Annotated in this window: 61 protein-coding genes and 1 riboswitch (2 of these 62 running past the window's edge); of the genes, 23 read left to right on the top strand and 38 right to left on the bottom strand. The window is 63.1% G+C overall.

Features of this window, described 5'->3' with window-relative positions; genetic code table 11:
* The 3 genes from HGP13_RS18145 to HGP13_RS18135 all read left to right on the top strand — a co-directional run.
* Positions 1–2,675, top strand: the 3' portion of a protein-coding gene (locus HGP13_RS18145; protein WP_172227875.1) for a sarcosine oxidase subunit alpha. It extends 334 nt beyond the left edge of the window; 2,675 of the gene's 3,009 nt are visible here — the last part of the coding sequence; its start codon lies off the left edge, out of view; the stop codon is at positions 2,673–2,675.
* The gene (locus HGP13_RS18140) at positions 2,668–3,255 is read left to right on the top strand and encodes a sarcosine oxidase subunit gamma (protein ID WP_172227873.1); all 588 of its coding nucleotides are present in this window, start codon (positions 2,668–2,670) and stop codon (positions 3,253–3,255) included. The genes HGP13_RS18145 and HGP13_RS18140 overlap by 8 nt, the downstream gene beginning before the upstream one ends.
* A 173-nt stretch (positions 3,256–3,428) precedes the next feature.
* Positions 3,429–4,871 carry an MFS transporter gene (locus HGP13_RS18135; RefSeq protein ID WP_172227871.1) on the top strand — a complete coding sequence of 481 codons (1,443 nt, stop codon included), beginning with the start codon at positions 3,429–3,431 and terminating at the stop codon, positions 4,869–4,871.
* A gap of 19 nt (positions 4,872–4,890) precedes the next feature.
* Here the strand turns inward: HGP13_RS18135 and HGP13_RS18130 are convergent, their stop codons facing one another.
* Positions 4,891–5,595 (bottom strand): nitroreductase, encoded by a 705-nt coding sequence (locus HGP13_RS18130; protein WP_172227869.1) that lies wholly within the window; start codon positions 5,593–5,595, stop codon positions 4,891–4,893.
* Positions 5,596–5,820: 225 nt separating this feature from the next.
* Between HGP13_RS18130 and HGP13_RS18125 the strand changes: the two genes are divergently transcribed.
* Genes HGP13_RS18125 through HGP13_RS18105 form a run of 5 tightly spaced genes read left to right on the top strand, consistent with a single transcriptional unit; the run spans position 5,821 to position 13,362 of the window.
* Positions 5,821–6,363 (top strand): XRE family transcriptional regulator, encoded by a 543-nt coding sequence (locus tag HGP13_RS18125; RefSeq protein WP_172234760.1) that lies wholly within the window; start codon positions 5,821–5,823, stop codon positions 6,361–6,363.
* Positions 6,364–6,385: 22 nt separating this feature from the next.
* The gene (locus HGP13_RS18120; protein WP_172227867.1) at positions 6,386–8,839 is read left to right on the top strand and encodes an FAD-dependent oxidoreductase; all 2,454 of its coding nucleotides are present in this window, start codon (positions 6,386–6,388) and stop codon (positions 8,837–8,839) included.
* Positions 8,836–9,741 (top strand): homocysteine S-methyltransferase family protein, encoded by a 906-nt coding sequence (locus HGP13_RS18115; RefSeq protein WP_172227865.1) that lies wholly within the window; start codon positions 8,836–8,838, stop codon positions 9,739–9,741. The genes HGP13_RS18120 and HGP13_RS18115 overlap by 4 nt, the downstream gene beginning before the upstream one ends.
* Positions 9,734–10,915, top strand: a complete 1,182-nt coding sequence (locus HGP13_RS18110; protein ID WP_172227863.1) for a pyridoxal phosphate-dependent aminotransferase — start codon at positions 9,734–9,736, stop codon at positions 10,913–10,915. The genes HGP13_RS18115 and HGP13_RS18110 overlap by 8 nt, the downstream gene beginning before the upstream one ends.
* Positions 10,912–13,362, top strand: coding sequence for an FAD-dependent oxidoreductase (locus HGP13_RS18105; protein WP_172227861.1), 2,451 nt, complete (start codon positions 10,912–10,914; stop codon positions 13,360–13,362). The genes HGP13_RS18110 and HGP13_RS18105 overlap by 4 nt, the downstream gene beginning before the upstream one ends.
* Before the next feature lie 46 nt (positions 13,363–13,408).
* On the opposite strand, the gene HGP13_RS18100 is transcribed toward HGP13_RS18105, so the two are convergent.
* The 7 genes from HGP13_RS18100 to HGP13_RS18070 are packed head-to-tail and all read right to left on the bottom strand — an operon-like array spanning position 13,409 to position 19,959.
* Positions 13,409–13,996, bottom strand: coding sequence for an NAD(P)H-dependent oxidoreductase (locus HGP13_RS18100; RefSeq protein ID WP_172227859.1), 588 nt, complete (start codon positions 13,994–13,996; stop codon positions 13,409–13,411).
* Positions 13,996–14,577 carry an NAD(P)H-dependent oxidoreductase gene (locus HGP13_RS18095; protein WP_172234759.1) on the bottom strand — a complete coding sequence of 194 codons (582 nt, stop codon included), beginning with the start codon at positions 14,575–14,577 and terminating at the stop codon, positions 13,996–13,998. The genes HGP13_RS18100 and HGP13_RS18095 overlap by 1 nt, the downstream gene beginning before the upstream one ends.
* Complete coding sequence (locus HGP13_RS18090; RefSeq protein WP_172234758.1) at positions 14,577–15,974, bottom strand: FAD-binding oxidoreductase; 1,398 nt, start codon at positions 15,972–15,974, stop codon at positions 14,577–14,579. The genes HGP13_RS18095 and HGP13_RS18090 overlap by 1 nt, the downstream gene beginning before the upstream one ends.
* A complete protein-coding gene (locus HGP13_RS18085) occupies positions 15,974–17,275 on the bottom strand; it encodes a cytosine deaminase (protein WP_172227857.1) in 1,302 nt (433 codons plus the stop codon). The genes HGP13_RS18090 and HGP13_RS18085 overlap by 1 nt, the downstream gene beginning before the upstream one ends.
* 4 nt (positions 17,276–17,279) lie before the next feature.
* Positions 17,280–18,131 carry an ABC transporter permease gene (locus HGP13_RS18080; protein ID WP_172227855.1) on the bottom strand — a complete coding sequence of 284 codons (852 nt, stop codon included), beginning with the start codon at positions 18,129–18,131 and terminating at the stop codon, positions 17,280–17,282.
* A complete protein-coding gene (locus HGP13_RS18075; RefSeq protein ID WP_172227853.1) occupies positions 18,118–18,942 on the bottom strand; it encodes an ABC transporter ATP-binding protein in 825 nt (274 codons plus the stop codon). The genes HGP13_RS18080 and HGP13_RS18075 overlap by 14 nt, the downstream gene beginning before the upstream one ends.
* A 12-nt stretch (positions 18,943–18,954) precedes the next feature.
* Positions 18,955–19,959 carry an ABC transporter substrate-binding protein gene (locus tag HGP13_RS18070; protein ID WP_172227851.1) on the bottom strand — a complete coding sequence of 335 codons (1,005 nt, stop codon included), beginning with the start codon at positions 19,957–19,959 and terminating at the stop codon, positions 18,955–18,957.
* Positions 19,960–20,224: 265 nt separating this feature from the next.
* Here HGP13_RS18070 and HGP13_RS18065 point away from each other — a divergent pair, with 265 nt between their 5' ends.
* Complete coding sequence (locus HGP13_RS18065; protein WP_172227849.1) at positions 20,225–20,608, top strand: RidA family protein; 384 nt, start codon at positions 20,225–20,227, stop codon at positions 20,606–20,608.
* Between the two features lie 55 nt (positions 20,609–20,663).
* Positions 20,664–21,467: a creatininase family protein gene (locus HGP13_RS18060; protein WP_172227847.1), complete on the top strand. Its 804-nt coding sequence runs from the start codon at positions 20,664–20,666 to the stop codon at positions 21,465–21,467.
* Positions 21,468–21,471: 4 nt separating this feature from the next.
* Here HGP13_RS18060 and HGP13_RS18055 read toward each other — a convergent pair whose 3' ends face one another.
* The gene (locus HGP13_RS18055) at positions 21,472–21,981 is read right to left on the bottom strand and encodes a tyrosine phosphatase family protein (RefSeq protein ID WP_172227845.1); all 510 of its coding nucleotides are present in this window, start codon (positions 21,979–21,981) and stop codon (positions 21,472–21,474) included.
* Complete coding sequence (gene cobD, locus HGP13_RS18050; protein WP_172227843.1) at positions 21,978–23,024, bottom strand: threonine-phosphate decarboxylase CobD; 1,047 nt, start codon at positions 23,022–23,024, stop codon at positions 21,978–21,980. Before cobD ends, HGP13_RS18055 begins: the two co-directional genes overlap by 4 nt.
* Between cobD and cbiB the strand changes: the two genes are divergently transcribed.
* Positions 23,023–23,997 (top strand): adenosylcobinamide-phosphate synthase CbiB, encoded by a 975-nt coding sequence (gene cbiB / locus HGP13_RS18045; RefSeq protein WP_172227841.1) that lies wholly within the window; start codon positions 23,023–23,025, stop codon positions 23,995–23,997. The genes cobD and cbiB overlap by 2 nt on opposite strands.
* On the opposite strand, the gene cobO is transcribed toward cbiB, so the two are convergent.
* Genes cobO through HGP13_RS18025 form a run of 4 tightly spaced genes read right to left on the bottom strand, consistent with a single transcriptional unit; the run spans position 23,994 to position 26,116 of the window.
* Complete coding sequence (cobO, locus tag HGP13_RS18040; protein WP_172227839.1) at positions 23,994–24,608, bottom strand: cob(I)yrinic acid a,c-diamide adenosyltransferase; 615 nt, start codon at positions 24,606–24,608, stop codon at positions 23,994–23,996. The two genes, cbiB and cobO, sit on opposite strands and share 4 nt — an antisense overlap.
* A gap of 1 nt (position 24,609) precedes the next feature.
* A complete protein-coding gene (gene cobU / locus HGP13_RS18035; RefSeq protein ID WP_172227837.1) occupies positions 24,610–25,125 on the bottom strand; it encodes a bifunctional adenosylcobinamide kinase/adenosylcobinamide-phosphate guanylyltransferase in 516 nt (171 codons plus the stop codon).
* Positions 25,118–25,921, bottom strand: a complete 804-nt coding sequence (locus tag HGP13_RS18030) for a CbtA family protein (protein ID WP_172227835.1) — start codon at positions 25,919–25,921, stop codon at positions 25,118–25,120. The genes cobU and HGP13_RS18030 overlap by 8 nt, the downstream gene beginning before the upstream one ends.
* 15 nt (positions 25,922–25,936) lie before the next feature.
* Positions 25,937–26,116, bottom strand: coding sequence for a CbtB domain-containing protein (locus HGP13_RS18025; protein WP_172227833.1), 180 nt, complete (start codon positions 26,114–26,116; stop codon positions 25,937–25,939).
* Between the two features lie 32 nt (positions 26,117–26,148).
* A riboswitch (cobalamin riboswitch) is annotated at positions 26,149–26,347 on the bottom strand.
* Positions 26,348–26,490: 143 nt separating this feature from the next.
* Between HGP13_RS18025 and HGP13_RS18020 the strand changes: the two genes are divergently transcribed.
* On the top strand, positions 26,491–27,681 hold the full coding sequence (locus tag HGP13_RS18020; protein ID WP_172227831.1) for an aromatic ring-hydroxylating dioxygenase subunit alpha: 1,191 nt from the start codon (positions 26,491–26,493) through the stop codon (positions 27,679–27,681).
* A gap of 3 nt (positions 27,682–27,684) precedes the next feature.
* Here HGP13_RS18020 and HGP13_RS18015 read toward each other — a convergent pair whose 3' ends face one another.
* Positions 27,685–28,884, bottom strand: coding sequence for an MFS transporter (locus HGP13_RS18015; RefSeq protein ID WP_172227829.1), 1,200 nt, complete (start codon positions 28,882–28,884; stop codon positions 27,685–27,687).
* A gap of 225 nt (positions 28,885–29,109) precedes the next feature.
* Here HGP13_RS18015 and HGP13_RS18010 point away from each other — a divergent pair, with 225 nt between their 5' ends.
* Both HGP13_RS18010 and HGP13_RS18005 read left to right on the top strand, forming a co-directional pair.
* Complete coding sequence (locus tag HGP13_RS18010; RefSeq protein WP_172227827.1) at positions 29,110–30,108, top strand: DUF1624 domain-containing protein; 999 nt, start codon at positions 29,110–29,112, stop codon at positions 30,106–30,108.
* Positions 30,105–30,581, top strand: coding sequence for an isoprenylcysteine carboxylmethyltransferase family protein (locus HGP13_RS18005; RefSeq protein ID WP_172227825.1), 477 nt, complete (start codon positions 30,105–30,107; stop codon positions 30,579–30,581). The genes HGP13_RS18010 and HGP13_RS18005 overlap by 4 nt, the downstream gene beginning before the upstream one ends.
* A gap of 6 nt (positions 30,582–30,587) precedes the next feature.
* On the opposite strand, the gene HGP13_RS18000 is transcribed toward HGP13_RS18005, so the two are convergent.
* A complete protein-coding gene (locus HGP13_RS18000) occupies positions 30,588–30,974 on the bottom strand; it encodes a MerR family DNA-binding transcriptional regulator (RefSeq protein WP_006203215.1) in 387 nt (128 codons plus the stop codon).
* A 143-nt stretch (positions 30,975–31,117) separates the two neighbouring features.
* Entirely contained in the window at positions 31,118–32,530 is a 1,413-nt protein-coding gene (gene mgtE / locus HGP13_RS17995; RefSeq protein ID WP_172227823.1) for a magnesium transporter, read from the bottom strand.
* 417 nt (positions 32,531–32,947) lie between these two features.
* Between mgtE and HGP13_RS17990 the strand changes: the two genes are divergently transcribed.
* The 5 genes from HGP13_RS17990 (at position 32,948) to sucD (ending at position 38,008) form a co-directional block, all read left to right on the top strand.
* Entirely contained in the window at positions 32,948–33,568 is a 621-nt protein-coding gene (locus HGP13_RS17990) for a response regulator transcription factor (RefSeq protein WP_172234757.1), read from the top strand.
* 148 nt (positions 33,569–33,716) lie between these two features.
* Positions 33,717–34,907, top strand: a complete 1,191-nt coding sequence (locus HGP13_RS17985; protein WP_172227821.1) for an aminotransferase class V-fold PLP-dependent enzyme — start codon at positions 33,717–33,719, stop codon at positions 34,905–34,907.
* A gap of 11 nt (positions 34,908–34,918) precedes the next feature.
* Entirely contained in the window at positions 34,919–35,890 is a 972-nt protein-coding gene (locus HGP13_RS17980) for a CoA ester lyase (protein WP_172227819.1), read from the top strand.
* Between the two features lie 20 nt (positions 35,891–35,910).
* Entirely contained in the window at positions 35,911–37,095 is a 1,185-nt protein-coding gene (locus HGP13_RS17975; RefSeq protein WP_172227817.1) for a malate--CoA ligase subunit beta, read from the top strand.
* A gap of 13 nt (positions 37,096–37,108) precedes the next feature.
* Positions 37,109–38,008 carry a succinate--CoA ligase subunit alpha gene (sucD, locus tag HGP13_RS17970; protein ID WP_172227815.1) on the top strand — a complete coding sequence of 300 codons (900 nt, stop codon included), beginning with the start codon at positions 37,109–37,111 and terminating at the stop codon, positions 38,006–38,008.
* Positions 38,009–38,322: 314 nt separating this feature from the next.
* Here the strand turns inward: sucD and HGP13_RS17965 are convergent, their stop codons facing one another.
* Positions 38,323–38,487, bottom strand: a complete 165-nt coding sequence (locus HGP13_RS17965; protein ID WP_172227813.1) for a hypothetical protein — start codon at positions 38,485–38,487, stop codon at positions 38,323–38,325.
* Complete coding sequence (locus HGP13_RS17960) at positions 38,484–38,714, bottom strand: hypothetical protein (RefSeq protein WP_172227811.1); 231 nt, start codon at positions 38,712–38,714, stop codon at positions 38,484–38,486. The genes HGP13_RS17965 and HGP13_RS17960 overlap by 4 nt, the downstream gene beginning before the upstream one ends.
* Before the next feature lie 259 nt (positions 38,715–38,973).
* Here HGP13_RS17960 and HGP13_RS17955 point away from each other — a divergent pair, with 259 nt between their 5' ends.
* Entirely contained in the window at positions 38,974–39,165 is a 192-nt protein-coding gene (locus tag HGP13_RS17955) for a hypothetical protein (protein WP_172227809.1), read from the top strand.
* Positions 39,166–39,802: 637 nt separating this feature from the next.
* Entirely contained in the window at positions 39,803–40,096 is a 294-nt protein-coding gene (locus HGP13_RS37940) for a hypothetical protein (RefSeq protein ID WP_246707417.1), read from the top strand.
* Here the strand turns inward: HGP13_RS37940 and HGP13_RS17945 are convergent.
* From HGP13_RS17945 to HGP13_RS17915, 7 genes are all read right to left on the bottom strand, one after another.
* Positions 40,081–40,752: a hypothetical protein gene (locus HGP13_RS17945; RefSeq protein WP_172227805.1), complete on the bottom strand. Its 672-nt coding sequence runs from the start codon at positions 40,750–40,752 to the stop codon at positions 40,081–40,083. The two genes, HGP13_RS37940 and HGP13_RS17945, sit on opposite strands and share 16 nt — an antisense overlap.
* Positions 40,753–41,053: 301 nt before the next feature.
* The gene (locus HGP13_RS17940; RefSeq protein ID WP_172227803.1) at positions 41,054–41,389 is read right to left on the bottom strand and encodes a hypothetical protein; all 336 of its coding nucleotides are present in this window, start codon (positions 41,387–41,389) and stop codon (positions 41,054–41,056) included.
* Positions 41,373–41,837 (bottom strand): hypothetical protein, encoded by a 465-nt coding sequence (locus HGP13_RS17935; RefSeq protein WP_172227801.1) that lies wholly within the window; start codon positions 41,835–41,837, stop codon positions 41,373–41,375. The genes HGP13_RS17940 and HGP13_RS17935 overlap by 17 nt, the downstream gene beginning before the upstream one ends.
* On the bottom strand, positions 41,834–42,007 hold the full coding sequence (locus HGP13_RS17930; RefSeq protein WP_172227799.1) for a hypothetical protein: 174 nt from the start codon (positions 42,005–42,007) through the stop codon (positions 41,834–41,836). The genes HGP13_RS17935 and HGP13_RS17930 overlap by 4 nt, the downstream gene beginning before the upstream one ends.
* Positions 42,008–42,026: 19 nt before the next feature.
* A complete protein-coding gene (locus HGP13_RS17925) occupies positions 42,027–42,509 on the bottom strand; it encodes a hypothetical protein (RefSeq protein WP_172227797.1) in 483 nt (160 codons plus the stop codon).
* Positions 42,510–42,561: 52 nt separating this feature from the next.
* Positions 42,562–42,957, bottom strand: a complete 396-nt coding sequence (locus tag HGP13_RS17920) for a hypothetical protein (RefSeq protein WP_172227795.1) — start codon at positions 42,955–42,957, stop codon at positions 42,562–42,564.
* Positions 42,945–43,436: a carboxypeptidase gene (locus tag HGP13_RS17915; RefSeq protein WP_172227793.1), complete on the bottom strand. Its 492-nt coding sequence runs from the start codon at positions 43,434–43,436 to the stop codon at positions 42,945–42,947. The genes HGP13_RS17920 and HGP13_RS17915 overlap by 13 nt, the downstream gene beginning before the upstream one ends.
* Between HGP13_RS17915 and HGP13_RS17910 the strand changes: the two genes are divergently transcribed.
* On the top strand, positions 43,435–43,686 hold the full coding sequence (locus tag HGP13_RS17910) for a hypothetical protein (protein ID WP_172227791.1): 252 nt from the start codon (positions 43,435–43,437) through the stop codon (positions 43,684–43,686). The two genes, HGP13_RS17915 and HGP13_RS17910, sit on opposite strands and share 2 nt — an antisense overlap.
* Here the strand turns inward: HGP13_RS17910 and HGP13_RS17905 are convergent.
* Genes HGP13_RS17905 through HGP13_RS17875 form a run of 7 tightly spaced genes read right to left on the bottom strand, consistent with a single transcriptional unit; the run spans position 43,683 to position 51,472 of the window.
* Positions 43,683–44,321 carry a hypothetical protein gene (locus HGP13_RS17905; RefSeq protein WP_172227789.1) on the bottom strand — a complete coding sequence of 213 codons (639 nt, stop codon included), beginning with the start codon at positions 44,319–44,321 and terminating at the stop codon, positions 43,683–43,685. The two genes, HGP13_RS17910 and HGP13_RS17905, sit on opposite strands and share 4 nt — an antisense overlap.
* Positions 44,318–45,217, bottom strand: coding sequence for a hypothetical protein (locus HGP13_RS17900; protein WP_172227787.1), 900 nt, complete (start codon positions 45,215–45,217; stop codon positions 44,318–44,320). The genes HGP13_RS17905 and HGP13_RS17900 overlap by 4 nt, the downstream gene beginning before the upstream one ends.
* Positions 45,217–45,759 carry a hypothetical protein gene (locus tag HGP13_RS17895; RefSeq protein ID WP_172227785.1) on the bottom strand — a complete coding sequence of 181 codons (543 nt, stop codon included), beginning with the start codon at positions 45,757–45,759 and terminating at the stop codon, positions 45,217–45,219. The genes HGP13_RS17900 and HGP13_RS17895 overlap by 1 nt, the downstream gene beginning before the upstream one ends.
* Positions 45,760–45,771: 12 nt before the next feature.
* Positions 45,772–46,239: a hypothetical protein gene (locus HGP13_RS17890; RefSeq protein WP_172227783.1), complete on the bottom strand. Its 468-nt coding sequence runs from the start codon at positions 46,237–46,239 to the stop codon at positions 45,772–45,774.
* Positions 46,239–47,999 (bottom strand): hypothetical protein, encoded by a 1,761-nt coding sequence (locus HGP13_RS17885; RefSeq protein WP_172227781.1) that lies wholly within the window; start codon positions 47,997–47,999, stop codon positions 46,239–46,241. The genes HGP13_RS17890 and HGP13_RS17885 overlap by 1 nt, the downstream gene beginning before the upstream one ends.
* Positions 48,000–48,002: 3 nt before the next feature.
* A complete protein-coding gene (locus tag HGP13_RS17880; protein ID WP_172227779.1) occupies positions 48,003–48,452 on the bottom strand; it encodes a hypothetical protein in 450 nt (149 codons plus the stop codon).
* The gene (locus HGP13_RS17875) at positions 48,449–51,472 is read right to left on the bottom strand and encodes a hypothetical protein (RefSeq protein WP_172227777.1); all 3,024 of its coding nucleotides are present in this window, start codon (positions 51,470–51,472) and stop codon (positions 48,449–48,451) included. The genes HGP13_RS17880 and HGP13_RS17875 overlap by 4 nt, the downstream gene beginning before the upstream one ends.
* A 29-nt stretch (positions 51,473–51,501) precedes the next feature.
* Here HGP13_RS17875 and HGP13_RS17870 point away from each other — a divergent pair, with 29 nt between their 5' ends.
* A complete protein-coding gene (locus HGP13_RS17870) occupies positions 51,502–51,735 on the top strand; it encodes a hypothetical protein (RefSeq protein ID WP_172227775.1) in 234 nt (77 codons plus the stop codon).
* On the opposite strand, the gene HGP13_RS17865 is transcribed toward HGP13_RS17870, so the two are convergent.
* The 5 genes in view from HGP13_RS17865 to HGP13_RS17845 are tightly spaced (at most 54 nt apart) and all read right to left on the bottom strand, a layout consistent with a single transcriptional unit that may run on beyond the window.
* The gene (locus HGP13_RS17865) at positions 51,732–52,340 is read right to left on the bottom strand and encodes a DUF6441 family protein (protein WP_172227773.1); all 609 of its coding nucleotides are present in this window, start codon (positions 52,338–52,340) and stop codon (positions 51,732–51,734) included. The genes HGP13_RS17870 and HGP13_RS17865 overlap by 4 nt on opposite strands.
* Positions 52,337–52,489: a hypothetical protein gene (locus HGP13_RS17860; protein ID WP_172227771.1), complete on the bottom strand. Its 153-nt coding sequence runs from the start codon at positions 52,487–52,489 to the stop codon at positions 52,337–52,339. Before HGP13_RS17860 ends, HGP13_RS17865 begins: the two co-directional genes overlap by 4 nt.
* A gap of 50 nt (positions 52,490–52,539) precedes the next feature.
* Entirely contained in the window at positions 52,540–52,935 is a 396-nt protein-coding gene (locus HGP13_RS17855) for a hypothetical protein (RefSeq protein ID WP_172227769.1), read from the bottom strand.
* Between the two features lie 3 nt (positions 52,936–52,938).
* The gene (locus HGP13_RS17850; protein WP_172227767.1) at positions 52,939–53,454 is read right to left on the bottom strand and encodes a hypothetical protein; all 516 of its coding nucleotides are present in this window, start codon (positions 53,452–53,454) and stop codon (positions 52,939–52,941) included.
* Positions 53,455–53,508: 54 nt separating this feature from the next.
* Positions 53,509–53,929 carry the 3' portion of a hypothetical protein gene (locus tag HGP13_RS17845; RefSeq protein ID WP_172227765.1) on the bottom strand. 26 nt of this gene lie beyond the right edge of the window, so only the last 421 of its 447 coding nucleotides appear in the window; its start codon lies beyond the right edge, outside the window — the gene reads right to left on this strand; its stop codon occupies positions 53,509–53,511.

The following is a 53,929-nucleotide window of genomic DNA, read 5'->3' as shown; positions in this document are numbered from 1 at the left end:
TCAACCAGCTCGGCGGCAAGATCCTGTCGGCCGGTTTCTACTACAAGACCTTCATGGGACCGGTGATCGGCCCGCTGAAGGGCACGCGCTTCTGGATGTTCTGCGAACATTTCATCCGCCGCGCCGCCGGTCTGGGCAGCGCCGGATCGGCGAAGGATCCCGCCCGCTACGAGCGCATGAACGCCTTTTGCGACGTGCTGGTGGTCGGCTCCGGCCCCGCCGGCCTGATGGCCGCCAAGGCGGCCGCCGATCAGGGCGCCCGCGTCATTCTGGCCGATCTCGAACCGCGTTTCGGCGGCTCGACCAACTGGTCGGATGAGACCATCGACGGCGCGCCCGCCGCCGATTGGGCCCGCCGCACCGTCACCCAGCTCGCAGGCCGCGACAATGTCCGGCTTTTGCCGCGCACCACGGTCTGGGGCTATTACGACAACAACACCCTTGCGGCACTTGAACGGGTCAGCGACCACAAGGAGCAGCCCGTCAAGGGCGAGCCGCGCCATCGCTATTGGGCGATCCGCGCCAAGTCCGTGGTGCTGGCTACCGGCGCCTTCGAGCGTCCATTGGTCTTTCCGGGCAATGACAGGCCGGGCGTGATGCTGGCCCATGCCGCCGAGCGCTATGCCAACGAGTTCGGCGTGCTGCCGGGCGAACGGATCGCACTGTTCACCAACAATGACAGCGCCTATCGCGCGGCTGTCGCCCTGAAGAAGGCAGGTGCGGCGATCGTCGCCATCGCCGACGTCAGGTCCGAGCTTTCGCCAGAGATGCGCAAGCTCGCCACAGAAGCCGAGGCTGAGATCTTTGCCGGCCACGCCGTCATCGCCACCGAGGGTGGCAAGGCGCTGTCCGGCATCAAGGTCCAGCGTTTCGACATGGTCACCGGTACGCTGACCGGTGATGAGCGCAGCATCCATGCCGACTGCCTGCTGATGTCGGGCGGCTGGTCGCCGACCATCCACCTGGCCAGCCAGGCCGGCGCCAAAGCGGAATGGAATGCCGCACGACAGGCCTTCCTGCCGCCGAAGCCGACGCAGCATTGGCCAACACAACAATGGCTTGGCGCCGGCGCCTTCACCGGCAGTTTTTCCACCGCCGAGGCGATCGCCGAAGGCCGCGCCGCTGGCCTTGCGGCCGTCGGCGGAACGGGCACGCCGGCGGCATTGCCGACCGTCGAAGCCGTACCTAGCGATCCCGATCCGGCACCGGTCTTCGAGATCAGGGCCAAGGGCAAGAGCTTTGTCGACTTCCAGCACGATGTGACGGCGGAAGATGTCCGCCTGGCACACCGCGAAGGCTTCGTCTCGGTCGAGCACCTGAAGCGCTACACCACGCTCGGCATGGCGACCGACCAGGGCAAGAGCTCCAACGTTCCAGGTCTCGCCATCATGGCCGAGGCGCTGGGCAAGCCGATCCCGGAAGTCGGCACGACGCGTTTCCGGCCGCCCTTCGCGCCGGTGTCGATCGGCTCGCTGGCGGCGGAGCGCTTTGGCGACCTGAAGCCGGAGCGGCTGACGCCGATGCATGACTGGCATGTCGCCAACGGCGCGACCATGTATTCCGCCGGCCTCTGGTACCGACCGATGATCTACGGGCTTTCCGGCGAAACCGTCGAGCAGGCTTATGTGCGAGAAGCCAAGGCGACGCGCGAAAGTGCAGGGATCGTCGATGTCTCGACGTTGGGCAAGATTGCCGTGCAGGGCCCCGACGCCGCCGCATTCCTCGACCGCGTCTACACCAACATGTTTTCGACGCTCGCCGTCGGCAAGGCGCGCTATGGGCTGATGCTGCGCGAGGACGGTCTTGCCTTCGACGACGGCACCACCTGGCGGCTCGGCGAACAGGATTTCCTGATGACCACCACCACGGCCAACGCCGGCAAGGTGATGCAGCATCTGGAATATTTCCTCGACGTGATCTGGCCGGACCTCAAGGTCCACGTCACCTCGGTGACCGACGAATGGGCGGGTGCCGCGATCGGCGGACCGAAGGCCAGGGCAATCCTTGCTGCTTGCGTGACCGTCACCGCCGTCGACAATGCGACCTTGCCATTCATGGGCATCGTTCGTGGTGAAATCGCTGGCGTGCCGGTGATGATCTGCCGGTTGTCCTTCTCCGGCGAAATGGCCTTCGAGGTCTATTCCGGCGCCGGCTATGGCACCCATGTCTGGGAAGCGCTGGTCGAGGCTGGCAAGCCGTTCGGGCTGGTCACCTACGGGCTCGAGGCGCTGGGTACGATGCGCATCGAGAAGGGCCATGTCACCGGCGCCGAGATCGACGGCCGCACCACGGCGCGCGACCTGCATCTCGACTGGATGCTGTCGAAGAAGAAGCCGTTCATCGGCTCGGCGATGATGGACCGCGAAGGCCTGATCGCGTCCGACCGGCTGGAACTGGTCGGCCTGATCGCGCTCGACAATCGGCCGCTCAATGGCGGCGCGCACATTGTCGAAGAGCTTGACGAGGCCAATCCGCACGGCTCGATCGGCCACATCACCGCTTGCTGCTATTCGCCCGCGCTCGGCAAGCATATCGCGCTGGCGCTGGTCGCGGGTGGCAAGGCAAGGCACGGCACCCGCGCCCATGTCTCCGATCCACTGCGCAACCGCTTCGGGCCGGTCGAAATCGTCTCCAACCATTTCTACGATCCGGAAGGGACCCGCATGCATGGTTGAGCGCCAATCCCCCCTCGAGCCGGAGTTTCATGTCGGCTCGCATGGCAATTTCGAGCATGGCGTCGAGATCATCCTCACCGAAACGCGGCCGGGCTCGATTGTGCAGCTCACCGCCTGGCCGGGCGAGGAGAAGACGCTGATATCAGCCATCCGCACCGTCACCGGGCTTGCGCTGCCCGACGGCGCCGGCGGCGGGCTGAGCGACGGTGTGAAAGCGGTGTTCGGCTTCGCGCCGGGAAAGTTCACCGTGGCCGATGAAGCCGAAGGGCTGGCCGCTTCCTTTGCCAAAGTGGTGACGCCGGCCATCGGCACGGTGACGGACCTGTCGCATGGCCGCACCGCCATCCGCATAGCCGGGCCGAAGGCCGAATGGGTGCTGGCGAAATTCTTCGCCATCGACTTCACCCTTACTGCCTTCCCGGTCGGCGCCGGTCGCTCGACCACCCATCACGACGTCTTCGCCCAGATCCAGCGCACCGGCGCCGACCAGTTCGACATCTACGTCTTCCGCTCGTTCGCGCGTTCGTTCTGGAAGGCGCTTTGCCATGCCAGCGAGGAAGTCGGCTACGAAGTACAATAGGCGGTGCGGCCAGTTGGCGGCCCTGCCGCTTCTGGCCTCAATGCCGGCCGGTTCTGCCGCTAGAGAATCGCGCCGCCAGCGGCCATGGTAGGAAAACGTGGCCGCCAGATCGGCCCAAGGGGTATAAAAATCCCGTCTCAGACTCGGCACATTCGTTTGGTTCGAACATCCCCATGACCGCAGAACTATCCGCCGGCGCCACGGATCGCGCCGATGTGTCGGCCAGAGCCTTGCTCCTGCTGCCGCTGACGGTCGCTTGTGGCGTGTTCATGACCAGCCTCGACCAGAACGTCGTGGTGACGGCGCTGCCCGGCATCGGCGAAAGCCTCGCCCGCCCGCCGAGCCAGCTCGGCCTGTTGATCACCGTCTATGTCGCCAGCCTGATCATCTCGATGCCGCTCGGCGGCTGGGCCGCCGACCGCTTCGGCCTGCGCAACGTCTACTGCTTTGCCTTGCTGGTGTTCGCCGGCTCGTCGGCGCTGTGCGGGCTGTCCGACAACATCTGGATGCTGGTCGGCGCCCGCGCCCTGCAAGGCTTCGGCGGTGCGCTGATGGGCACGCTCGGGCAGGTCGTCATATTGTCGAGCTTTCCGCGCAGCCGCACGCTCAAGGTCAACATGTATATCTCCGTGGCCAGCCAAACCGGGCCGCTGGTTGGGCCGCTCGTCGGCGGCGCGCTGACCACTTACATTTCCTGGCGCTGGATTTTCTTCATCAACGTGCCATTCGCGCTGGCTGCGGCAGTCCTTGCCGCCTCACTGTTCCCGACGGTGACCAAGCCAGTGCGCACGCGGTTTGATTTTCCAGGGTTCCTGCTGGTCGGCAGCGGCATGATCCTGCTGGTCTTCGGCATGGACTCGCTGGCCGCCAAGGACGCCGCCGGCGGCATGATCGCCGCTGAACTGGCGCTGGCGGTCGTCATCTTGTCGATTGCCTCGCTCTACTGCCTGCGCGTGACCAATCCCCTGCTCGACCTCAAGCTCCTGCGCATACGCACTTTCCGCATCTCGTTCCTCACCGGCGGCGGCCTGGACACGATCGGCCTCAGTTCCGTCGCCTTCCTGCTGCCGCTGATGTTCCAGCTCGGCTTCGGCATGAGCGCGGTGCAGGCGGGATCGCTGACCTTCGTTGCCGCGCTCGGCTCCGTGATCATGCGTTTCTTCATGCCGCGCGTCCTCAACCGGTTCGGTTTCCGCCGCGTGCTGGTCTTCAACACGCCGTTCGTGGCCGCCATGGTTGCCGGCTTCGCCTTGATACAGGCGACGACACCGGTCTGGATCGTGCTTGGCTATATCTTCGTTTTCGGCGTCTTTCGTTCCATACAATGGGCCTCGACCGGAAACCTCGCCTATTCCGACATCGCTCCCGAACAGCTCGCCCGCTTCAGCGCCCTCTATTACATCCTCTGGCAGCTGGCGGTGGCGATCAGCGTCGGCCTGGCGGCGGCGATGCTGTCGTTCCTGGCCGGCGGCGGGCCTGCCGTAACGAATGATTTCCGCATCCTATTCGCGATCGAAGGTGTGATCACGCTCTGCGCGCTGCTTGCCTATCTGAAGCTGACGCCGCAGGACGGCGCCCATGTCAGCGGCCACGGTATGCGGATGAATACGGAATAGAAGCCGGCTGACGAGCCGGCTATTCGCTGAACGTCACCCACTCTTCCAGCGGCACACGGTCGGTGCGGAAGGCGTTTTCCGGCTTGGAAATGTCCTCATAGCCCAGCGCCATGCCGCAGACGACGATCTCCTCGTCGGGAATGTTGAGCACCGGCCGGATCTGCCGGTGATAGGGCGCGAAGGCTGCCTGCGGGCAGGTGTGCAGACCCCTGCCCCGCGCCGCGACCATGATATTCTGCAGGAACATGCCGTAGTCGATCCACGAACCCTGGTTGAGGCGGCGGTCGATGGTGAAGATCATGCCGACAGGCGCGTCGAAGAAGACGAAGTTGCGGTCGTGTTGGGCGCGCATCTTGTCGACCTCCCGGCGGCCGATGCCGAGCGCGCCGTAAAGCCCGAAGCCGTTGGCGCGGCGCCGTGTCAAATAAGGCTCGAAGAACTGGGTAGGATAATAGCGATACTCGTCCCAGTCGGCCTTTTCGGCGCGGATACCGGAATTCAGGATAGCATCCGATATCTGTTGCTTGGTCTCGCCCTTGGTGACGTAGACCCGCCATGGCTGCATGTTGGTGCCGGACGGCGCGCGTGCCGCAACCGCCAGAATGTCGCGGATGGTGTCGTCGTCGATCATGTCGGGCAGAAATGCGCGCACAGAACGGCGCGACACGATCGCCTCATCGACGATCTCGGCCTCACTCGCGATTCGAGCCTTCTTTTCCAGCATGGGCCGTCCCTTAGCCTTTTTGTCGACCGGACGTCCCCACTCGCCGCTCGCGGCGGAGCCATTGCATGAACCGTCAAAATCCTGCAAGCAAATCTTGAGCATCGGTGAAAATCCGCTTGATTTTTTCATGAGCTTGATTTCTCATGAAAATCGGATTGAAATTTTCATGAAGAGCGCGTTTTGCCCTCCACTACCGCACGAACATTGCAGGGACCTGACGAACGCGTGCTGGCCGGCGATATCAGGGCGCTGCGCCGAGCACGCGGGCTGACGCTTGCCGAGATCGCGCTGAAACTCGGCCGTTCGGTCGGCTGGGTCAGCCAGGTCGAGCGCGGCCTGTCGACGCCATCGCTCAGCGACCTCAGGGCCTTCGCCGAGCTGTTCGGCGTGCCGATCAGCCTGTTCTTCAGCCATGACGTACCGGTCGAGAGCGAGCGCGGCGTGGTGGTGCGGGCCGGCAGACGCCGCACGCTTGGCACCAGCGAATCCGGCCTGGTGGAAGAACTTCTGTCGCCCGATCTCGGTGGTAGCTTCGAGATGGTGCGCTCGATCTTCGCGGCGGGCGCGGAGATGAAGACCGGGCAGCTGCGGCCGACCGAGGAAGCCGGCTATATCGCCTCGGGCATTTTCGAGATCGAGATAGCTGGTATCTGGCACCGGCTCGGTGAAGGCGATTCCTTCCGCTTCGAAGGCAAGCCCTATCGCTGGCGCAATCCAGGCACGGAGGCGGCGGTTGTCATCTGGGTGGTTTCACCACCCGTCTATTGAATTAAGATTCGGGAGAAGAAACATGGCGGGTTTGCCGAGCACGGCGCGCGTGGTGATCATCGGAGGTGGTGTCGTCGGCACCTCATCGCTCTATCATCTCGCCAAGGCGGGCTGGACCGACTGCGTGCTCTTGGAAAAGAACGAATTGACCTCGGGCTCGACCTGGCATGCCGCCGGCAATGTGCCGACCTTCTCCTCGTCCTGGTCGCTGATGAACATGCAGCGCTATTCGACCGAGCTTTATCGTGGGCTGGGCGCTGAAGTCGACTACCCAATGAATTACCACGTCACCGGTTCGCTGCGGCTCGCCCACTCGAAGGAGCGGATGCAGGAGTTCCAGCGCGCCAAGGGCATGGGCCGCTACCAGGGCATGGACATCGACGTGGTCGGCGTCGACGAGATCAAGCGCCGCTACCCCTTCATCGAAACGCATGATTTGAAAGGCGCTCTCTATGACCCGAGCGACGGCGACATCGATCCGGCCCAGTTGACCCAGGCGCTGGCCAAGGGCGCGCGCGACATGGGCGCGAAAATCATCCGCTTCTGCCCGGTCACCGGCGTGCGCCGCGAGAATGACGAATGGGTGGTCGAGACACCGCAGGGCGAGATCCGCTGCGAGATCGTCGTCAATGCCGCCGGCTATCGCGCCGCCGAAGTGGGCCGGATGTTCGGCCGCGAAGTTCCGATGATGGTGATGAGCCACCAATACATCCTGTTCGAGGAAATACCCGAACTCGCCGCATGGTCGAAGGAACAGGGCAAGAAGCTGCCGCTGCTGCGCGATGTCGACACCTCCTACTATCTGCGCCAGGAAAAGGCCGGCATGAATCTCGGCCCCTATGAGCGAAATTGCCGCGCGCATTGGGCCACCCACAATGATCCGATGCCGGAGGATTTTTCCTTCCAGCTCTTCCCCGACGATCTCGACCGGCTGGAACACTATCTGGCTGACGCCGTCGCCCGCGTGCCGATCCTCGGCACCGCCGGCCTGTCCAAGGTTATCAACGGACCGATCCCCTATGCGCCAGACGGCAATCCGCTGATCGGGCCGATGCCTGGCGTGCCCAATGCCTTCGAAGCCTGCGTCTTCACCTTCGGCATCGCCCAAGGCGGCGGCGCAGGCAAGGTGCTGGCCGAATGGGTGACGCAAGGCCAGACGGAATGGGACATGTGGTCCTGCGATCCGCGCCGCTTCACATCCTTTGCCTCGGCGCCCGATTATTGCGTCGCCAAGGGTCTCGAAATCTACGGCAATGAGTATGCCATCCAGTTCCCGCGCCATGCCTGGCCCGAGGGACGCGACCGGAAACTGTCGCCGATCCACGATCGCATCAAGGCGTTCGGCGGCCGCTTCGATGCCTATAATGGTTGGGAGCGCGCCACCTGGTACGCCAAGGACGGCGACGACATTTCCGAGGAAGCCACGCTGACCTTCCGTCGCGATGGCCCCTGGCAGCATCGCGTGCGCGAGGAATGCCTGGCGGTGCGCGACGCCGCCGGCATTCTCGACCTGCCCGGCTTCTCGCGCTTCAACCTCGAAGGCTCCGGCGCCGCCGAATGGCTGAGCCTGCAGGTCACCGGACTGGTGCCGAAGCCCGGCCGCATCGGCCTCGTCTACTTCGCCGACGACAAGGGCCGCATTGTCACAGAAATGTCCGTCGTGCGCCACGACGAGAATGTGATGACGTTGATCACCGCCGCGGTCGCGCAATGGCATGATTTCGAATGGCTGAAATCGCGCATGCCCAAGGACTCGCCATTCAAGCTGATCGACCGGACCGAGGAATTCTCCACCCAGATCCTGGCCGGCCCCAATTCGCGAAAAATCCTCGCCGATGTCTGCGACGCCGACCTTGCGCTGCCGTGGCTGACGCATCAGGAAACGAAGATCGCCGGCCGCTGGGCCAAGCTCGTGCGTGTTTCCTTCGCCGGCGAACTCGGCTGGGAAATCCACACCAGGGTCGACGACACAGCCGCCATCTTCGATGCCATTTGCGCGGCAGGACAACAGCATGGCCTGAAGCCGTTCGGCATGTACGCTCTGGATTCACTGCGGCTCGAAAAGGGCTACCGCACCTGGAAAGGCGATCTCTCGACCGACTATTCGATCCTGCAGGGCGGGCTCGAGCGCTTCGTGAAATGGGAAAAGCCCGACTTCCGTGGCAAAGCCGCGCTGCAGAACGAAAAGCAGCAAGGCGTGAAGAAGCGCTTCGTCACGCTGGTCGTCGACAACCCCGGCGATTGCGACGCGCCCTACATGTCGACGCTGTGGCATGGTGGCCAGATCGTCGGCGAGACCACGTCAGGCGGCTGGGGCCATCGCATCGACAAGTCGATCGCGCTCGGCATGTTGCGCATCGATTTGACCGAGCCCGGCACTTCAGTCGAGATCGAGATTTTCGGCGAACGCTTCAAGGCGATCGTGCAGAAGGACGAGCCTTTGTGGGATCCGAAGAACGAAAGACTGAGAGCATGAAGAAAGTCATCCTCACCGACGGTGGCATGGGTCAGGAACTGGTCCGGCGCAGCAAATCCGAGCCGACGCCCTTGTGGTCGGCCAGGGTGCTGATCGATGAACCCGATCTGGTACGCGATCTGCATGCCGAATTCATCCGCGCCGGCGCCCGTGTCATCACCATCAACACCTATTCGGCGACACCCGAACGCCTGGCGCGCGAGGGCGCCGAGGAGCTATTCAAGCCACTGCAGAAGCGCGGCATCGAACTGGCCAGGCAGGCTCGCAACGAGGCCGGCGATGCAGCGATCGCCGGCTGCCTGTCACCGCTTTTCGGCAGCTACGCACCGGCGCTGACCATCTCTTACCAGGAGACGCTCGACATCTACCGCCGCATCGTTGCCGAGCAGGCGAATGGCGTCGATCTCTTCCTGTGTGAGACCATGGCCTCGGCCGATGAGGCGCGGGCGGCCGTCACAGCGGCATCGGAAAGCGGCAAACCGGTCTGGGTATCGTGGACGTTGGCCGATCACGGCACGCCGCGGCTGCGCAGCGGTGAAACAATAGCCGCCGCGGCCAGAGCGCTTGATGGCCTGCCGATAGCGGCGCGGCTGCTCAACTGCTGCCGGCCGGAAGCAATCGCCGCCGCCTTGCCTGAACTGATCGATCTCGGCGGCCCGGTCGGCGCCTATGCCAATGGCTTCACCTCCACGGAGGCGCTCAAGCACGGCGGTACCGTCGATGTGCTGCACGCCCGTCACGACCTCGGCCCGGACGCCTATGCCGAGCAGGCGATCGGCTGGGTGGAGGCAGGTGCCGACATCGTCGGCGGCTGCTGCGAAGTCGGACCGCCGCATATTGCCGCGCTGCGCGACCGGCTCGAACTGGCCGGCTATGAGATTTCGGGAGATATACATGCCTAGACCATCATCGCGCATTTCCGGCATTGTCCCGTCAGGCAAGGATGGCTGGGAAGTCCACTCGGCCGCCTGGACCCGCAAGGCGGCCGGCGAGGACATCATCATGCTGTCGGTCGGCGACCATGATTTCGACACGCCTTCGCAAACAATCGAGGCCTGCGTGGCCGCGGTTCGCGGCAGCAATCACCACTATACGCCGCTGCCGGGCCTGCCGCGCCTGCGCCAGGCAATGGCGGCAGCCTCGAGCGCCTGCACCGGCGTCGAAACGACGCCGGATCAGGTCATCGCCACGCCGGGCGGCCAGGCCGCCCTTTACGCGGCCGTGCAGGCCGTGCTCGACCAGGGCGACCACGCCATCGTCGTTGCCCCCTATTACGCCACCTACCCCAACACGTTCAGCGCCGCCGGTGCCAGTTTCACCGTGGTCGAGACGCCGGCAGAGGATGGTTTCCAGCCGCATGCCGACATGATCCGCGCTGCGCTCAAGCCCAACACGCGCGCCATCCTGATCAACACACCGAACAACCCGACCGGTGCGGTCTATTCGCGCGAGCGGCTGGAACAGCTGGCCGAAATCTGCCGCGAGCACGACCTCTGGCTGCTGTCGGACGAGGTCTACTGGACGCTGGGCGGCGGCGAGCACGTCTCGCCACGCTCGCTGCCCGGCATGGCCGAGCGCACGCTTGTCATCAATTCCATGTCCAAGAGCCATGGCATGACCGGCTGGCGCATGGGCTGGCTGACCGGGCCTGAAGCAATGATCACGCTGCTCATCAACCTCAACCTGGTGACGACCTATGGCCTGCCGGCCTTCATCTCGGTCGCCTGCGCCGAGGCGCTGGAGAATCATTACGGCGTGAAGGATATCGCCGAGCGCTACGCGGCGCGCCGCACCGTCTTCCTCGACGCCGTGCGCGGCATGAACGACGTCGCCGTGCGCGGCTCCGAAGGCGGCATGTATGTCATGCTCGACATATCTGCGGTCGAACGCGACGACGAGAAATTCGCCTTCGCCTTCCTCGACAAGGAGAATGTCGGTGTGATGCCGGGCTCCAGCTTCGGCGAAGCCGCCGCCGGCCACATACGCATCAGCCTCTGCCAGCCGGAGCCCATTCTCCAAGAAGCAGCACTTCGGCTGCGCCGTTTTGCTTCCAGCTACCGTCGTGAGGCCGCATGACCACCAAGACCATCCCCACCAAGGCCCGGGCCGTCATCATCGGCGGCGGCGTTTCCGGCTGTTCGGTCGCCTATCATCTGGCCAAGCTTGGCTGGACCGACATCGTGCTGCTCGAACGCAAGCAGCTGACCTCGGGCACGACATGGCATGCCGCCGGCCTGATCGGCCAGTTGCGCGGCTCGCAGAACATGACGCGGCTGGCGAAATATTCGGCCGACCTCTACGTCAAGCTGGAAGCCGAGACCGAAGTCGGCACCGGCATGCGCCAGGTCGGCTCGATCACCGTCGCGCTGACCGAGGAGCGCAAGCACGAAATCTACCGGCAGGCGTCGCTGGCCCGCGCCTTCGATGTCGACGTGCGCGAGATTTCACCGAGCGAAGTCAAGCAGATGTACCCGCATCTCAATGTATCCGACGTCGTCGGCGCCGTGCACCTGCCGCTCGACGGCCAGTGCGATCCGGCCAACATCGCCATGGCGCTGGCCAAGGGTGCGCGCCAGCGCGGCGCCACCATCGTCGAGAATGTGAAGGTGACCAAGGTTCACACCAAGGCAGGCCGCGTCATCGGCGTGTCCTGGGCACAGGGCGAGGATCAAGGCACCATCGAGGCCGACATCATCGTCAATTGCGCCGGCATGTGGGCGCGCGAACTGGGCGCCCAGAACGGCGTCACCATCCCGCTTCACGCCTGCGAGCATTTCTATCTCGTCACCGAGCCGATCCCCGGCCTTTCCCGCCTGCCGGTGCTGCGCGTGCCGGACGAGTGCGCCTACTACAAGGAAGATGCCGGCAAGATGATGCTGGGCGCCTTCGAACCGGTTGCCAAGCCCTGGGGCATGGATGGCATCCGCGAGGATTTCTGCTTCGACCAGTTGCCCGAGGACATGGACCATTTCGAACCGATCCTCGAAATGGGCGTCAACCGCATGCCGATGCTGGCCACCGCCGGCATCCACACCTTCTTCAACGGTCCTGAAAGTTTTACCCCCGACGACCGCTACTATCTCGGCGAGGCACCGGAGCTCTCCGGCTACTGGATGGCGACCGGCTACAATTCGATCGGCATCGTCTCCTCCGGCGGCGCCGGCATGGCGCTGGCGCAGTGGATCAACGACGGCGAAGCGCCCTTCGATCTCTGGGAAGTCGACATCCGCCGCGCCCAGCCGTTCCAGAAGAACCGCCGCTATCTCAAGGAGCGCGTCTCCGAAACGCTCGGCCTGCTTTATGCCGACCATTTCCCCTATCGCCAGATGGCGACGTCGAGAAATGTCAGGCGTTCGCCCCTGCATGAGCACCTGAAGGCGCGCGGCGCGGTGTTCGGCGAGGTCGCCGGCTGGGAGCGCGCCAACTGGTTCGCCCGCGAAGGCCAGGAGCGCGAATACCGCTACTCCTGGAAGCGGCAGAACTGGTTCGACAACCAGCGCGAAGAACATTTGGCGGTCCGCAACAAGGTCGGCCTGTTCGACATGACCTCGTTCGGCAAGATCCGCGTCGAGGGCCGCGACGCCTGTGCCTTCCTGCAAAAACTGTGTGCCAACGACATGGACGTGGCGCCAGGCAAGATCGTCTACACGCAGATGCTCAACCAGCGCGGCGGCATCGAAAGCGATCTTACCGTCTCGCGGCTGTCGGATACGGCGTACTTCCTCGTCGTGCCGGGTGCTACACTGCAGCGTGACCTCGCCTGCCTGCGCCGGCATGTGGGCGAGGAATTCGTCGTCATCACCGATGTGACAGCGGCCGAAAGCGTGCTTTGCCTGATGGGCCCTGACGCGCGAAAACTGATCCAGAAGGTCAGCCCCAATGATTTCTCCAACAACAACAACCCGTTCGGCACGTTCCAGGAGATCGAGATCGGCATGGGCCTCGCCCGCGCCCACCGCGTCACCTATGTCGGCGAACTCGGCTGGGAACTCTATGTCTCGACCGACCAGGCAGCCCATGTCTTCGAGGCGATCGACGAGGCCGGCGCCGATGTCGGCCTGAAACTCTGCGGCCTGCATACGCTGGATTCCTGCCGCATCGAAAAGGCCTTTCGCCATTTTGGCCACGACATCACCGACGAGGACAACGTGTTGGAAGCTGGCCTCGGCTTCGCGGTGAAGACGGCCAAGGGCGAGTTCATCGGCCGCGATGCCGTGCTGAAGAAGAAGGAAGCCGGATTGAACCGACGCCTGGTGCAGTTCCGCCTGAAAGACCCACAGCCCCTGCTCTTTCACAATGAAGCGATCCTGCGCGATGGCAAGATCGTCGGCCCGATCACCTCGGGCAATTACGGCCACCATCTCGGCGGCGCCATCGGGCTGGGCTATGTGCCGTGCCAGGGCGAGAGTGAGGCTGATGTGCTGGCGTCGTCCTACGAGATCGAGATCGCCGGCGAGCGTTTCGCGGCGGAGGCGTCGCTGAAGCCGATGTATGATCCGAAGGCGGAGCGGGTGAAGATGTAGCGCGGTCTTTCTTCGCCCCGTTTGCGGGGAGAAGGACGCTAATTCCCTAAAACCGCTCCAGCTTCGCCCTCACCTTCGCCAGAAACGCCGCCCTCGTCTTTGGCGTCGAGGCATCCATCAGATAATGCGCCAGGAAGAACGTCTTGCACCTTGTCGCGCACAGCGCACGCATGCCGCGCAGCAATGTCTTGCGCCCGGGCTGGCCGACGACGACGCTCCACCAGGTCGGTGCACCGCAGGTGGTGATGACGCCGACCTTGGTCACATGCGTCATCAGCGATTTGATCCGTCCCTTGCCCGCCGGTAGCTTGAAGGCAACGTCGGTCGCCCATACGCGGTCGAGCCAGCCCTTCAGCATCGCCGGCAGCCCGTACCACCAGGTCGGGTAGACGAACAGGATCGCCTCGGCCCAGGCGAGCAGTTCGAAATGCGGCTTCAGCGCCGGATCCTGCGGCGCCTGGTTATTGTAGCTGCGCCGCTCCTCACAACCCATCACCGGGTCGAATTTCTCGGCATAGAGGTCGAGCAGCCGCACCTCCCAGCCCCTTGCCTTCAGCGCATCGACGGCGGTGTCGCGAATGCTTGCACAAAAACTTTCCGGCACCGGATGGCAATAGACCACTAGGACCCGCATCAGAACGCATCCATGCTCGCAGCAACCTTCGTCATGAAGGCCTTCCGTGTGTCGTCGGTCGACAGGTTCATCGCGTAGTGTGCGAGGTAAGTCACCGGCGCGCCCGGCTTTACCGTGGCGCGCAGCATGCGCTTGATCAGCTTGCGCGGCGGATCACCCATCACAATGGCGCGAAACCGGCTGCCGCCATAGGTGGTGACCGCCGCGACTTTGCGGATGTTGTGCAGCGACGGCTGCACCTTGCCGTCGACGAGCTTGAACGACACGCCGGGCAGGAAGACACGGTCGAAAAAGCCTTTCAGGATCGCCGGAAAGCCATAGTTCCAGACCGGATAGGAAAGCACCAGCGCATCGGCCCGCAACAGGCGCTCGACATACGGCGCCGCGGGGTCCGCGGAGCCGCGCGGATTGTGATAGTCCAGCCTCTCCTGGCGCGTCAGCCTGGGGTCGAAATCCTCGGCGTAGAGATCGCAGTCATCGACCGTATGCCCCGCCGCCGTCAGCCGCTCGACGATCAACCGGTGCAGGCCGGCATTGAAGCTGCTCTCGACCGGATGCGCGTAGAGGGCGAGGATGTTCATCATCCAACCCTCTGTAGCCCCTTGAACAGGAACGACTTGCCCGAGCGGTAATCATAGTCCGGGTTCTCCCAGGCGATCATCTTGCCGGGGTTGAGGAGCCCTTGCGGATCGGTCTCGCGCTTGAAGGCAAGCTGCACCTCGTCGGTCTGCTTCATACCGCCTTCCTCCAGCGTGTAGCGGTGCGGATTGAAGATCCAGCAGCCATTGTCCTCGTGGATACGGATGATCTCGTCCAGTCGTTCGGCCGTGGTGAAGCGCACGAGCGGCAACCCCGCGACGCCGATCGCGCCGTCGAAGCGGATGAATTCGAGATGCGCCGGCACCTCGTCGCCGAAGCGATCGACCATTGCCTTGACGTGGGCGAGATGATCCGGCGACGGATAGCGTGCCTGCAGATAGGTGATCGAGGGATCGACCCTGATGGCGCGCAGCGTCGTATGGTTCCACGTTAGCTCATAGGCCGGCGGCAGCCCCTTGAGATCGGCCTCGCGGTCGGCGCGGAACACGATCTCGCCCTTGCCACGCGCCGCAAAGGCGACAAACGCATCCATCGCGTGCGGCGCGATCATGCAGACGACAACGCTCTGCTCGCGCCGGAAGAAACGCTGGTGCCGTTTGAAATAGTCGTAAGGGATAGGTGCCGCGATCGGCGTGATTAGCTTCGCCAGTATGCCGTCCTGGACCGCGAGATCGTTGCCGAATCCGGCCGCGTCCATGAAATCGTCGAAGCCGACAATGACGTCGATCCAGTCATAGCTGGCGGTCAGCGGCATCTCGACCTCGGTGATGATGCCGTTGGTGCCATAGGCGTGCATGACTTTCAGCACATCCTCGCCAGTGAGATCCATGACGCGCGGCTCGGCCTCCATCGTCACCGTCCGCAGCCGGATGACATTGCCGAGATCGCGCAAGCCACCCCAGCGGATCGAGCCGACACCACCGGAACCGCCAGCGACAAAGCCGCCGATCGAGGCCGTGTTATAGGTCGATGGCGACATGCGCAGTTCCTGGCCGGAATGCGCGCGTGTTGCCTTGTCGATATCGGCCAGCACCGCGCCCGGCCCGGTCACCACGCGCCCCGGCGCGATCGATTTGATCTCGTTCATCTCGGCCAGATTGAGCACCACGCCGCCCGAAAGCGGCATCGCCTGGCCGTAATTGCCCGTGCCGCTGCCACGCGGCGTCACCGGCACGCCATGCCGATGGCAAGCGGCGAGCACGCGGATCAGTTCGGCCTCGGTCTTCGGCGTCACGATCAGGTCGCCGGTGACATGGTCGAGCTGCTGTTTCAGCACAGGGCTGTACCAGTAGAAGTCACGGCTCTTCTGTTGGACGATGGCCGGATTGTCGTCGAATTTCAGCCCGTCGAGATCGCGTTTGAGCGCCGAAACGTCCATCATTCCACCATCAGTTCGTCGAGTTCGGCATAGTCGGGCAATTGCCGGTCGATCGCGCGCCCGGCGCGCACGACGATGCGATCCGATTCGGGCCGCGACAGCAATTCGGTCCAGCTTCGACCTTTGAATAGGATGAAATCGGCATCGCCGCCTGCGGCAAGAGTGCCGAAACCGTCGACCCGCATCACCTTGGCCGGGGTCGCGGTCACCGCTTGCGGCCAGTCGGCGACCGGATGGTCGAAATGCAGGATGCGCGTCGCCATGCGGTAGACCTCCAGCATGTCGAGGTCGCCATAGGCGTAGAAAGGATCGCGCGTGTTGTCGGAAGCAACCGCCACCGGAATGCCCCTCGCCTTCATCTCGTGCAGCAGCGTCACGCCACGCCAGCGCGGCGTGGTCTGATCGGAGCGGCGATCCTGCAGATAGAGATTGCACATCGGCAGTGACACCACCGCCAGCCCGGCTTTCGCCACCTTGTCCAGCGTGTCCAGCACCTCGAGATCGGGCTGCCGCGCCAGCGAGCAGCAATGGCCGACAAGGATATTGCCCTCGAAGCCGCTCCAGAGTGCCGCCTCGGCGATCTTCTTCAACGAGATCGCCGCGACGTCGTCGGTCTCGTCGGCGTGGAAATCGAGGTCGAGCCCATGTTTGATCGCCTGCGCGAAGACATGGTCAAGCAACTCCTCCAGGTCCGGCACCATGTAAGTGACGACGCCGAGCACACCTTTGGCCGCAGCCACCCGTTTCGCCAGCCTGTCGAACCATTTCTTGTCGCGCACGCCCTCGATGCCGAGCAGGCAGGCGCCCTGCAATTCGATGCGGCCGCGCCATGTCTCGCGCATCGTTTCGAACACCGGCCAGGAGATTTCCTCCTGCGGCGCGACGCTGTCGAGATGGGTGCGCAGCGCCCTCGTGCCATGCGCATAGGCCGAGCGCAGCGAAAAATCCATGCGCTTGGCAAGATCCTCGGCGCCCCAGCGTGCGACGCGATCGGCGCCCGCGGCATTGAGCGCACCCATGAAGGTGCCATCGGGATTGGGCTTTCGCGGCCAGATATGACCCTTGTCGATATGGGTGTGGCAGTCGACGAAGCAGGGCAGAACGATGCGGCCGGCAAGGTCGATGGCATCGGCTGGTGCCCCTGCCCGATCATGTGCGGCAATGCCCGCGATCTTGCCATCTGCGACAGTGATGTCGAGCAGCGCAAAGCCATCCCCGTCATAGGCCGCAGCGAGCCCCGGCGTCAGCGATGCGTGAAGACGGGCATTGGCGAGCCGGTATGAAGCTGAGTCTGGAATCAAGGCACTACCGCTCCTGCTTCAGTGCGCTCTCGTGCCAGCGCCGCAAAATGAGATGCGAGATCAGCGACAGCACGAGGAAGATCAGGATGCCGGTCAGCGAGATCAGGAACAGCGCCGCGAACAGCCTTGGCGCGTTGAGCCGATAGCCGGCCTCGATGATGCGGGAGGCGAGCCCCGACGACTGGCCGGTGGTGCCGGCGACGAACTCCGCCACGACGGCGCCGATCAGCGACAGGCCGCCGGCGATCTTCAACCCGCCGAGGAAATACGGCATCGCCGCCGGCAGTCGGAGATAGCGCAGCTGCTGCCAGCGCGTCGCGCCATTGAGCTTGAACAGGTCGCGCAGATTGCGGTCGACGGAGTTGAGACCAAGCGTGGTGTTGGACAGGATCGGAAAGAAGGCGACGATCCAGGCGCACAGCAGAAGCTTGGTCGTCTGGTTGTTCACATAGATGTTGATCAGCGGAAAGATCGCCACGATCGGCGTCACCTGCAGCACGATGGCGAACGGGAAGAACGACATCTCGACCCATTTCGATTGCGTGAACAGCACCGACAGACCGACGCCGCCGATGACAGCCAAAGCCAGGCTGAGGAAGGTGATGCGCAAGGTGACCAGCAGCGAGGAGAACAGCAGGCCGGCGTCGTTGAAGAGTGTCTGCAACACCAAGCCGGGGCGCGGCAGGATGTATTGCGGGATCTCGTTCCAGACACAGATGCGGTCCCACAGGCAGATCGCCAGGATCATGATCGCCAGCGGCAGAACCCAGCGGCCGATCCGTTCAAACTGTTCCTGGCGCACGCGCCGCGCTTCCTCGGGATCGAGTTGGAGCACCTGCTCGTCAATGGCCGTCATGATGCGCGCCTGCTGTTGAATTGATGGCAGTGACCAACACGTCCGAGGCCTGCCGGCACAGGGCCGCATAGTCCGGCGAGGTGCGAAACACCTCATCGCGCGGATAGGACGCCTCGATGGCGAGTTCGTCGAAGACCCGGCCCGGTCGCGCCGCCATGACGACGACGCGGTTGGAAAGGAACACGCTTTCAAAGACGCTGTGGGTGACGAAGACAACGGTGAAGCGCTCGTCCTGCCAAAGCTCCAGCAGATCATTGTTGAGCTTGAAGCGGGTGATCTCGTCCAGTGCCGCGAACGGCTCGTCCATCAACAGCACGCGCGGCTTGGTGACCATGGCGCGCGCGATCGACACGCGCATCTTCATGCCACCCGACAGTTCGCGCGGCACGGCGTCCTCGAAACCGGTCAGGTGCACCCGCGCCAGCATCTGCGTGATCGCTGGCGCCGCCTTGGCGCGGGAAATGCCTTTCAGCCTGAGCGGCAGCCAGACATTGTCGAAGACGCTGGCCCAGGGCAGCAGCGTCGGCTCCTGGAAGACGAAGCCGATATTGGCACGGTCGAGCGAACCGCCGCCGCGCCAGTCGAGCACGCCGGAGGTCGGCGTCGACAGGCCGGCGATCAGCCGCAGTGCGGTCGACTTGCCGCAGCCGGACGGCCCGAGCAGGCTGAGGAAATCGCCTTCCCGGATGGTCAGGTCGACATCACTCAGCGCCGTCACGCCGTTGGAAAACACCTTGCCGACGCCGCGCAGCGCGAGCAAGGTCGGAGCGACGTCCGATGCCGGCGCTCGCGCCACCTTTTCCCCTATCATGCCCAGGCTGGCCTATTTCTTCAGGTCGAGCCCGACGCCCTTGTTGACGAAGGCCAACGTGTAGCCCTTGGTGATGTCGATGCCTTCAGGTGTGACCTTGGCCTTGACCATCTTGTCGTAGAAACTCTTGATGCGCGCATCGGTCATGGCGCCGATGCCGAGCTTCTCGGTGTCACCGGAATCGGCAAGGCCGAACTTCTTCATCTGCTCGATCGAGAAGGCGATCTGGTCGTCGCTCATGTCAGGATTGTCTTTCTTGATCATGTCGTTGGCGGCCTTGTTGTCGCCGTAGAGGTATTTGTACCAGCCCTTGGCCGAGCCATCGACGAAGCACTGGACGACCTCCGGCTTCTTGTCGATCGTGTCCTGCATCACCTCGATCGTTGTCGAATAGGTATCCCAGCCATAGTCGGCGAGCAGGAACTGGTTCGGCACGAAGCCGCCTTCCTTCTTGACCGCGAACGGCTCGGAGGTGACGTAGCCCTGCTGGATCGACTTCTTGTTGGCGATGAAAGGAGCGGTGTTGTAGGTGTAAGGCGCGCGCTTGGCGGCGTCGAAGCCGAGCGCCGTGACCATCCACTGGAAGAATGTCTGCACGCCTTCGTCACCCAGAATATACTGGTCGGCGTTCTTGAGATCCTCCCACTTGTCCAGCCCTTCGCCGGGATGGGACATGATGACCTGCGGGTCCTTCTGGAAGTCTGCGGCCACCACGCGCATCGGAATGCCTTGCTGGACGGCATCGAAGGCCGACAGCAGATTGCCGCCCATGTAGAAGTCGATCTTGCCGGCCAAAAGCATCGGCCGCCCGCTGACCTGCGGGCCGCCCTGCATGATGGTGACGTCGAGGCCGCAGGCGGCATAGGTACCGTCCGCCACGGCCTGGTAGTAGCCGCCATGTTCCGGCTCGGCCAACCAGTTGGTGCCGAAGGTGACTTTTTCATTCGCCGCGGCACCCAGCGTGCTGGCTGCCAGCAAGGCCACCACCGCGACCGAGATCTTCTGTTTTGCGTACATCGACAACCACCCTCTGTTTGCTCCGGCGCCACGCGCCAGGCTCGACACCAAAGATTCAAGAAGCAAGACACATGCCACCGGCGTCTCGCGCCGGGACCCGCCCGCCTGCACCACAGCCATCTGCGAAAGCCGGAAAGGTCGTGCTGCACCGGAGGCATCGTGCCTATTTTTTGAACGCCTGTCCACAATCGCACGGGCAACATGCACCGCCATCTTGAAGCTGTAACGCATCCCGCCTTAGGCTGGCGATATCCAGGAGATTGCCATGTTCAGATTCCTCGCCCCGAAGTCGATCAAGCCGCCTTTTGCCCGCTACAGCCACGGCGTCGAGGTGCCGCCGGGCAAGCGGCTGGTGATGTGCTCCGGCCAGGTGGCGATCACGGCGGACGACCAGATTCCCGAGGACGCCGGCGCGCAGGCCGAGCTCTGCTTCCGCAACATCGAGGCGATCCTCGCAGAAGCGGGACTGGGGCTCGGGGATGTCGTTCGCATCAACGCCTATGTCACCGACCGAGCGCATCTGCGCCCCTATATGGATGTCCGCGACCGGCTGTTTTCGAGCCCGGCGCCGGCCTCGACGCTGATGATCGTCAGCGGTTTTGCCCGACCCGAATTCAAGGTCGAGGTCGAGGCCATCGCGGCCGGGTGATCGACAGGCTGCCAGCGCCGCGCTAGGTCTCCCCTAACCATTCAAGAGGCATGACATGACCGTAGCGAAAAGACGCGCCTGGTGGGGCGACTACCGGACCACCGAATATGCCTCGATCGATCCGGAGGCGACGATCGCCGTTCTGCCGGTGGCGGCGATCGAGCAGCACGGACCACATCTGCCGGTCTCGACCGACACCTCGATCATGAACGGCATGCTCGACACCGTGATCGCCCGTCTGCCCGACGATCTCGACATTCGCATCCTGCCGGTCCAGGCGGTCGGCAAGTCGAACGAGCATCTGCACGCGCCGGGCACCCTCACTTTGCCGGCAACGACGCTGGTCGACGCCTGGACCGAGCTTGGCCTGTCGATCGCGCACGCCGGCGTGCGCAAGCTCGTCGTCGTCAACTCGCACGGCGGCAATGAAGAGATCATGGGCATCATCACGCGTGAATTGCGCGTGCGCGAAAAGATGCTGGCGGTAAAGACCAGCTGGCAGCGCTTTGGCCGCCCGGCCGGCATGTACACCGAGCTCGAGGACCGTCACGGCATCCATGGCGGCGATGTCGAGACGTCCTTGATGCTGCATTTCCGCCCGGATCTGGTTGACATGGGCAAGGCCGACAATTTCGTTTCCAATGTCGCCAAGGCCGAGAAGGAATTCGCGCTGCTGCGCCACACCGGCACCCACGCCTTCGCCTGGATCGCCAGCGATCTCAACCCGAACGGCGTGGTCGGCGACGCCAGCATCGCGACTGCGGAAAAAGGTAGGCTGACGGCAGAGCATCAAGCCGACGGCTTCATCAGCCTGCTCAGGGATGTGCGCAAGGCGAAGCTCGCCGAGTGGCTGAAGTAGCCGCCTAACTATCGATCCTCAGCGCGAACGGAGTGCCTTCGAATGCATCGGCACCGCGCCCGATCGACTGAATCGCCTCGATCATGCGGCCATTGCGCTCAAGCAGAGCGTCGGCCACCGCGATCAGGCGCGGATTGGGTGTCGCCGAAGGCGACAGCGCCCGCAATGTCTGCGCCAGTTCGGCCTCGTCACGTTTTGGCGAGAGTGCGGCGGCGATGATATAGGCCGAGGCGGTCGAGCGGCTGATGCCGGCATAGCAATGCACCACCATCGGCTTTGCTCGATCCCAGCGGCGCGCGAAATCGAGCAGATTACGGACATGCTCCTCGCCCGGCATGGTCATGCCGTCCTGCGCCACCGCGATGTCGTGCATGACCAGATGCAAATGGTTTTCCCTCGAAATCGAGGCCGGGCGAACCACCTCCGTTCCGGCGGAGAGCAGCGACAGCACCCGGTCGGCACCCGTCCTTGCCACCGTTTCCTCGATCTTCGCCAGCGAGCAGACATGGATCATTTTCTTGAACCCTTTGATCGATCCTCGCGCCGCGCCGCCCATTCGGCAAGGGCGGATTCGAGCCGCTGCCATTCCTCCTGACTCCCCGGCAGACCGGCGCGCAGGACATGCGGCCGGTCGGAGAAATGCCGAAGCAGGGCGCCGCGTTCGCCAAGTGCCGAAAACAGGCCGGCTGCATCCGGCAGGCTGAGATAACGGAACAATGTGGTGCCGCCCGCGACGGACACGCCGAAACGGGCGAACAGTTCGTCGAGCCGCGCGGCTGCCTCGGCAAGCGATGCCCGCATCGCGTCCTGCCAGCCGATATCGGCAAGCGCGCGGATTCCATACTCGAGCGCCGGACCGGCGACGGCCCATGGGCCGAGTTGCGTCTCCAGCTGTTGGACTGTCGAGGCATCGGACAGCGCGAAGCCAAGCCGCAGGCCGGCCAGGCCGAAGAACTTGCCGAACGAGCGCAGCACGACGATGCCGCCCTGGTCGACATCACCGGCGAGGCTGTGCTGGCGCGGGCCGACATCCATGAAGGCCTCGTCGATGACCAGCAGCCCGCCTTTTGCGCGCAGCCCGGCGGCCAGCGCCAGCAGCCGGTCGCGCTCGATGACGCGGCCATCGGGATTGTTCGGATTGACGATGATAGCAACGTCGGCACCTGCCAGCGCCGCAAAATCGCCGATTTCGCCCACCTGATGCCCGGCAATCGCCGCTGCGCGGGCATGTTCGGCATAGGTCGGCCCCAGCACCAATGCCTTGCCGGGCCTGACCAGCGAGGCCACGCGCGGCAGCAGGATCTGCGTGCCGGGCGCCGCGACGACATTGGCTGGCGACGGCGCGCCATAGGTGCTTGCCGCGATTTCGGTCAGCTCGCGCCCGCGCCCGGCTTCCGGCAATCGCGACAGCGAGGTGGCGGGCAGGTCGAAAAGCGGATAGGAGTGCGGGTTGATACCAGTCGAGAGGTCGACGAAAGGCAGCACGGCGTTGGGGAAAAGCACCCTCGCCCGGCCAAGACTTCCACCATGGTCCACCGCTCCATCAAGAAGCTTCATGTCAGTCCTGATCGCTTTCCTGTCATTGGCCGTCGAATTCGCCCTCGGTTACCCGGACTGGCTGTTCCGCGCCATCGGCCATCCGGTGACGTGGTTCGGCAGGCTGATATCCTTTCTCGATCGCAGGCTCAACCGCGCCACTGATCCCGACGCCCTGCGTCACCAACGCGGTGTCCAGGCGCTGCTGATCATCGTGCTCGTGCCGGCGGTGATCGGCCTTTGCTTGCAGCTTGTCCTGCTTTGGTTCGTTCCGTTCGGCCTATTCATCGCCGCCCTTCTGGGGACATCGCTTCTGTCGCAGAAGAGCCTCTACGACCATGTCGAGGCCGTTGCCGACGCGCTGGACTCGGGCGGCCTCGCCATGGGCCGTGTCGCCGTCTCGCGAATCGTCGGCCGCGATCCCGAAGCGCTCGACCGCGCCGCCGTCTGCCGCGCGGCGATCGAAAGCCTGGCCGAGAATTTTTCCGACGGCATCGTCGCCCCCGCCTTCTGGACCGGCGTCGGCGGATTGGCCGGAGGCGCTGCCTACAAGGCCGCCAACACCGCCGATTCGATGATCGGCCACCGTACCCCGCGTCACGAAGCCTTCGGCTGGGCAGCCGCACGCTTCGACGACTGGATCAACCTGCCGGCGTCGAGGCTGACGGCGCTGCTGATCGTGCTGGCGGCTTTTCTGGTCAAGGATGCAGATCCCCGCAGCGCCCGGCAAGCGGTGTGGCGCGACGCGAAAAAGCACCGCTCACCCAATGCCGGCTGGCCGGAAGCCGCCATGGCCGGCGCGCTTGGCCTGGCGCTCGCCGGGCCACGCAGCTATGGCGGCATCGTGGTCGACGACGTCTTCATGGGCGAAGGCGGCCGACGCGACGTCGACAGCGGCGACATCAGGCGGGCGCTGAAACTCTACCGCGTCGCCGATTATCTGCTGATCGCGCTATTCGCTGTTGTTTCGGTGATCGCGGTTCTGGTGTTCTAGAACTCGATCCCCTGCTGTGCTTTCACGCCTGCCGAAAAATGGTGTTTGGTCACGCCCATCTCGGTGACCAGATCCGCGGCCTCGACCAGGGCCGGCTTGGCATTGCGGCCGGTGACGACAACATGCAGGCCTTCGCGCCGCGCTTTCAGCGCAGCGACCACTTCTTCGAGGTCAAGATAATCGTAGCGCAACGCGATGTTGAGCTCGTCGAGCACGACAAGACTGATCGACGGATCGGCGATCAACTCCAGCGCCTTGGCCCAGGCAGCTTGCGCCGCGGCGATGTCGCGCCTCAGATCCTGTGTCTCCCAGGTAAAACCCTCGCCCATCGCGTGCCAGACGACACGATCACCGAAGGCGGCAAACGCATCCTTCTCGCCAGTGTGCCATTTGCCCTTGATGAACTGGACGACACCGACGCGCTTGCCATAGCCGAGCATCCGCAGCGCCAGGCCGAAGGCGGCCGTCGTCTTGCCCTTGCCCGGGCCGGTGTTGACGATGAGCAGACCCTTCTCGACCGTCTTGCTCGCCACCTCGGCGTCCTGCACCGCCTTGCGCTTGGCCATCTTGGCGCGATGGCGCTCTTCGTCCTTATTGTCGATGTCGGTCATCTCATTTCACCTTGAGCGGCAGCCCCGCCACCATCAGCAGCACCGTATCGGCGATCGCCGCGACTTGCTGGTTGAGACGCCCGGCGTCATCGCGAAAACGGCGCGCCAGGGCATTGTCCGGCACGATACCTTGCCCGACTTCGTTTGAAACCACGAACCAAGGCCCGCGCGGCCACGACAGCACATCCGCCAACCGCCGGCATTCCAGCTCAAGTTCGTGATCGGCCAGCATGTGATTGGTCAGCCACAGCGTCAGGCAGTCGACCAGCACCGGCTGGTTGTCTGGCAGGGCCTCAATCGCGCCGGCAAGGTCGAGCGGCGCGTCGATGGTCGTCCAGCCCTCGCCGCGCCGCGAGCGGTGCAGCGCGATGCGCTCGCGCATCTCGTCGTCATAGGCTTGCGCGGTGGCAATATAAATCCATGGTGACGGCAACTCCGTCGCCAGGGTTTCGGCGTGCCCGCTCTTTCCGGAGCGCGCACCGCCGATGATGAAGGTCAGCTTGCCGCGATCAGGCAAAGCTGTCGCGCAGGCTGGTCGCGGTGCCGGTGAAGCGTCCGCGCACCACGCCGACGACGGCGCCAAGCACCAGCCAGAACACCAGATTGGTCACCGTCACCGCCACCACGAACTGGTGATGCAGACCTTCGGGAATTGCTGTCTCGTAACTGCCGGGCTGCGGCGCGCCGACAATATGCGGCGCGACGATCAAGGCCACGGCCAGGATCGCCAGCGGCAGCGACTTGCGGAACGCGATCAGGCCGAGCCCGGCTGCGGTCGCCGCCACCGTTGCCCACCACCAGATCTGGCGCTGCGTCAGATCGGCCGCAGGCATGGCCGGCAGTTCCGGCGGCAGACCGAGACCAGGCGCCAGCGTGAACACGGCAAAGCCGGCCAGGCCCCAGAACACGCCCTGGCGCCAGGTGCCGATGCCACCAGCGAATTCCGAAACAGCGACCAGGATCAGCGCAAAGCCGATGCCGGTGACGATATTGGCAAGCACGCTGAAGGCGAAACGCTCGAAACCGTCCGCCGGCGTCCAACCCTCGTCTTCCGCCGGAGCAGTCGCTTCGGCCAGGGCCGGCGCCGCAGTGCTCATGGCATTCCCCGCCGGGGCGGCCGTGCTCATGGCAGTGGTATCCGTTGCGGCCGGTGCCGCGGCATGGTCGTGCTTGTGGCCACCGCCGGCCTGTTCGTAGACTTCCGCCTTCAGGATCAGCGGCACGGTGGCATAGGCCTGCATGCAGGCGAGGACGACGCCAGCCACGAGCCCTGCGATCGCCGCGATGAACACGACGTTGCGAAACAGGTTCATGATGTTAGATCCTCGTCAGTGGCAGGGGAACGCCATCGAATGGCGATAGTCGTGAGCCGCATTGTGGATCGCATCGATATGCGAGAAGCCGACAAAGCCCATCACGAAAATGCCGAGAAACGCAGCAAGAGCGAGCTGCATGAAGCGCGACTGCGAGGAGACGGAGGCACCGAGGGAGACGGAAGCGGTAGTCATATCTTGTCCTTTCACCCTCCACCCGAGGGCCTGTCAGTTTTGCCGTCGTCGGCAGGTCTCCTGGCTCGCGGATCAGCGCCCTTCTCCACCTTCCCGAAGACGAATCTTCAGTGGCATATGGAGAGGACTACCGCACACAGTTGCGGGGGCAGCCACGGCATTGGGCAACAAACGAGCCCGCACCGCATTCCCTCTTGGCTCCAAAACGGAACCGACGACCATGTGACTATAGGGAAAATCACGACACGCGGCAAACCAAATTCCGCCGGCAATCAGCGCGATTGCGCCATGCCGACAAGTCAGGTGGTCCTGGGCACGACAATTGACAATTGCACCGGCCGGGTGTCGGCTGGCGTCCTCACAGGAAGCCAGCCATGCAGCCCATTGCGAGCGAGCGCGATCCCTATAACGGCCTGACCCAGGCCGAACCCACGCTGCCCTCATCGGCCTATTGGGATGCGGCGGCCTATCAGCGTGACCTTGATGCCATCTGGTACAAAAACTGGCTGCTTGTCTGCCGCGAGACCGATCTGGCCCAGCCGCTGGCCTTCCGCCGATTCCGCATCGGCACGCAGGATATCATCGTGCTGCGCGACGACACCGGCGAGCTGCGCGCCTTCCACAACACCTGCCGCCATCGCGGCTCGCAGCTGTGCCAGGAGAGCGAGGGCCGGCTGAAGGCGCGGCTGATCACATGCCCCTACCATGCCTGGTCCTATTCGCTGCGCGGTGACCTCGTGCGCGTGCCGTCGAAATCGCTGCCGGACGGCTTCGACAAGGCCGACCACCCGCTTTATCGCGTCGCGCTGTCGGTGTGGCGCGGCTTCGTGTTCATCAATCTGCACGAGGACGCGTTACTGGAGAACGCGGGCGGCTCGGCGCAGGCATCCTTCGATCCCGCCTCCGGCAATCTCGGCAACTGGCCGCTGGAAACGCTGGTCTCAGGCCATGTGCTGCGCAAGGTGATGAACTGCAACTGGAAGATTTTTTGGGAAAACTTCAACGAGTGCCTGCACTGCCCGGGCGTCCACAAGGACCTGTCGCGGCTGGTGCCGATCTATGGCCGCGGCCTGATGAGCCGGCATGACGATCCCGAATGGACGCGCCATGCCGACAATGACGCGCCGGAGTTTTCCGGTGGCCTGCGCGCCGGCGCCGAAACCTGGTCGCGCGATGGCCGGACGCACGGGCCGGTCTTCTCGGGGTTGACGCCAGCCGAACGCGCCGCCGGCCAGACCTATGCCACCAGCCTGCCCTCGATGTTCATCGTCGGTCATGTCGATTATGTCAGGACCGTGCGCCTGTTGCCGCTCGGCCCCGAGCAGACGGAGCTTGTCGCCGAATGGCTGTTCGCGCCCGAGGCGCTGGCCGCGACAGACATCGACAACATCGTCGCCTTCGGCACACAGGTGCTGGAAGAGGATGCGGCGATCTGCGAGGTCAACCAGAGGGGCCTGCGCTCGATGCGCCACCAATCTGGCGTGCTGATGCCCGAGGAATATGACCTGCACCGCTTCCACAATTGGGTGCGCGAGCGCCACGCGGCGCTTTGGTCAATGCCCTGATCGTCAGAGAGACTTCGGCAGGTAACGCCACGTCACGAAGCCGCAAACCGCCGCCAGCAGGCTGAGCGTGATGAACACCGAGCCCAGTCCGAAAAAGATCAGCACTACGGAATAAACCAGCGGCGGCGTCAGCTCGGAAAAATCGAGATAGGTGCGGTAGACCGCCGCCATCTGCGCCCGCTCATAGGAGCGCACCGAGCGCATGAAGGCGGTCGAGCCCAGCGCGTCGAGCGCAATGGTGAAGAACGCGCCACCGAGCAGAAAGGCGCCGGTCAGCAACGGCGCTGTCGCTCCCACCGTGCCCGCCGCCAGCAGCATCGCCGACATGGCGAAATAGGCAAAGGTCATGGTCTTGCGGCCGCCAAAGCGCTTTCCGGCCTTGCCCCAGAAGATCGCCATGAACAGCAGCGCATTGCCGGCCGAGACCAGCAGGCCGCCGGCCAGCTTCCCCTCGCCGGTGATGACCATGAACAGCGGTCCATAGACGAAGAACGTCGACCAGAAGCAGGACCGGCCAAAGGCGATCAGCCAGGCGAGCCTCAATCTGGGCTGGGCGACGAAGCGGCCGATATTGGCGAGCGGATTGGCCGGCCGGGTCTTGCCCGGCCGGATCGACTGGTTGTCGCCCAGCCGATAGGTCCAGAACAGCGCCAGCAGGGCCAGCGCGAACACCGCCACCGCGCCATGCGCGGCATAGATGCCGAAGCGCGTGTAGAGGAAGATGCCGAGCGTCGGCCCGCCGGTCCAGGCAAACATCGACCACGCCATGCGCAGCGATTCAGCCTGCATGAAGTCGGTCTTGCGGATGTGGTCCATGATGTAGAGGTTGAGCGTGATGGAGAGCGCGCTGGCGCCCATGACGCGGCACAGCATGCCCGCCAGTTGCCCCGCAAGCGTGTGGGTGACGAAGAACAGCGAACCGATAGCAAGCAGGCAGGCGCCCGCAGTGTAGACCCAGCGCCGGGCGAAGCGGCGGATCAGCATCGGCATGAACAAGGTCACCGACAGGCCGAGCATCGCCACGATGGTGTAGAGGATCGAGACGATCTGCTCGTTGTGGAGGATTTCGTAGGCCTGGATCGGGATGACGCTCGACACCGTGGCGCGGGCGAAGGATTCGACCGCATAGAGCGAGGCGAAGGTGCGCGCATCCGCGGCCTTGAGGGCCGGGAGCCAGATCGGGTGGCGCACATGGGTGGACATTGCTTCCCCAAAGCAGAATCACCTGCCAAATCTGCCGCGCTCGGTTCCGGGTAATTAAGAGGAAACCGACGCATAACCGGCAAAAAGCGAAACCGGTCAAAGGCTTTCCTGTGCTGGCCTAAAGCGTTGCTCGACCCCGGTGCCTGCATAGCCGTGCTCCCGGCCTTCTTCTGTCCCGTCCAACCGTGATAGTCCTCAGGCGGGGCTGAATCAGATCGCGAGACCATGAGTATCCAAACGTCGACCGCACCCGTTCCGGAGCCATCCAGGCGCATAGTCGTCATCGACATCGTGCGCGGCATCGCGCTGCTGGCGATGGCGAGCTACCATTTCACCTGGGATCTGGAGTTCTTCGGCTACACCGACCCCGGCCTTACCGCCTTCGGCTGGTGGAAGATCTACGCGCGCTGCATCGCCTCGACCTTCCTGTTCCTGGTCGGCGTGAGCCTCTACCTGGCGCACGGCCAGCAGATCCGCTGGAACGGTTTTTGGAAGCGCTTCGCCATGGTCGCTGGCGCGGCGATCGCCATTTCGGTGGTCACCCGCATCGCGACGCCGGATGGATTCATTTTCTTCGGCATCCTGCACGAGATCGCGCTCGCCAGCCTGCTCGGACTCGCCTTCCTGCGGCTGCCGGCCCTGCTGACGCTTGTCGTTGCCGCGCTTGTCATCGCCGCCCCCGTCTACCTGCGCTTCGAGGCCCTGGATCACGCCTGGCTGTGGTGGATCGGCCTGTCGGCGATCAATCCGCGCTCCAACGACTATGTACCGCTGTTTCCATGGTTCGGCGCGGTGCTGATCGGCATCGGGGTGGCGAAACTCGCTTCCGCGTCCGGTACACGAGCGCGGCTGGCAAGCCTGGTGCCCGGCCGCTGGGCCAATCCGCTGCTCTTCATCGGCCGCCACAGCCTCGCTTTCTACCTGATCCACCAGCCGCTGCTGATCGGCTGCGTCTGGCTGTTTTCGCAGATGATGCCGGCCCAGGTCGAAACCCCGCAGGTGAACTTCCTGAAAACCTGCCAACGCTCGTGCGAGCAGATTCGCAACGCAACCTTCTGCACCAGCTATTGCGGTTGCATGCTGACGACGATCGAGGGCGAGGCCACGCTTGATCGGCTCGAGAATAACGACCAGAGTCCCGAATTCCGGGCGCATCTGGGCGATCTGGCCGCCAGTTGCACGGCCCAGACCGAAGACAAGATGAACGAGGGAGGAACGCAATGACCGAAACCCAACCGAAGCCGGGACTGATACCGTGGCCGCCGGTGATCTACACCGCGGCGATCGCCATCAGCGTCATCCTCGGCATGCTCTATCCCCTGCCCTGGATCGGCGACCTTCTGGGCGACATCCTGTTCGCCGCCGGCTGGGTGGCGCTGTTCGGTGTCGCCGCACTCTGGTTCACCGCCATCCGCACCATGATGCGGGCCAAGACGACGTTCAACCCCAACGCGGTACCCGACCACCTCGTCACCACAGGCCCCTTCGGCATCACCCGCAACCCGATGTATCTGGCCAACACGCTGCTGCTGATCGGCGTCGCCTTTGTCTCGGGGATCGTCTGGTTCCTGCCGCTGGCCTTCATCGCCGCCTTCGCCACGCAGAAGGTCGCGATCGAGGGCGAGGAAAAGATCCTGGCGGCGAAATTCGGCAAGAAATACCGCGACTACGCCAAAAGGGTTCGGCGCTGGATTTGAGTGGCGTTACGTATTGACGCCAAGCTCCACCAAGCGCTCGACGCAGGATTCCTCTGCCTGGTCTAGCTCTGCCAGCGTCTCCTCAAGGTCGCGGCGCTTTTGCCTCAGATCTTCGCGCTTTTCCTCGATGCGCTTGATCATCAGCTTGAGTTGACCGACCTCGCCCGGAGGCTCCTTGTACATCTGGATGATTTCGCGGATCTCGTTGATCGAGAAGCCAAGCCTTTTGCCGCGCATGATCTGCCGGATGAGATGGCGGTCGGACGGGCGAAACAGCCGCGTGCGGCCACGCCGCACCGGTTGCACCAGTCCCTCATCCTCATAGAAACGCAGCGTCCGCGTCGACACGTCGAATTCGCGGGTCAGCTCAGTGATCGAATAATATTCCCGCATTGTCACTCCCGCCCGCCGGAATCCCTGGCGATGGCCATGCGGCGTCGCCTTCTGTCCCGAACCAAACCCTTGCCACGCCGGAATCGATGCAGCACCCCGCGCGAGCCTCGCACGGCATTTACGTAAAAGTCAATTGAGGCCACTCATGCGGCGCCGAACCACCATGTGGCGAGACCAAGAAAGGCAAAGAAGCCGACGACATCGGTGACCGTGGTAACGAACACCGCCGAAGCCACCGCCGGATCGATCTTGAACCGGTCGAGCAGCAGCGGGATCAGGATACCGGCAAGAGCGGCGACGAACATGTTGATGATCATCGCCGCCGCGATGATGCCGCCGAGATTGGGATCGCGAAACCAGGCCGCTGCGACGATGCCGATCAGGATGGCGAAGATAATGCCGTTGATGAAGCCGACGCCCATTTCGCGGCGGATGATGCGGCCGGCATTGTAGATGTCGAGATCCCTGGTCGCCAGCGCCCGCACGGTGACGGTCATGGTCTGCGAGCCGGCATTGCCGCCCATGCCGGCGACGATCGGCATCAGCACGGCAAGCGCCACGATATGCTCGATCGTGCGGTCGAACAGGCTGATCACCGACGCCGCCAGGAATGCCGTCAACAGATTGATCAGCAGCCAGGGAACGCGCGAGCGCGAGGTCGAAAAAATGCTGTCGGAAAGCTCTTCGTCGCCGACGCCGCCCATGCGCAGCAGATCTTCCTCGGCCTCCTGCTGGATGACGTCGACGACATCGTCGATGGTCAGCACGCCGACCAGCCGCTCGTTCTCGTCAACGACGGCGGCCGAAAGCAGATCGTACTGCTCAAACTCCCGCGCGGCCTCTTCCTGATCCATCGTCGCCGGAATGGCGTGCCGCGTCTCATGCATGACCTCCCCGACCTTGACCGTGCGCTTGGTGCGCAGGATCTGGTCGAGGTCGATGGCGCCGAGCAGCTTGAAGGTCGGGTCGATGACGAAGATCTGGCTGAAGCGCTCAGGCAAATTCTTGTCCTCGCGCATATAGTCGATGGTCTGGCCGATGGTCCAGAACGGCGGCACCGCGACGAACTCCGTCTGCATGCGCCGCCCGGCGGTCTCTTCGGGATAGTCGAGCGAGCGGCGCAGCCTGATCCGCTCGGTGAACGGCAGTTGCGACAGGATCTCGTCCTGGTCTTCCTTTTCGAGGTCCTCGAGAATGTAGACAGCGTCGTCGGAATCGAGTGCCTGCACCGCCTGCGCGATCTGCGCATTGGGCATGTGATCGACGATCTCCATGCGGATCGCCTCGTCGACCTCGGTCAGCGCGGAAAAGTCGAAATCGGCGCCCAGCAGCTCGACCAGGGTCCGCCGCTGCTCAGGATGCAGCGCCTCGATCAGGTCGCCGAGTTCCGACTGGTGCAGATGGTCGACTTCATGCTTGAGGGCCAACGTATCGCGGTCGGCGAGCGCTGCTCCGATCTGGGCAAGGAAGGACGAAAGGACCGCGCCGTCCTCGCCATAGATGTCGGCATGGGCGTCGTCAGCCGCCCTGGCGGAGGTCGTCTGCTCGTGCTCCACCAGCGCCTCCCGCCATCCCGGAAAAATTGTGTCTCAGGTCTAGAGCATCGGACCTCAAAGCGGAAATCGGTTTCGCGGAAATCCGATGCATCTCGCGTGCAGACGCGATTCGATTTGAGAACTTATCGCTCTAAGACCCGGAATATCAAACGAAACGCTTATTCCACGCCAAGCGGCGGGCGTATCCCGGATGCCTGACCTGGCAATGCCAATCCCATCAAAAACCAGCGAACCCCAGCTTCATACGGCGCGACAGCCGATGTCGCTGGGGAAAGAGCACCCCAGCGCGATTGGGGCAGAATTATCATGATACCGGTCCAGGCCTGAAGCCTGGGCCCCTGAGTTGCGGCACCTAGGACAAAACGGCCCTTGAACAGCAAGCCCGGGAAAACGAGCAAGGCAATCGGCGACCGGCGCATGCGCATTGTCGTCGCCGAGCGCAATCCATTCGTCATATCGGCACTTCGCGAAATGCTCGAATGCGACGGCCGTTTCGAATTGCTGAGCACGGTGCAGAGCGGCAAGCAATTCCTGGATCTGGCTGACAAGGGCGGGTTCGATGTTGCAATCATCGGCTGGAAGCTCGCCGACATGGACGGCGCTGATGTGCTGGCCGAAGTCCAGAGCCGCAAGCTCGATGTGCGCATCACCGTCTTTTCCAACGACCATGACATCGGCATCCTGAAGCAATGCGTGCGGCTCGGCACCCAGGGCTACTGTTTCCAGTTCGATGACCCGACTATTATCTTCGACACGATCCTGGCCGTCGCGCACGGCCGCATCTGCATCCCCTACATCGACATCAATAAGGTCAACGACACGCCGCTGGCGCAGCTCACGGTGCGTGAGCGCGAGCTGCTGGCGGTGCTTTCCGACGGCTGGACCAATTTGCAGATCGCGACGCGGACCGGCATTTCCGAGAACACGGTGAAGTACCACCTCAAGAATCTCTACGACAAGCTCGACGTCCGCAACCGGGCGATGGCCGTCGCGCTCTATTCGCGAGAGCGGCGTACCCAGAAGCAGCCTTTCGGGTAGGCCAAGCTTATACTCGCCGGGTAGGCCTGCCGGGTAGTCCGAACCCACCCGCGCGCGGCGAGATCTTACCCGCCAAGGTGTTGTTGGCTTTAGCCGTCGAAACGAAACTCCCCACCACCGCTTTGCTGGATCAGGAGGAGTTCGCATCATGGCCGGTTTCACCCATCTTTTCATTCCCGGGCCGACCAACATCCCCGAACAGGTCCGGCAGGCGATGAACCTGCCGATGGAGGACATGCGCGCCGCGTCCTTCCCCGATCTCACTCTGCCGCTGTTCGAGGACATCAAACGCGTCTTCAAGAACGAGACTGGCCGCATCTTCATCTACCCGTCGTCGGGGACCGGCGCCTGGGAAGCGGCGATGACCAATGTGCTCAGCCCCGGTGACCGTGTGCTGATGTCGCGCTTCGGCCAGTTCTCGCATCTGTGGGTCGATATGGCCGAGCGCCTCGGCTTCGAGGTCGATGTCATCGATTGCGAATGGGGAACCGGCGTGCCGCTTGAGCTCTATGCCGAGCGGCTCAAGGCCGACAAGACGCACCGCATCAAGGCCGTCTTCTGCACGCAGAACGAGACCGCGACCGGTGTGACCAGCGACGTCGCCGGCTGCCGCGCCGCGCTCGACGATGCAAACCACCCTGCCCTGCTCTTCGTCGACGGCGTGTCGTCGATCGGCTCGATCGACTTCCGACAGGAAGAATGGGGCGTCGACTGCGCCGTCAGCGGCTCGCAAAAGGGCTTCATGTTGCCTGCCGGCCTCGGCTTCCTGTCGGTCAGCAAGAAGGCGCTTGTCGCTTCGCGAACCGCCACCCACCGACGCTGCTTCTTCTCTTTCGAGGACATGATCCGCGCCAACGATGCCGGCTATTTCCCCTACACGCCGGCGACGCAGCTGCTGCGCGGCCTGCGCGCCTCGCTTGACCTGATCGCCGACGAAGGGTTGGAGAACATCTTTGCCCGCCATCATCGCCTAGCCGAAGGCGTGCGCAAAGCGGCCGACGCCTGGGGCCTGAAACTCTGTGCCAAGACGCCGAAATGGCACTCCGACACGGTCAGCGCCATCCTGGTGCCGGAAGGCATCGACAGCGGCGACATCGTCAAGCGCGCCTACGGCACCTACCAGACCTCGCTCGGCGGCGGCCTCAACAAGGTGTTCGGCAAGGTCTTCCGCATCGGCCATCTCGGCTGGCTGAACGAGGTGATGGTGCTTTCCTCGCTGTCGGCTGCCGAAATGGCCCTGCTCGATTGCGGCGTGCGGCTGGCTCCGGGCTCCGGCGTCGGCGCCGCCATCCAGCATTTCCGCGCCTCGACCGCCGTGCCGGTCGCCGAAGCCGCCTGAGGGAGCCGACAATGAGCCACACCATCAACCATCTCAGGAAATTGCGGCTGCAGCGCAGCGAGCTCGCTGTTCCCGGCTCCAGCCCGGAGATGATCGACAAGGCGGCCAACAGCGCCGCCGACTTCGTCTTCCTCGACATCGAGGACGCGGTCGCGCCGCCCGACAAGGAACGTGCCCGCAAGAACATCATTCAGGCGCTCAACGACATCGACTGGCGCGCCAAGGGCAAGACCGTCTCGGTACGCATCAACGGCCTCGACACCCACTACATGTACCGTGACGTGGTCGACGTCATGGAACAAGCCGGCGACCGGCTGGACACCATACTGGTGCCGAAAGTCGGCGTGCCGGCCGATCTCTACATGGTCGAGGCCATGGTCAACCAGATCGAGATGGCCAAGGGTTTCAAGACCCGTGTCGGCCTCGAAGCGCTGATCGAGACCGCGCTCGGCATGGCCAATGTCGAGGCCATTGCCGCGACGCCCGGCCGGCTGGAGGCCATGCATTTCGGCGTCGCCGACTATGCCGCAAGCTGCAAGGCGCGCACCGTCAACATTGGCGGCCTCAACCCAGATTATCCCGGCGATCAGTGGCACTTCGCGCTGTCGCGGATGACCGTCGCCTGCCGCGCCTACGGTTTGCGCGCCGTTGACGGGCCGTTCGGCGATTTCTCCGATCCGGAGGGCTACATCGCCGGCGCCAGGCGCGCCGCCGCCCTCGGCATCGAAGGCAAATGGGCGATCCACCCTTCGCAGATCGCGCTCGCCAACGACGTCTTCTCGCCGCCGGAGAAGGAGGTCACCCGCGCCAGGCGCATCCTTGAAGTGCTGAAGGAGGCCGAGGCGCAAGGCAAGGGAGCGGCGGCGCTCGACGGCAAGATGATCGACGCGGCGTCGGAGCGCATGGCGAGGAATGTGTTGGTGGTCAACGAGGCCATCGAACGCGCCGGCCAACTTGGCCAGCCGCGCGTAGCAGCGCATTGACTGTTCAGGGAGGATAAAAAATGGACATCCACGAATATCAGGCCAAGGAACTGCTCGCCCGGCATGGCGTGCATGTGCCGCGCGGCGGACTCGCCTATAGCCCCGAGCAGGCGACCTACCGTGCCAGGGAGATCGGCGGCGGCAAATGGGTGCTGAAGGCGCAGGTTCATTCCGGCGCCCGCGGCAAGGCCGGCGGCATAAAACTGTGCGCCAATGACGAGGAAATCTCGAGCGCCGCCGAAGCCATGCTTGGCCGCAAGCTGGTGACCCAGCAGACCGGACCACGCGGCAAGCTGATCTCCAGGCTTTATCTCGAGGAAGCCGTCGACATCGCCCAGGAGCTTTATGTCGGCTTCGTGCTCGACCGCAAGGAAGAGCGCGTCATGATCGTGGCGTCGGCCGCCGGCGGCATGGAGATCGAGGACATCGTCGAGAAGGCGCCCGATTCCATCCTGCGCACATCGGTCGATCCCGGCGTCGGCATGCAACGCTTCCAGGCGCGCGAGATCGCCTTCGGGCTCGGCCTCGACCACAATCTGATCGGCAAGGCGACCGAGACCATCTTCAGCTGCTATCAGGTGTTCGGCGACTATGATGCGTCGATGCTGGAGATCAACCCGCTGGTGGTGACTCGCGACGGCAATTTGATCGCGCTCGATGCCAAAATGTCGTTCGACGAGAACGCCCTGTTTCGCCGGCCGGAAATCTCCGAATTGCGCGACAAGAGCCAGGAAGACCCGCGCGAAACCTTCGCCAGCGACCGCGGCCTCTCCTATGTCGGCCTCGACGGCAATATCGGCTGCATCATCAATGGCGCAGGGCTCGCCATGGCGACGATGGACATGATCAAGATCGCCGGCGGCGAGCCGGCCAACTTCCTCGACATTGGCGGCGGCGCCTCGCCCGAGCGGGTGGCGAAATCCTTCCGCGCCGTGCTCGGCGACAAGAATGTCGAGACCATCCTGGTCAACATCTTCGCCGGTATCAACCGCTGCGATTGGGTCGCCGAAGGTGTCATCAAGGCAATCCGCGAGGTCGGCGTCAACGTGCCGCTGGTGGTCCGGCTCTCCGGCACCAGGGCCGAGGAAGGCCGCCGCATCCTGGCCGATTCCGGCGAGGCGGTGATCGTCGCCGACACGCTGGCCGAAGCCGCCGAAAAAGCCGTCGCCGCCTGGCGCGCGGTCGCCAAGAAAAAAGCAGCCTGAGGGAGGTCGAAAAATGGCAATCCTGCTAAACCGCAGCACCCGCGTCATCGTCCAGGGTTTCACCGGCAAGATCGGCAGCTTCCACGCCGAGGACATGAAACGCTACGGCACCAAGCTGGTCGGCGGCGTCACCCCCGGCAAGGGCGGCCAGACGCATCTCGGCCTGCCCGTCTTCAACACGGTCAAGGGCGCGGTGCGCGAGACCCGCGCCGAGGCCAGCATCGTCTTCGTGCCGCCGCCCTTCGCCGCCGATTCGATCATGGAGGCCGCGGATGCGGGCATAAAACTCTGCGTCTGCATCACCGACGGCATCCCGTCGCAGGATATGATGCAGGTCAAGCGCTACATGCGCCGCTACCGCTTCGAGGACCGCATGCGGCTCCTTGGACCGAACTGCGCCGGCATCATCACGCCCGGACAGGCGCTGATGGGCATCATGCCGGGCAGCATCTACCTGCCCGGCCGCATCGGCATCGTCGGCCGCTCCGGCACGCTCGGTTACGAGGCCGCTTCGCAGATGAAGTCACTCGGCATCGGCGTGTCGACCAGCGTCGGCATCGGCGGCGATCCGATCAACGGCTCGTCCTTCAAGGATATTCTGAAGCTGTTCGAACAGGATGACGACACCGACGCCGTGGTGATGATCGGCGAGATCGGCGGACCGCAGGAAGCCGAAGCCGCGATCTGGGCCCGCGACAACATGCGCAAGCCCCTGATCGCCTACATCGCCGGCCTCTCCGCCCCGAAAGGCCGCCGCATGGGCCACGCCGGCGCCATCATCTCGGCCTTCGGCGAGTCGGCGCAGGAGAAGGTCGAAATCCTGAAAGAGGCCGGCGTCATCATCGTGCCGACGCCGTCGTCCTTCGGCGAGGTGGTGGCCGATACGCTGTCGAGGATGAAGAAGGCGGCGTGATCCATCCAGGTGATTTCTGAAACGGCGGCGCTGCCGGCATGACGCGCCGTCGCTTTTGTTTTGATGCGGCAAGTCTGGTGACTCGACTCGGCTTGCCAGCAGTCAGCACAAGCAAAACAGGATTTCCGCGGCTAGTCTCGGCCCAACGGCGAGCGCTTAGAGTTCGCTCGGCTGTATCAACAGCAATTTGCCAGGGAAATGGTGCGGTCGAGATGCACCCGCACCTGTGTGTGCTTTTGATATTGTTGCCAAATTCCCGCCATAGGCCATTTTTGTGGCACAATAGGTGGCGCAATAGGTGACACGGAAGAAAGTCAACGCTTCTGCCGGCCAATAGTCTCGATTTCCGCCCTCACCCCGTCCTGTTCGATAGCGGCCTTCGCCGCATCGGCCTGATCTTTGTCCTTGGTCGACATCACTGTTTTCCAGACCTTCGCCTTATCGTCGAAGGCCTTGACCACATAGGTTGCGCCCGTCATCGCCCGTCCCTCACGGCCTGCGCAGTACCGTATTTGCCGTTTGGCGTGGTGTCGGGAGAGTAGATCAGGCCGACCTGCTTGCCGCCGCACTTGGCGCATTTCAGTTTGGGGATGAGATCGTCCGCCATGGCAGGCGCATCGGGGCCAAGCTTGTCCTTGATCTTTTCAAGGTCGAGCGCATCGCCATGGTGGCAACGGCGATTATGTCGTTGACAAACCCGGCTCATAAAGTGGCCGGCGCAGAGATGTGCCTGAGAAATCCCCTGCGCCGGCCACTCTGCGGCACTTGGGGGCGCCGCGCGCCAAAATTAGCGAACGATAATAGGATGGCAATTCGCCTTCTGCCCTTGGTAAAAACCGTACAGTGGAATCCCGTTGAACCCTTGATCAAACGGATTATGAATCGCTATCGTCGCTGACTGGCAGTTGTGGGCGTCGGCGCTTGAGAGTTCGCAAAACTCCCGCCCATCCTCGGGAGCTACGATCATGGACCAGGACCATGGAAACCGACACATTTCGGCCTTCGATTTCGACATTGTGCGCAACGCCTTCAGGAAGTCGGTAATCGAGCTAAACATGGCTGAAGAGCATTGGGCGAAACATGCCCGGCTGCTCTTGAAGGATTTCACCGACTGCGAGCCTGACGAAACCATTATCAATCGGATCATCGGGCGGTAGACCGCCAACGCCACAAGGCGCATAGTCCGCTCATGAAGCGGCCCTTACCACTGCCGGAAAACGATAATCACACGCCAGAAGAACTCCTAGTGGCGGTGACACTGGCGGTATACAGGGCCGTAACCGACATGGACGCGCCCATTGAATTGCTGGCGCATGCTTTGACCGTAAAGCCGCCTGTAGGCGCTACCCAGCCGCAGGGGGGGCTTATGGCTTCTGCCAGTCGCGGTAATCCTCTTGCCTCATTTCCGCAAGGCGCTGGGTCAACACTTGCCGTGCAACCTCGTTTTCGCCTTTCCCAAGCACCGTATGGCGTGAGAGCCATGCCAAGTACTTCATGGTTTGAGACGATACCGTGAATCGGACTTCGCCGCTCTTGTCCTGATCTACTTCGTCTGACATCGCCCTACGCCACACAATGGCAGATTTCGTCAAATTCCGACTGATCTAGCCAAATACCGTCAAAATCCGACGAGTTCCACCTTGCAGTGTAGGAGCGACTCATACACGTTGGCAACGATGATTCGGCGTGACTCTCAAGGGGTCAAGGTGCAGGATCAGAAAACTGATCTGGCCGCCCCCTCACGGAAAGCGGCCAGACCCAGTTTCAAGACGCTGCTGCTTAGCGGCGGACAAAGTGGCCAAGCGAAGTCCATATATTCTCGCTAGCGCACGGGAAATAGAAACACCGCAAACCGTGCTGCTTTACGGCATTGGCCTCGATTTCAACTTTATGCCATTTGCGATCCTGGGAAAGTACAACCCATCGCCTTGGCCCGATGACTGCCATCCAATCGTCATCCTGCATGTCGACCGGAAAGCCTTCGTCCTGATGCCACCTTATCTTGGCCGGCGGTCGAATCGTTCGCAATGCACCCGGCAATCGGATGCCAAACGTTCTATCGAAATAGAACGTCAGTTCACCCACTGATTAGGACGGTCCGGATCAACCGCCACTCCTTCGAACCGCAAGGCAGACATGACAAGGTGCGGCTCAAGAGTGAAGTCTTCGGCGATGTCTTTCAGACCCTCACCACTACCCCACCGCTCTCGCAAAACCCATGTGGGCACCCCGCTAACTTGAGGCGCCCCAAACGCTACGCGAGGATCAATCGATACCGGCTCGTCAACGCCCGCGACCCGCCAGCGCACGACCACACCTTTGTCGTCCGGCGCGTATTCAAACTCCCGAAGAAGTTGCTGGAGGATTTCCTTCCAAGCGTATTGCCCAGCCTCACTGACGATGATCAAGCGGTTCTTAACGGTCGGATCGAGATCTTCGGAATTGAGGACCAATTGCTTGCCATCGGTCTTGAAGCGGTACTCTGCGAATGGCTGCTGCGAGCCAAATTCGGCCGCCAAATAGTCCCTAGCGTCTCGAATTGATTTGAGCGGAACGCCAGCCTTCCGCATAGCGGCGACGACGCCCAATTCAATGACCTGCATGTAGGAAAGCAGTTCGTTTGGGTCACGGCCAGATATGACGCTTGGCGCGTTCCCGCGCAGCCTTTGCCAATTCCCTACTGTCTGCGCTGATGTTCCGGCATAGCGAGCCGCGTCCTTCACGCGATAGGCGGGGACGTTCAAACGGTGCTTCCAAAGATCACTATGCACGGTCATACGTATCTACCCATGTGCGACCTAAAGATAGCATAGAGCTTATGGATTTCAATCCCATAGATCGAAAAAGGTTAGTTGAATCAATGTGTTATCCTTAACATCTTGATCCCGCTTAGCCTTTTCTTGTCGTCGAGCATATGGAAGCCAGTTAAGACGTTGCGTTGTGAGGCCTGCGGTAGGTAAGCCGCTTGCCAGCGGCACCCTTCAAGGCGATGAAAAGCCCGCCGCACCTCTTCGGGCACGGCGGGCTTTTTTGGGCGACAGGAATTCAGCGGCGGCGCGGCGGATGGCGCCTTGGCGTTTGTTCTTCCTGCTCCTCGCGGCGCTCCTGGGCATCGAGGCGGTCGAGCAGCGACCGGTGCATTTCTTCCATTTCGTCCGAGCGCTTGTCAGCCAGCGCTTCCAGCGCCTTGGCGCAACGGTCGAGCACGGCGATCACGCGCTCGCCTTGTTCCTTGTCGCCGAAGCCGAAGCCGACGCCGGCGACCACGGCATCCAGCCCGCGCGGTCTCTCCCGCAGTGTCCGCAGATAATTGCCGACAGCCCCGACAACGACGACCGCCCCAACGGCCGCAGTTCCAAGCAACTCAGGCGTCAGTTCCATTCCCAGCCACCCGCTTATGGTTAGCGTCTGATCTGCCCGCTTCGCCAAAGGCGCGGATGACATTGTAGCAATCGAGAAGGAACAGCACCGGATAGACAGCCAAGCCGACCCCGTAAGAGCCGCCCTGGAGGATGCCGATGGTGATCTCAAACCAGAACAGCGCGCTGATGAAGGCCGATAGCCCGCGCGCATGCGGAGAGCGCCGCCAGGCACCGTTGACGGCAAGGACAACCAGCCGGCCACCGCCAACGACCAGGCACAGCGCCGCCCATGTTGACTGCGGCATGATGTTGGCAAGCGCCGTATAGGTGGGAGGGCCGCTTTGGAACAGGTCAGGGCTGGCGTGCAGGATCACCGACCAGCCGAACAGCATGGTTGCCAGCGCCCATTCCGAGGCTCTCGCCGGGAAGGTGTCGCGCAGCGAACGCGAGATGTGGGCGAAGATCATTTGGTCAGCGCCTTGATGGTCTTGATGGCGGCGTGCTTGCCGCGCTTGCAGTCACCTGAAATCGCGCGATCAGCAGCCCAAAGACCAAGCATCTCGTCATAGGGGATGAAACGGTGCGGAACGTCGACAACGGTCGGGCACTCCTGCATCACGCTCGGATCAACATGCACGGCTGGCTTCGGAAGCAGACTATCTACCGATGGCATCGAGCCGTGTTGACACCCCTGCAGAGATGCCAGCAGGGCGGCAAACAGCAGGCTTCGTCGGATCGGGCGGAACATTGTCTTCATCCTTATGGGCGCGCTGCAGTTCGGCGATACGGCCGGCGTCGCTATGCTGCCTGTCGATGTACTCTTGTGCCGCGGCATCGATGTCCTGCTGCCGTGTCTTGGTGTCGGCAGCCTGGGCGATTGCGGCCAGGCGAAGGCGTTCCTGCCAGAGCGCCGCCTCGGCTTTTTGGCCTGCCGCGTATTCCCGATCGACACGGCCGTCGACCAGCGAGGCCAGCACCGGCCCGGCATAAGGGATGTAGCGCAGCGGCCCGATCGGCACGCCCTCATAGAAGAAGACGATGCCGCCGGCGACGACCAGCGGCAGGCCGACGCGGGACGTGCTGAACGACCAGATGGGGCCTAGGACGGCCAGCACGGGCGCAAGGAACGCCAGGATCATGCCCACAACCCGTAGAGCGCCAGCGCAATGGCGAGCGTGACGGCGAACTTGATCATTGGTGCGGATCTCCGGGAGGTTCGGGCATGGCCGGGCCAGGCGGCGCAACGTTCTGCTGAACGATGTTGGCCCCGCCGGTCATGTTGGGAGGCATGCCGGCGTTGACCGACATGTAGTCGATCTCGGCCCGACGCTCGGAGTTGTTGTCCCATGTGGCGCCGAAGATGAAGGAGCCGACGGTCGAAGCGACCAGCAGCGCCACCGAGCTGGCGATGGTCTCGCGCAGGCTGTCAGGCTTGCCGAAGAAAGCGAGGAAGGTGATCAGCCCGCAGCCCCAGATGATGATGGCGATGGCCAGCCGGCGGCGCACGTTCCACGGCTTGCCGAAGCGGCTGTAGCCGGCGCCGAAGCCTGTCGTGAAGCGCTTGTCCGTCACGTTCAGCCAACCCATTCGGCCTTAAGCGCGTCGTCATAGTGCTGCGCGAGCACCGCGATCTCCTGCGCCCGATCGGTGCCGTTGATGATCCGGCGTGCATTGACGAAGTCCGAATGCCCCAGGTCGATGAAGTCGTTGAGGTCGCGGCCGGTGAACCAGCCTTCGCGCATACCGGTCACGGCGATCTTGGCGGCAACCATAGGATTGAGCGCCAGCGCCGGGTTCTGGTGCACGGGCTGGCCAGTCTCGGCTTCGGCGCGCTGGTAGTTCTTCTCCCAGGTCAACTGGACAAAGCCACGGCCATACCACGGGTAATAACGGAGATTGCTGCGGCGCCAGTTCTCCGAGAGCCAATAGGCCTCGACCACTGGCTGCATGGTGTGCGCCGTCTCCCAGAAGGCGGTGGCCAGCACATAGGCGCATTGATTCCGCAGCAGGCCCTGTGCCTTGCTCTCGTCGATAAGCATGCGGGTGCAACCCAGGGACAGATCCATGGCGTTTTCCTTTCGGATGATGATTGGCTACAGTCCCGCGATGTCAGACCGCAGAGACCTGGTAATTCTTGCCGCGCCTTGGGCGAAGCACAGCGATGAGTTCAGGGCGAACGTGATCAGCTGCGCCGGCGAGATCCGCACCGCCGATGGTGGCTTGCTGAAGCTGGAAGGCGGGTTATGGGCGGTCGTCGCTTCAGGCGATCGGCATGAGGCGGATTTGGTACTGAACGCGCTGCGGAAGCCGAATTAGGCCGACAGCGCCGGCAGCAGGCTGCTGTCCTTCGGCAACCAGACGCGGAATGAACGAATGGTGATGGCATCGAAAACAACGTCGCCGGGGTAGCCGCCGAGCGCCGCCCCGGTCGGCGTGATGGCGAAACTGCTCGAACTGTCTGAAACCACCGCCCGGCCGTCGATCGAAAACGCCAGCTCGGCATCGGTGCGGGTGACCGCCACCTTGTGGACGCCAGCGCCGACGACCGTGACATCAGTCGCCTCGCGGTTGTTGCCCCCGGTAAAATCCTGCGCATCCATGACGAAGCTGAAGGCGTAGCGACGCAGCTGGATCGTGTCGTCGTCGGCCGCCGATACCACCAGCGGATAGATGTTGCCGTTGCCTTCGAAATGGTCCCATCCGACAGAGGCAGTCCAATTCGCGGTCAGAAGATAGTCCAGCGCCGCGCCAACGATCGCGACTACATTCCCGGATTCCGCAATGACCAGACCGACACCAGCGACGATCAGTTCAGGCTGGTCGACGATGTCGCCTGCCGCCACAGCGACACCGGCGACCGAATAGATACCGTTGACAGGATCGAACGTCAGCAGCGTGTCATCGGCGATGCTGCGATGGCCTAACGGTTGGGCGGCTACACCTGGCATCATGATGTTGTCGTTTCCTTCTCGCACAGGATCCACAATTCACCCGGCGATGTCGGCGCGATCTCCGGCGGTGGCACCAATGCGGCGCCGATCGCGCGATAGGTCTTGCCGTGACGCGTGATGACGATGCTGGCCAGGTCTATGTCGAGTGGCGAGAAGACGTAATCCATGCCCTCGCCGGTAAGTGGGTTCCAGAAGTTAGTCACGCCATATTTGCAATAATAGGTACCGAGCGAGTACGGGTCTCGCCCGACGGTGCCGTCGGTGCCGCCGAAGAAGCCCGTGCCTTGCAACGGCGCATCGGTGAACGTTGCGCCGCGCATTTGCAGTGTCGCCGACGAGACCCCACGGAACGGAATGTCCGAACGACCGGGAACAGTAAGGCCGGGTATCGCCTCGCCGCCGACCGACTGGTATTCGGCGCGCGGCCACCAGCTGAAAAACGACTGGCTCGTGACAAGCGCGCACAGGACCACCGTCCATGGCGCTAAGGCGCGGACATCAGGCAAGCTCGGCAAGCCATGCATCGCGTCGAGTTTGAGGGCGGACCAGCCGCCGCCAGACTTACCCATGCCGTAGCCGCCATATCCAGGCGCTGGCGAGGCATCGGAATCATATTCATATTGAAAGCCGGTAATATAGTTCACAGAATAAGGAGTGGTCGGGTTGGCTGCGAGCGGCGACTCTTCGGCGACCGCCGTCCAGTCCCATGGCTGATTGCCGCTTGACGCGACCTCGCCATCGGCCGCCCCCGGATAAGGATAGTCCTTGACCACCGAGCGACGCAGGATGCGCAACGGGAACGCGATATATTTCACGGCGTTCCAATGCACCTCGACGATCTGCTGGAATGGATCCTGCTGAACCGGATGGGCCTTGGAACCGTAAGCAGCGGGCATCAGGCGGTCACATCTTCAGCAAGGCGGCCGATCAAATCCCATTCGCCGCCATCGGGCACAACTTTGGCCGTCACCGTGCTGCCGCGGCCTGCTGTCTGGTTGAGGAATCCGTCATAGCCGTTGACCAGAACATCGGTGCTTTCGGGAAAGGAAATTGCCCCGTCGCCGACCTGGCGGAAGCTGACTTCAGTGTCGGCAGGCAAATCGCCCGGAAGGATGACTGTCAGGATTTCGCTGCCGGCATAGCGCAGATAGCGGTTCGAATGCGCGGACGTGACCGTGAAGGTGCCGTCGGTGTCGGCGTCGATGTCGATGCCGATTGATGGCCGAAAGTTCGCTTGCGGCAAGGTGAATGGGCCGAACGTCAGGCCGTCGGGATAGTAGATCGTCCACTGAGTTCCGGCCACCGTCATGTTGGACGGAGGAACAGCGACGGGCGGGCTATCCTCGATATCAGTCACGCGATCGTCGAGATCGGTGAAATTGCCGTCGACTTCGGCTGGCGTGAGGTTTGATCCCTTCACCGAGCGGAGAATAATCATCTGTTGATCCCGTCAGGCCTGGCTGTTGTCGGTGGTTTCGGATGGCTTTTTCGACCAGTCGAAATTGAAGCGCTTGTAGCGTCCGGTCTGACGGTCGACGAACATCACTTTCAGGATGCGCTCGATGATGACGTACTGCTCGGAATCGTCTGGATTTTCGACCCTGATCTTCTCGACGCTGCGGTCGATGTAGTCGAAGTCATCGATGATGATCCCGTCCTTGGGATCGTCGGCCGGATCGTCCGGTGGCCAGTTGACCGTCGTGCCTGGATTGGTCTGCTGATCGGGCGTGGTCAGCGTGAAGCGCGACGCCTTGCCGAAGCGGAAATGCGCATCGCCGCCCTCGTCCGGCTTGACCTTTGAAAGCGCGCGCTTGAGCACGCCGTCGCCATTGCCGCCGCTGTCGAATATCGAAATCCGCGCGCCGCTGGAATTGCGCCCGGCCCGCCAGGGATTAGAAAGGCCTTGGAGAGTGACCATCAGGCGGCTTCCAAGTTGATGGTCTTAGGGACGGCCAACGCGCTCACCTCAAGCGGATAATCCGTCACGAACGGCCCGCCCTTCAGCACCTTGAAGTCGCCATCGACCTCGGTGAACACCTGGTTCAAGGCCTCGATCGCCGCGGACAGATCCGCATGGAAAGCATCGAGCACCGTGCGCTGAGTTGGCAGCGGATTGACGATGGTGATCTGCTCGACCAGCGTTGCCGGGTTCATGACCAGGAAGTCGACGCCATCATCGTTCGGCGGCACCAGCAGATAGTCTTCCGATAGCGTGATCTCGCCAGCGATCGGCATTACCGTCCGCCCGGAATAGGCCTGGTAGCCGTCCTCAACATAGCCTTCCTCGGCATAGGTCGGCTCGCCCGGGACTGTCGTCACCGTGTTTCCCTTGCCGACGGTGCAGCCGATGGTGAGCGAAGCGATCGACGAGCCATTGGACGAGGTGATGGCGTAGCCGATGATCTTGCCTGTTGCTTCGCCACCAGGAATGCGCGGATCAGCGACACGGGCATTCATCCTGCAGGATAGTGTCTCGGCAAGGCCCGCGGTGAGCGGTGCCGAGAAGGAAATCGATACCGCGCGCGAGCGCTCGAGGATGATGCGGCGCGCACGGCAGATCAGGAAATCGATGCTGCGCCGGCCGCGCGTGGTGGTGAGATACGCCCGATTGCGGACATCGCCGATCGGCGGCGCACCATCGGGAAAGTCGGTGGTCGGCTCATCGACCGGCTCGTCGGCATCGCCGGAAACCTTCATCTCTGTGATGTCCTGGCCTTCGGGGTCGGTGAGGATCGCCTGGCAGTCGGCGACAAGCGTGAACGACAGCGTCTCCTGCCGGTTGCGGGAAACGTCATAGTCGGCGAGAAACACCGGCTTCATGGTCCAGATCGGAAACTGGCCGGTGCCGTTGGTCATCACGATCTGGTGATAGTCCTGCGGCACGACAAAGCCGTCGGTGCGCGTGATCGAGCCGTCGCCAAAGGACCAGCCGCCGCCGATGCGGTCATCCTTTTCGGGATAGTCCTGCATGAGGCCATCGCCGGTCAGCGACTGGATGGCATAGCCGTTGCCGGATCCTGCCGTGGTGAAGGCGGCGACAACCTGCTTGGTGAAATCGACCGTGCCAGACGCCACCTGTGCCCAGTTGATTTCGGCCGACACCTTGATCGAGGTCAGCGGCGGCTCGCCGGGATCGACTGTCAGGCTTTCGCGGATGAACTCGCCGCCGAAATCGATGAGCCCATCCTCGCCATTGAGGATGTCAGAAGCTGTCACCCCCAGATCGACGCGGCCGATGTGCCAAGCGTGGGTGTAGCCCTCCAGCACCGTGTCCGGATCATCCCTGGAATCGGCGTTGAGGAACATCGGATCCCAGTTCGGAGCCACCCGCATCGTTGCCGCCAGCGCCCGCTTGAGCGCATCATAGTCGGACGGCCGAGCCAGGAACGTCAGCGTCACCTGGTTGCCCTGCACCTGCTGCGGCACGCCGACGAGGCGGCCGAACAGGATGGGCACGACGCCGGCAGTCGGGTTTTTCTCATCCTGCCACGACAGCCACGCCCATTGTTTCCGGCCGGGTGCGAGCAGACCGACGCGCGGGTTCTTGACCGTGATGTCGAGACTGGCGAATGCGCCCTCTTTGTGGGTGAGCGAGATCGAGACGATTTGCTCGTCCTCGACCTGGTGCTCAATGCCGAATGTGGTCTCGGTCTCGTCTACCCAGGCAAGGAACCACATGGGCTAGACCTCGATCAAATCGAGGGACCAATTGCAGGCAGCCCCCCATTCATCGAACGATAGGCGATAGTCTGCCACCATCATCGTCAGGCGAGGCCTATACAGCGTATAGGCACCTTCCTCGCGCGAAGCGGGGTCATCCGTGGTTGACGCTACGGTGCGCGATGGCGAGCCGGTGGCGGTCAGGTATGAGAACTCTGTCGAGCAATCGACGGTCAGCACCATGCCGCGACGAACGCCGTCTAGAGCCGGCATGTTCTGGTCGGTGCAGGTGATAGACATCCGGTACTTTTCGGAGGTTCCGTCGCCAAGATCGATCAAGGTATTGTTGACGGTGCGCGCCAGCTGCGCGTCACCATCAAGGCTGAACTCCTCCGAGATACCGCGCGCCGAATAGGGCGGGACCGAGATCGGATCAAGCCGAAGAAGCGTCGGGTTGTCTGCCGAAATCATTTACCGCTGGGCCTCCGACCGGCGCTCGTCTGTGCCTGGCGCAGAGCGAACTGTTGTAGTCTTGTCGCGGTGAAACTGTCGGTGACAGCCTCAAACACCTGATCAATGCCAAGGCCGAAATCGAGCTTGATGCGCATGGTGCCGCCAGCGCCCTCCGCCGCCGATGGGGAGACCGCAATTGCGCCGCCGCCAGCCAGCCTTGGAATGGCCATCGATCGCGAGAAGATCTCAACCGCGCCGCCAACGTTGAATCCGCGCAGACCGCGCAGCAGACCTTTCGGCAGCGTCATGTTGTTCAGCGCGTGGAAGATGTCGCGGCCATAATAGGCCACCGCCGCCGCCCGATTGACGAACTCGCCATTCGACAGCCAGGCGAGAATGCTGTCGCTGGTACCAGTGCCTGCGCCGCGCACATCGCCGCCGCCCGCGAACCCGCCATGCGAGCCACCTTGCTCGGATGCCGAACCCGATGCCGCTTGTGCGCGCAAGGACGATGCAGCCGCTGCGGCCGCACGAAGCGCCGACAGGATGCTCTGGATCTGCGCATTGATCTGCGCGGCTAGGCTGGTGACGGTCGCGGACAGGCTGGCAAAGCCGCCCTGCACCAGTGACTGGATGCCCGACAGAATTGCAGAGATTTTGCCGGGCAGGCTTTCGAACGGCGCGACCACGGCGTCGGCAGCCTGCGCGGCCGAGCCGGCGTCGATCGTCGAAAGGGCGGAATTGGTCTCGTCCGCAGTTTGCTGCGCCGCAGGGGCAATGCGGTTAACGTCGGTGACAATAGCGTCGACACCCGCCGTTGCGGCATCCGGCTTAACGGCATTGGTGATCTCGCTGGAGACGTTCTTGATGTTTTCGCCGGCCGTCTTGGCACTGGCAGCCACGCCGTCGAGAGCCGCCTTCGATTGATCGGCGCGATGCGCGACGCCATCGACGACGTCGAAGACTTCCTTCGTCAGGCTGCCGCCCGGCCCGCCGCCGCGAAAGACCGTGATCGTCTGGCCTAGGCTTTCGACTTTCGTCTTGGTTTCGTCGACCTTCGTGCCGAGATCCTTGACGTCGGTCGCGGCGCTCTTGGTGTCAGCGGAGAAACCAGCGATGCCGAGCGCAGCCTGCTTAGCCGCGAACTCGCTATCGGTCAGCTTATTGCTGTATAGGCCGATCCAGTTGAGGCTTTCCTGCAGATCGACATTGAGCTTATGAGCGGGCTCAGTGATATCAAGGAACTGCTGCGCGAGCTTGCCGAGTTCTGGGCTCTGCGCCCCGATGCTGGCAACGGCAGCCCGGAATGCCTCGATGTCCTTCGTGTCTTTGAACTTGTCGAAAAGCTTGAAGAGACCGTCCGCCGCGTGGGGCAACTGGCCTTCGAACTGGCCGATCTTGGCAATCGCTTCATCAAGGGCATCAGGCAGCGCCTTTGCAGACACCTCCTGAGAAGTCCTGGCAGCGATGAGGGCTTGATCCTTCATCTGCTGCGTCATCTCGGCGACCTTGCGGCCCGCCTGATCGTATGCGCTGCCAACCTTGCCGATCAGGTCATCGTGGACGCGCAGCGCCGCCGTCGCCTCGTCGGTCCTCGTCGCCCACAGTAGGATGCCACCGGCGACGACGGTCAGGACGGCGAGCCATGGATTGGCCAGCAGCGCGGTCGAGAAGATCGACAGCGCATTGATCGTGGTAAAGATCGCGGTGCGCAGCACCTGGAAGCCGCCAAGGATTTGCGTGATCGAGGCCAGGATCAGCAGTTCGCCGCCGGAAATGTTGGTGCCGAAGACGGCATTGACGGCATCGGTCACCAGTCCAGCCGCCTTGCGGAGGGCCGCGAAAGCCGGGATGACGACGCCGTTGACGACGTGCACGACGTCTTCGCCAAAGCCGACGATCGCATCGCGCCATTCGACGATCCACTTACCGCTGGCGCTGACATCCGCATCGCGCCCCGACAGCGCTGCAAAGAAATCGGCGATCAGGACTTTCGCCTTGGCCAGCGCGTTGCTGGCGAAGTCGAGGATGGCGGCCTTGTTGCGCACGATCACGTCGCGGAAGGCATTGGCCGCTGCGGTGAACGACGGCACGAAAAGGCTGCCAAGCTGCTTGAGCACGCCGCCGGCCGCTTTCTTCAGTTCATTGAGGGCATCATTGAACTTTACCGCCGCCTTGATCTGGTCATCGGTGAACACGATGCCCAATTCTGCCGCGCGGGCCTTGAACTCTTCGATGCCAGCCGCGCCCTGGTCGAGTAGCGGGATCAGCTTGGCGCCTTCCGCACCAAGCAATTTGATCGCGATGGCCGATTTGCGCGCACCGTCGGGAAGCTTCTGGAACGCGTTGGCGACCTCGATCAGCAGCTGCTCGTTGGACTTCAGTGTGCCATTGGAGTTCTTGACCGAGATGCCGAGATCATCGAAGCCGGTCTTCACCTTTGACGCGCCAGACTTGGCCTTGTCGCCCGTGCCCTTCACGGTATCGCCGAACCGCGTCACCTCGACATTGAGATCCTTGAAGCTTTCGACTGTGAAGCCGACGCCTTGCTGAATATCGCGGCCCATCTTGGTGCCAGCCTTGCCGGCTTTTTCTGTCTCGTTGGCGGTCTTGACCACCTGCTTGTTGAAAGTGTTGAGAGCAGTAGTCAGGCCCGACTGGCTGACACCGACGCTGTCGGCGGCAAATGCCCACTCCTGATAGGCCTTCGCTGACAGGCCTGCCGCCTGCGCCGCCTTGCCCGCCTCATCAGCAGATTCGGCGCTGGCCTTGGCCAGTTCGAACAGAACGGCGACCACGCCATCAGCCGCGACCTTCAGCGCTGTGATGCCAAGCACGGCCCGCGTGGCGAAGGTGGCGACGTCACCGGCGAGCAGTGAGAGGTCGCGGCCGATGCCAGTAAGATTGACGTTCTTGGTCGCCGTGTCGATCTGGTGGATAGCTTTTTCGCCGGTCTCTCCGAGCTTGACCAACTCCTCGACCATCTCCTTGCCGCCGAGCAGCTTGATCAGGACGTTGATTGCGTTGCGTTCAGCCACTAGGTTGTATCCTTGCGGGAGGGCGAGATATGGCGATCAAGTATCGGGTGACGACGCGAAGCCGGTTGAACGGCGATGGCGTGCATGGGGTATGGCTGCTGCTGGCATCGCCAGTAATTCAGGTCATCGGCTGGTTTTGGTATGTCTCGGCGCCGGGATGGTGGCCGATCGGTTTGATCACCGTCACTAGCCTGGCGTTCCTCGGCGGCTTCGTACTGCTACTTGTCGGCCGCGACTTCGATAGCGTCGTCGACGAAAACTAGCCCTTGTTGAACTCCGCCGCGAAAATCTCCGGCAGCATCTCGCCGACCTTCTCCGCGACCTGATGGATGGAAAAGCGCGCCTTCAGCGTCGTCTCGTCGATGCCGACAAACATCGGCACCGTCTTGAACTGCACTCCGCCGCGCTTGCCCTTCTGTCCGGTCCTGATCCTGGCTGCCAGCAAGGGGCGCTTGCCAGCCCTGACGATGGAAAACAGCGGGCCGACATGGCTGGCATAGAGCGACGGCGTGGTGCGGTTGCGACCGATCATCTTGGGCGCGGTCGGCAGCGCCAGCCACAGAAGCGGATGGCCGAAGATCGAACCGCCTTCCTCGAAAATGTTCGAATAGGCGATCTTGGAATAGAGCAGGATCGACGGTTGCGTCGACACGCCCTTGTCGGGATAGATTTTCGTCGTCAGCGTGTTCTGCCATTTCTGGCTGAAGCCCGCAGCAGCGATGTTGGCGCGGCCTTCCCGCTTGGCGATGTCGGCGCCTTTGCGGGCAGCGGCCATTGAGGCGGCAGTCAGATCCTTGGTCGATTCCGCCATGGCCGCATCGAACTGGCCGGAGGCGGCTTCGACGAAGATTTTTAGACTGCTCGTCATTCGCGCAGATCCTCGATCTGTTTCTGGACGTCCTTTGGATCGCCACGCGCCGCATTCATTCCGATGACAAGTTCGTCAGCCATCTCATGCCGGCGGTTGATCTCGCCGAAATGCAGCCACGCCGCGATCTGGCGCGGCGTGTAGTGCATGATCTCGTTGGCGGAGTGGCCGAGGCCCTTCAGCCGCGCCGCAGCCAGCGCTAGGCTCTCCCCGGCTCCCCGATCGTCGCGGCGCCGTCCTTGCCGGTTAGCCTGGCCAGCGCCTCGAGGAAAGGGCCGGCGGGACTCGGCACCGTCAGCAGCAGGATGCGCGAGATCAGCAAGGCACGCTCGCCGGGCGTCAAATTGGCAGCGCTCGCTTCCCTGATCCTGTCGACGCCGGCGGCTATCAGCGCCGCCTGCAAAGCGACGGAAAGCGTGCCCATCGCCTTCGGATCGACCTTGGCCTTGCCCTTGATGTCGAAGAGTTTGGCCACTTCGGGGAAGCGCATGATGATCTGCGCGATGTCGGTCAGCTCGACACCGCGCACCGTCACCTCATTGCCGCGCACCGTCTCCGTGAAGGTGAGCGGCGCAATGTCGATGAAGTCGGTCATGCATTACGCCTGCTGACGGATGGTGAAGCGACCATAGCGGCCGTCGGCCTTGTTGACGTCGGCGACCAGAGGGATCTGGGCGAAGTCGTCATTATCAGCCATCAGGTTGAAGTCGCCGGACGGGCTGATGGTGACGTTGCCCTCAAAGTCGATCATCGGGCCGATCGTGTTGACGGCGGTCAGCTTGATGTCGACAGTGAGGTTCGGCTGGCTCAGAGGATCGATGATCTCATCGCCGGCCGTGTTGGTGTCGACATCGGCCAGAAGGAAAAGCCGGATGTTGCGCGCCGTGTTTTCGTCCAACGTCATTTTCACGCTGGCGGCAACCTGGGTAACGGCGGTGAAATCCTTGCCGCGCAAGCCGCCGCTGGCCGAGAAGTGTTCCTTCTTGGTCACTGTCGGGGTGTAGACGAAGTCGACAAGGTTGCCGGCATCGACATAGTCCATGTCGTCGGCGGTCTTGATCGCGATTGTTGCGGCGGGAATGCGATAATTGGCAGTGTCGGGAGAAGCGCCCATAGGTCGTTCCTTTCGGTGAAGTTGCCCGTCACCGGGCGGTTGAACTCTTCGAACTCAAAGCGTGTTGGGGTCGAGGTAGTAGGGGATGGCGAAGGCCACGCCCATTTCGCCGAGCATCGAGCGGCCCCAGGCCAGCGATGTCTGGGTCGAGTGAAGCCGCCCGCCGATGCGGTTGGTGGTCAGCGCCATCAGGTCGGTATCCGTGGCAATGGCGCGGATCAGCTTGGCCCGCCATGCGTTCAGCGTGGTGCCAACGTCCTTTTGCGTTTCCGGCAGCACGATCAGCAGCTGCGGCGTCATGGTCATGCGGCGCGGACCGCGCGAGCCGCGCGAATTCGGATCGTCCTCGGCCGCCACCTCATCGCCGTCGAGCACCAGGATCGCCGGCAGGTTCGGCTCCGGCGGGCGCATGTTGTTGCGGTAGACCGTCTTGATTCCGTCCGTCTTGAACGTCTGCGCAATCGCCACCAGGCGC

Origin of the sequence: Mesorhizobium sp. NZP2077 (genome assembly GCF_013170805.1) — a bacterium.
Lineage (GTDB): Bacteria > Pseudomonadota > Alphaproteobacteria > Rhizobiales > Rhizobiaceae > Mesorhizobium.
This window is presented reverse-complemented; position numbering and strand designations above follow the sequence as displayed.

What these genes read in the sequence shown, in the direction of transcription:
- HGP13_RS18140 (WP_172227873.1), top strand. Translation starts at nt 2,668, where the DNA reads ATGGTTGAGCGCCAATCCCCCCTCGAGCCGGAGTTTCATGTCGGCTCG.
- HGP13_RS18135 (WP_172227871.1), top strand. Translation starts at nt 3,429, where the DNA reads ATGACCGCAGAACTATCCGCCGGCGCCACGGATCGCGCCGATGTGTCG.
- HGP13_RS18130 (WP_172227869.1), bottom strand. Translation starts at nt 5,595, where the DNA reads ATGCTGGAAAAGAAGGCTCGAATCGCGAGTGAGGCCGAGATCGTCGAT.
- HGP13_RS18120 (WP_172227867.1), top strand. Translation starts at nt 6,386, where the DNA reads ATGGCGGGTTTGCCGAGCACGGCGCGCGTGGTGATCATCGGAGGTGGT.
- HGP13_RS18115 (WP_172227865.1), top strand. Translation starts at nt 8,836, where the DNA reads ATGAAGAAAGTCATCCTCACCGACGGTGGCATGGGTCAGGAACTGGTC.
- HGP13_RS18110 (WP_172227863.1), top strand. Translation starts at nt 9,734, where the DNA reads ATGCCTAGACCATCATCGCGCATTTCCGGCATTGTCCCGTCAGGCAAG.
- HGP13_RS18105 (WP_172227861.1), top strand. Translation starts at nt 10,912, where the DNA reads ATGACCACCAAGACCATCCCCACCAAGGCCCGGGCCGTCATCATCGGC.
- HGP13_RS18100 (WP_172227859.1), bottom strand. Translation starts at nt 13,996, where the DNA reads ATGCGGGTCCTAGTGGTCTATTGCCATCCGGTGCCGGAAAGTTTTTGT.
- HGP13_RS18095 (WP_172234759.1), bottom strand. Translation starts at nt 14,577, where the DNA reads ATGAACATCCTCGCCCTCTACGCGCATCCGGTCGAGAGCAGCTTCAAT.
- HGP13_RS18090 (WP_172234758.1), bottom strand. Translation starts at nt 15,974, where the DNA reads ATGGACGTTTCGGCGCTCAAACGCGATCTCGACGGGCTGAAATTCGAC.
- HGP13_RS18080 (WP_172227855.1), bottom strand. Translation starts at nt 18,131, where the DNA reads ATGACGGCCATTGACGAGCAGGTGCTCCAACTCGATCCCGAGGAAGCG.
- HGP13_RS18075 (WP_172227853.1), bottom strand. Translation starts at nt 18,942, where the DNA reads ATGATAGGGGAAAAGGTGGCGCGAGCGCCGGCATCGGACGTCGCTCCG.
- HGP13_RS18070 (WP_172227851.1), bottom strand. Translation starts at nt 19,959, where the DNA reads ATGTACGCAAAACAGAAGATCTCGGTCGCGGTGGTGGCCTTGCTGGCA.
- HGP13_RS18065 (WP_172227849.1), top strand. Translation starts at nt 20,225, where the DNA reads ATGTTCAGATTCCTCGCCCCGAAGTCGATCAAGCCGCCTTTTGCCCGC.
- HGP13_RS18060 (WP_172227847.1), top strand. Translation starts at nt 20,664, where the DNA reads ATGACCGTAGCGAAAAGACGCGCCTGGTGGGGCGACTACCGGACCACC.
- HGP13_RS18055 (WP_172227845.1), bottom strand. Translation starts at nt 21,981, where the DNA reads ATGATCCATGTCTGCTCGCTGGCGAAGATCGAGGAAACGGTGGCAAGG.
- cbiB (WP_172227841.1), top strand. Translation starts at nt 23,023, where the DNA reads ATGTCAGTCCTGATCGCTTTCCTGTCATTGGCCGTCGAATTCGCCCTC.
- cobD (WP_172227843.1), bottom strand. Translation starts at nt 23,024, where the DNA reads ATGAAGCTTCTTGATGGAGCGGTGGACCATGGTGGAAGTCTTGGCCGG.
- cobO (WP_172227839.1), bottom strand. Translation starts at nt 24,608, where the DNA reads ATGACCGACATCGACAATAAGGACGAAGAGCGCCATCGCGCCAAGATG.
- HGP13_RS18030 (WP_172227835.1), bottom strand. Translation starts at nt 25,921, where the DNA reads ATGAACCTGTTTCGCAACGTCGTGTTCATCGCGGCGATCGCAGGGCTC.
- HGP13_RS18025 (WP_172227833.1), bottom strand. Translation starts at nt 26,116, where the DNA reads ATGACTACCGCTTCCGTCTCCCTCGGTGCCTCCGTCTCCTCGCAGTCG.
- HGP13_RS18020 (WP_172227831.1), top strand. Translation starts at nt 26,491, where the DNA reads ATGCAGCCCATTGCGAGCGAGCGCGATCCCTATAACGGCCTGACCCAG.
- HGP13_RS18015 (WP_172227829.1), bottom strand. Translation starts at nt 28,884, where the DNA reads ATGTCCACCCATGTGCGCCACCCGATCTGGCTCCCGGCCCTCAAGGCC.
- HGP13_RS18010 (WP_172227827.1), top strand. Translation starts at nt 29,110, where the DNA reads ATGAGTATCCAAACGTCGACCGCACCCGTTCCGGAGCCATCCAGGCGC.
- HGP13_RS18005 (WP_172227825.1), top strand. Translation starts at nt 30,105, where the DNA reads ATGACCGAAACCCAACCGAAGCCGGGACTGATACCGTGGCCGCCGGTG.
- HGP13_RS18000 (WP_006203215.1), bottom strand. Translation starts at nt 30,974, where the DNA reads ATGCGGGAATATTATTCGATCACTGAGCTGACCCGCGAATTCGACGTG.
- HGP13_RS17990 (WP_172234757.1), top strand. Translation starts at nt 32,948, where the DNA reads ATGCGCATTGTCGTCGCCGAGCGCAATCCATTCGTCATATCGGCACTT.
- HGP13_RS17985 (WP_172227821.1), top strand. Translation starts at nt 33,717, where the DNA reads ATGGCCGGTTTCACCCATCTTTTCATTCCCGGGCCGACCAACATCCCC.
- HGP13_RS17980 (WP_172227819.1), top strand. Translation starts at nt 34,919, where the DNA reads ATGAGCCACACCATCAACCATCTCAGGAAATTGCGGCTGCAGCGCAGC.
- HGP13_RS17975 (WP_172227817.1), top strand. Translation starts at nt 35,911, where the DNA reads ATGGACATCCACGAATATCAGGCCAAGGAACTGCTCGCCCGGCATGGC.
- sucD (WP_172227815.1), top strand. Translation starts at nt 37,109, where the DNA reads ATGGCAATCCTGCTAAACCGCAGCACCCGCGTCATCGTCCAGGGTTTC.
- HGP13_RS17965 (WP_172227813.1), bottom strand. Translation starts at nt 38,487, where the DNA reads ATGACGGGCGCAACCTATGTGGTCAAGGCCTTCGACGATAAGGCGAAG.
- HGP13_RS17960 (WP_172227811.1), bottom strand. Translation starts at nt 38,714, where the DNA reads ATGAGCCGGGTTTGTCAACGACATAATCGCCGTTGCCACCATGGCGAT.
- HGP13_RS17955 (WP_172227809.1), top strand. Translation starts at nt 38,974, where the DNA reads ATGGACCAGGACCATGGAAACCGACACATTTCGGCCTTCGATTTCGAC.
- HGP13_RS17940 (WP_172227803.1), bottom strand. Translation starts at nt 41,389, where the DNA reads ATGGAACTGACGCCTGAGTTGCTTGGAACTGCGGCCGTTGGGGCGGTC.
- HGP13_RS17935 (WP_172227801.1), bottom strand. Translation starts at nt 41,837, where the DNA reads ATGATCTTCGCCCACATCTCGCGTTCGCTGCGCGACACCTTCCCGGCG.
- HGP13_RS17925 (WP_172227797.1), bottom strand. Translation starts at nt 42,509, where the DNA reads ATGATCCTGGCGTTCCTTGCGCCCGTGCTGGCCGTCCTAGGCCCCATC.
- HGP13_RS17920 (WP_172227795.1), bottom strand. Translation starts at nt 42,957, where the DNA reads ATGGGTTGGCTGAACGTGACGGACAAGCGCTTCACGACAGGCTTCGGC.
- HGP13_RS17910 (WP_172227791.1), top strand. Translation starts at nt 43,435, where the DNA reads ATGGCGTTTTCCTTTCGGATGATGATTGGCTACAGTCCCGCGATGTCA.
- HGP13_RS17915 (WP_172227793.1), bottom strand. Translation starts at nt 43,436, where the DNA reads ATGGATCTGTCCCTGGGTTGCACCCGCATGCTTATCGACGAGAGCAAG.
- HGP13_RS17905 (WP_172227789.1), bottom strand. Translation starts at nt 44,321, where the DNA reads ATGATGCCAGGTGTAGCCGCCCAACCGTTAGGCCATCGCAGCATCGCC.
- HGP13_RS17900 (WP_172227787.1), bottom strand. Translation starts at nt 45,217, where the DNA reads ATGCCCGCTGCTTACGGTTCCAAGGCCCATCCGGTTCAGCAGGATCCA.
- HGP13_RS17895 (WP_172227785.1), bottom strand. Translation starts at nt 45,759, where the DNA reads ATGATTATTCTCCGCTCGGTGAAGGGATCAAACCTCACGCCAGCCGAA.
- HGP13_RS17890 (WP_172227783.1), bottom strand. Translation starts at nt 46,239, where the DNA reads ATGGTCACTCTCCAAGGCCTTTCTAATCCCTGGCGGGCCGGGCGCAAT.
- HGP13_RS17885 (WP_172227781.1), bottom strand. Translation starts at nt 47,999, where the DNA reads ATGTGGTTCCTTGCCTGGGTAGACGAGACCGAGACCACATTCGGCATT.
- HGP13_RS17880 (WP_172227779.1), bottom strand. Translation starts at nt 48,452, where the DNA reads ATGATTTCGGCAGACAACCCGACGCTTCTTCGGCTTGATCCGATCTCG.
- HGP13_RS17870 (WP_172227775.1), top strand. Translation starts at nt 51,502, where the DNA reads ATGGCGATCAAGTATCGGGTGACGACGCGAAGCCGGTTGAACGGCGAT.
- HGP13_RS17865 (WP_172227773.1), bottom strand. Translation starts at nt 52,340, where the DNA reads ATGACGAGCAGTCTAAAAATCTTCGTCGAAGCCGCCTCCGGCCAGTTC.
- HGP13_RS17860 (WP_172227771.1), bottom strand. Translation starts at nt 52,489, where the DNA reads ATGCACTACACGCCGCGCCAGATCGCGGCGTGGCTGCATTTCGGCGAG.
- HGP13_RS17855 (WP_172227769.1), bottom strand. Translation starts at nt 52,935, where the DNA reads ATGACCGACTTCATCGACATTGCGCCGCTCACCTTCACGGAGACGGTG.
- HGP13_RS17850 (WP_172227767.1), bottom strand. Translation starts at nt 53,454, where the DNA reads ATGGGCGCTTCTCCCGACACTGCCAATTATCGCATTCCCGCCGCAACA.